General features: G+C 26.3%; 37 protein-coding genes and 2 riboswitches. Of the genes, 28 read left to right on the top strand and 9 right to left on the bottom strand.

The window, feature by feature from the left end; all coding sequences use genetic code 11:
* The first annotated feature begins 510 nt into the window (after positions 1–510).
* Positions 511–1,839, top strand: coding sequence for an APC family permease (locus AC07E4_RS02535; protein WP_051540048.1), 1,329 nt, complete (start codon positions 511–513; stop codon positions 1,837–1,839).
* A 978-nt stretch (positions 1,840–2,817) separates the two neighbouring features.
* Here the strand turns inward: AC07E4_RS02535 and AC07E4_RS02540 are convergent.
* From AC07E4_RS02540 to AC07E4_RS02555, 4 genes are all read right to left on the bottom strand, one after another.
* A complete protein-coding gene (locus AC07E4_RS02540; RefSeq protein WP_478215652.1) occupies positions 2,818–5,190 on the bottom strand; it encodes a transglycosylase domain-containing protein in 2,373 nt (790 codons plus the stop codon).
* Positions 5,191–5,373: 183 nt separating this feature from the next.
* Positions 5,374–7,398 (bottom strand): transglycosylase domain-containing protein, encoded by a 2,025-nt coding sequence (locus AC07E4_RS02545; RefSeq protein WP_478215653.1) that lies wholly within the window; start codon positions 7,396–7,398, stop codon positions 5,374–5,376.
* Positions 7,399–7,548: 150 nt separating this feature from the next.
* Positions 7,549–8,712, bottom strand: coding sequence for an amidohydrolase (locus AC07E4_RS02550; protein ID WP_034440188.1), 1,164 nt, complete (start codon positions 8,710–8,712; stop codon positions 7,549–7,551).
* A gap of 42 nt (positions 8,713–8,754) precedes the next feature.
* The gene (locus AC07E4_RS02555) at positions 8,755–9,366 is read right to left on the bottom strand and encodes a 3'-5' exonuclease (protein WP_034440190.1); all 612 of its coding nucleotides are present in this window, start codon (positions 9,364–9,366) and stop codon (positions 8,755–8,757) included.
* Positions 9,367–9,838: 472 nt separating this feature from the next.
* On the opposite strand from AC07E4_RS02555, the gene AC07E4_RS02560 reads away from it, so the two are divergent.
* The 3 genes from AC07E4_RS02560 (at position 9,839) to AC07E4_RS02570 (ending at position 12,085) form a co-directional block, all read left to right on the top strand.
* Positions 9,839–10,258 carry an NfeD family protein gene (locus AC07E4_RS02560; RefSeq protein WP_478215654.1) on the top strand — a complete coding sequence of 140 codons (420 nt, stop codon included), beginning with the start codon at positions 9,839–9,841 and terminating at the stop codon, positions 10,256–10,258.
* 1 nt (position 10,259) lies between these two features.
* The gene (locus tag AC07E4_RS02565; RefSeq protein WP_101541677.1) at positions 10,260–11,213 is read left to right on the top strand and encodes an SPFH domain-containing protein; all 954 of its coding nucleotides are present in this window, start codon (positions 10,260–10,262) and stop codon (positions 11,211–11,213) included.
* A gap of 233 nt (positions 11,214–11,446) precedes the next feature.
* Positions 11,447–12,085, top strand: a complete 639-nt coding sequence (locus tag AC07E4_RS02570) for a TVP38/TMEM64 family protein (protein WP_478215655.1) — start codon at positions 11,447–11,449, stop codon at positions 12,083–12,085.
* Positions 12,086–12,107: 22 nt separating this feature from the next.
* Here the strand turns inward: AC07E4_RS02570 and AC07E4_RS02575 are convergent, their stop codons facing one another.
* Both AC07E4_RS02575 and AC07E4_RS02580 read right to left on the bottom strand, forming a co-directional pair.
* Positions 12,108–13,088 (bottom strand): P1 family peptidase, encoded by a 981-nt coding sequence (locus AC07E4_RS02575; RefSeq protein WP_478215656.1) that lies wholly within the window; start codon positions 13,086–13,088, stop codon positions 12,108–12,110.
* Between the two features lie 268 nt (positions 13,089–13,356).
* Positions 13,357–13,965 carry an ECF transporter S component gene (locus tag AC07E4_RS02580; protein ID WP_034440201.1) on the bottom strand — a complete coding sequence of 203 codons (609 nt, stop codon included), beginning with the start codon at positions 13,963–13,965 and terminating at the stop codon, positions 13,357–13,359.
* A gap of 295 nt (positions 13,966–14,260) precedes the next feature.
* Here AC07E4_RS02580 and AC07E4_RS02585 point away from each other — a divergent pair, with 295 nt between their 5' ends.
* Entirely contained in the window at positions 14,261–15,325 is a 1,065-nt protein-coding gene (locus tag AC07E4_RS02585) for an NADH:flavin oxidoreductase (protein ID WP_478215657.1), read from the top strand.
* Between the two features lie 28 nt (positions 15,326–15,353).
* Here the strand turns inward: AC07E4_RS02585 and asnB are convergent, their stop codons facing one another.
* Positions 15,354–17,255, bottom strand: a complete 1,902-nt coding sequence (gene asnB / locus AC07E4_RS02590) for an asparagine synthase (glutamine-hydrolyzing) (RefSeq protein ID WP_034440204.1) — start codon at positions 17,253–17,255, stop codon at positions 15,354–15,356.
* A gap of 521 nt (positions 17,256–17,776) precedes the next feature.
* On the opposite strand from asnB, the gene AC07E4_RS02595 reads away from it, so the two are divergent.
* The 13 genes from AC07E4_RS02595 to AC07E4_RS02655 all read left to right on the top strand — a co-directional run bounded on the left by AC07E4_RS02595 (position 17,777) and on the right by AC07E4_RS02655 (position 32,839).
* Entirely contained in the window at positions 17,777–18,328 is a 552-nt protein-coding gene (locus AC07E4_RS02595) for a hypothetical protein (protein WP_034440205.1), read from the top strand.
* Between the two features lie 103 nt (positions 18,329–18,431).
* Complete coding sequence (locus AC07E4_RS02600; protein ID WP_034440207.1) at positions 18,432–18,791, top strand: iron-sulfur cluster assembly accessory protein; 360 nt, start codon at positions 18,432–18,434, stop codon at positions 18,789–18,791.
* Between the two features lie 142 nt (positions 18,792–18,933).
* Positions 18,934–19,266, top strand: a complete 333-nt coding sequence (locus AC07E4_RS02605; RefSeq protein WP_034440209.1) for a HesB-like protein — start codon at positions 18,934–18,936, stop codon at positions 19,264–19,266.
* Between the two features lie 254 nt (positions 19,267–19,520).
* Positions 19,521–19,631, top strand: coding sequence for an iron-sulfur cluster assembly accessory protein (locus tag AC07E4_RS02610; protein ID WP_478215658.1), 111 nt, complete (start codon positions 19,521–19,523; stop codon positions 19,629–19,631).
* A gap of 668 nt (positions 19,632–20,299) precedes the next feature.
* The gene (locus tag AC07E4_RS02615) at positions 20,300–20,998 is read left to right on the top strand and encodes an MgtC/SapB family protein (protein ID WP_478215659.1); all 699 of its coding nucleotides are present in this window, start codon (positions 20,300–20,302) and stop codon (positions 20,996–20,998) included.
* Between the two features lie 37 nt (positions 20,999–21,035).
* A complete protein-coding gene (locus tag AC07E4_RS02620) occupies positions 21,036–21,347 on the top strand; it encodes a hypothetical protein (protein WP_034440212.1) in 312 nt (103 codons plus the stop codon).
* Between the two features lie 232 nt (positions 21,348–21,579).
* Positions 21,580–22,881, top strand: a complete 1,302-nt coding sequence (locus AC07E4_RS02625) for a uracil-xanthine permease family protein (protein ID WP_034440214.1) — start codon at positions 21,580–21,582, stop codon at positions 22,879–22,881.
* Positions 22,882–23,378: 497 nt separating this feature from the next.
* Complete coding sequence (locus tag AC07E4_RS02630; protein ID WP_034440216.1) at positions 23,379–24,896, top strand: YfcC family protein; 1,518 nt, start codon at positions 23,379–23,381, stop codon at positions 24,894–24,896.
* A 363-nt stretch (positions 24,897–25,259) separates the two neighbouring features.
* Positions 25,260–26,780 (top strand): YfcC family protein, encoded by a 1,521-nt coding sequence (locus AC07E4_RS02635; protein ID WP_034440218.1) that lies wholly within the window; start codon positions 25,260–25,262, stop codon positions 26,778–26,780.
* A 574-nt stretch (positions 26,781–27,354) separates the two neighbouring features.
* A complete protein-coding gene (locus AC07E4_RS02640; RefSeq protein WP_034440219.1) occupies positions 27,355–29,085 on the top strand; it encodes an ABC transporter ATP-binding protein in 1,731 nt (576 codons plus the stop codon).
* A 1-nt stretch (position 29,086) separates the two neighbouring features.
* Positions 29,087–30,856, top strand: a complete 1,770-nt coding sequence (locus tag AC07E4_RS02645) for an ABC transporter ATP-binding protein (RefSeq protein WP_478215660.1) — start codon at positions 29,087–29,089, stop codon at positions 30,854–30,856.
* A gap of 232 nt (positions 30,857–31,088) precedes the next feature.
* Positions 31,089–32,276, top strand: coding sequence for a hypothetical protein (locus AC07E4_RS02650; RefSeq protein ID WP_478215661.1), 1,188 nt, complete (start codon positions 31,089–31,091; stop codon positions 32,274–32,276).
* Positions 32,277–32,284: 8 nt separating this feature from the next.
* Positions 32,285–32,839 (top strand): GNAT family N-acetyltransferase, encoded by a 555-nt coding sequence (locus tag AC07E4_RS02655; RefSeq protein ID WP_478215662.1) that lies wholly within the window; start codon positions 32,285–32,287, stop codon positions 32,837–32,839.
* Positions 32,840–32,929: 90 nt separating this feature from the next.
* On the opposite strand, the gene AC07E4_RS02660 is transcribed toward AC07E4_RS02655, so the two are convergent.
* The gene (locus AC07E4_RS02660) at positions 32,930–33,670 is read right to left on the bottom strand and encodes a hypothetical protein (protein WP_478215663.1); all 741 of its coding nucleotides are present in this window, start codon (positions 33,668–33,670) and stop codon (positions 32,930–32,932) included.
* Positions 33,671–33,701: 31 nt separating this feature from the next.
* The gene (locus AC07E4_RS02665; protein ID WP_478215664.1) at positions 33,702–34,577 is read right to left on the bottom strand and encodes an alpha/beta hydrolase; all 876 of its coding nucleotides are present in this window, start codon (positions 34,575–34,577) and stop codon (positions 33,702–33,704) included.
* A gap of 558 nt (positions 34,578–35,135) precedes the next feature.
* On the opposite strand from AC07E4_RS02665, the gene AC07E4_RS02670 reads away from it, so the two are divergent.
* The 10 genes from AC07E4_RS02670 to AC07E4_RS02715 all read left to right on the top strand — a co-directional run bounded on the left by AC07E4_RS02670 (position 35,136) and on the right by AC07E4_RS02715 (position 49,652).
* Complete coding sequence (locus AC07E4_RS02670; RefSeq protein WP_034440230.1) at positions 35,136–35,369, top strand: TIGR04540 family protein; 234 nt, start codon at positions 35,136–35,138, stop codon at positions 35,367–35,369.
* 199 nt (positions 35,370–35,568) lie between these two features.
* Positions 35,569–35,743: riboswitch (Lysine riboswitch) on the top strand.
* An 86-nt stretch (positions 35,744–35,829) separates the two neighbouring features.
* Entirely contained in the window at positions 35,830–37,161 is a 1,332-nt protein-coding gene (locus AC07E4_RS02675; protein WP_478215665.1) for an APC family permease, read from the top strand.
* A gap of 136 nt (positions 37,162–37,297) precedes the next feature.
* Complete coding sequence (gene truA / locus AC07E4_RS02680) at positions 37,298–38,047, top strand: tRNA pseudouridine(38-40) synthase TruA (protein WP_478215666.1); 750 nt, start codon at positions 37,298–37,300, stop codon at positions 38,045–38,047.
* 486 nt (positions 38,048–38,533) lie between these two features.
* Complete coding sequence (locus AC07E4_RS02685) at positions 38,534–40,183, top strand: hypothetical protein (RefSeq protein WP_478215667.1); 1,650 nt, start codon at positions 38,534–38,536, stop codon at positions 40,181–40,183.
* Positions 40,184–40,336: 153 nt separating this feature from the next.
* Complete coding sequence (locus AC07E4_RS02690) at positions 40,337–43,888, top strand: AAA family ATPase (RefSeq protein WP_478215668.1); 3,552 nt, start codon at positions 40,337–40,339, stop codon at positions 43,886–43,888.
* An 88-nt stretch (positions 43,889–43,976) separates the two neighbouring features.
* A riboswitch (purine riboswitch) is annotated at positions 43,977–44,078 on the top strand.
* A gap of 744 nt (positions 44,079–44,822) precedes the next feature.
* Entirely contained in the window at positions 44,823–46,163 is a 1,341-nt protein-coding gene (locus tag AC07E4_RS02695; protein ID WP_478215669.1) for a uracil-xanthine permease family protein, read from the top strand.
* Positions 46,147–46,722, top strand: coding sequence for a xanthine phosphoribosyltransferase (locus AC07E4_RS02700; RefSeq protein WP_040329210.1), 576 nt, complete (start codon positions 46,147–46,149; stop codon positions 46,720–46,722). Before AC07E4_RS02695 ends, AC07E4_RS02700 begins: the two co-directional genes overlap by 17 nt.
* A gap of 190 nt (positions 46,723–46,912) precedes the next feature.
* Positions 46,913–47,575: a M15 family metallopeptidase gene (locus AC07E4_RS02705; RefSeq protein ID WP_040329208.1), complete on the top strand. Its 663-nt coding sequence runs from the start codon at positions 46,913–46,915 to the stop codon at positions 47,573–47,575.
* 81 nt (positions 47,576–47,656) lie between these two features.
* Positions 47,657–48,346, top strand: coding sequence for a response regulator transcription factor (locus AC07E4_RS02710; protein ID WP_040329206.1), 690 nt, complete (start codon positions 47,657–47,659; stop codon positions 48,344–48,346).
* Positions 48,339–49,652 carry a sensor histidine kinase gene (locus AC07E4_RS02715; RefSeq protein WP_242838435.1) on the top strand — a complete coding sequence of 438 codons (1,314 nt, stop codon included), beginning with the start codon at positions 48,339–48,341 and terminating at the stop codon, positions 49,650–49,652. The genes AC07E4_RS02710 and AC07E4_RS02715 overlap by 8 nt, the downstream gene beginning before the upstream one ends.
* Positions 49,653–50,038 lie beyond the last annotated feature (386 nt).

The raw sequence follows: 50,038 nt of genomic DNA on the forward strand, positions 1-50,038 counted from the left end.
TAGGAACAAAGTGAGTAATAACTACCATAACTTTTCACTCTTCACTTTTACTTGGTTCCAATATAAAAATAGGAATAACATGTAACTTTAGTAGTAGCATTTTATAAATATACTATTTTAATTCTAAACTTGTAACCCTATAATTGATAAGTGAAAATACCTTAAAATAGAAATATATAAAATTAATAGTAAAAATAGATTGTCATAGCTTGTGATGATCTATTTTTATTTTTATGAAATTTTATAATAAATTATTTTAAAATGGATTTTGAATACGATTTCATTTTTACGATTATTAAAATATAATTTAAAAATAGCAAACAAAAGATAGAAGAAAATGAATAAAAATCATTAAAAAGAGAAGATTATAACTAATCAAACTACAAAAAAATTTAAAAAGTAACAAAAATAAAAAAATATTATTGCAAAAGCGACAAAATTCGAGTACAATAACATTGCAATTAAATTATAAAAAGATTATAAAATTTTATAAGAAACGGAGAGAATGGAATGTCACAAGATAACAAAAGAAGCATGGGTTTAAAAGAAGCTATCTCTGTAGTTGTAGGAGTAGTTATCGGATCAGGAGTATTTTTCAAAGCATCTGTAGTTTTTAAAGAAGCTGGATCACCAGTACTTGGAATATTAGCATGGCTTATTGCAGGTATAATAACTATTTGTGCAGGATTAACAGTAGCAGAAATAGCGTCAGCAATTCCAAGAGAAGGTGGATTGTATGCATACTTAACTGAATTATATGGGGATCTTGTAGGATTTTTATATGGTTGGGTTCAAGTTGTTATATATTTTCCAGCAGTTATAGCAGCAAGTGCAATCGTTTTAGCAGATACTGCATCACCATTAGTGGGTGGATTAAGCGACATACAAAGAAAGCTATTAGCAGTAGGTCTTATAATATTTATGGCATTAATACATATGGTTTCAACTAAATTAGTTGGAAAAGTTCAAATTATAGCAACAGTAGGTAAACTTTTACCATTAGCAGCAATTATAATATTTGGTATCATAAAAGGTAAAAGTGGAGAACTTTCAAGTGTATCATTTAGCGGATTTACAACAGGTGGATTTGGTGCAGCGCTAATAGGATGTTTATGGGCATATGATGGTTGGATAAGTGTAGGTACATTAGCTGGTGAAATAAAAGAGCCAGAGAAAAACTTACCAAAAGCAATTATCGGTGGATTAACAATTGTTATGGCTGTATACGTATTATTCAGTGTTGGAATAATAAAAACATTACCAATGGCTGAAGTTATAGCTTCAGATGCAGTTGCAGCAGACACTGCAAACGTATTATTTGGATCAATAGGTGCTACAATAATATCACTTGGTATGTTAGTTTCAGTTTTTGGAGCTTTAAATGGAAACTTAATGGCTGGATCAAGAATGCCAGTAGCTATGGCTAAAGAAAGATTATTACCAGCAAGCAAAGTTTTAGAACAAATAAACCCTAAATTTGGAACTCCTATAAATTCTATAATATTAATTTGTGCAATATCTTTAATATTCGTTGCGACAGGATCATTCCAAGCGTTAACTGACATGATAGTATTTGTACTATGGATATTCTTTGTAATGGGAGTATTCGGAGTATTTAAAGTAAGAAAAAGAAAAATGGAAGCAAAATATAAAGTGCCACTATTCCCCATAATACCATTAGTAGGTATATTCGGAGGTATATATATAGTTATAAGTTGCTTAACTTCAAGCTTTACAAATGCAATAGTAGGTTCAGTATTAACATTAATAGGACTACCAGTATTCTTCTACTTAAAGAAGAGAAATGATAACAATAAAAATAAAGAAAATATTGCTTAATATTTAAGTGTAATAAAAAGTAGAAACTTTAAGTTTCTACTTTTTTTATATAGAAATTTAAATTATATAGGAATTCAAGTTCAAAGATGAATTTATTCTTATTCTAATTGAGAAAGAAGAAATTAAAGTGTTACATAACAATTAACAATGAAGGATAAAACTTAAATCTCAGTTTTTTTGAATCAATTTTTATAATGATTTGCAAAGCAAATTAGTTAAAGATTACTAAAAGCTTATGTGCTTCTATTTTTAGATATTAAAAGCGAAGTGATTAATATCAACCATCATTGTTAATTGCTAACTGCTAATTGTTAATTGGTTCCAACAATGATATCAGAATAAACTGTAAGATTAGTAGTAGCATTTGAGAAATCTATTATTTAAAATATTAAATGAGAATAGTAGTATTCCAAGAAACAGTAATTATTTAAAACGGTATTCATAAAAATCTCAAAGAAACTCCAATGAAATTGCCATTTTATTTCCAAGACTAAACGGTTATAAGTGAACTGAATTCAGAGCTATGTAATTAAATTCTAGTCTATTTTTCATAACTCTTCGTCAGCAATTCACATTAATAAAATGCCATTATTAATGCGAATTACTTCCTTGATTTATAAAAAATATACATTGAATTTTGAATTACATATTTCTAAATTTAGTTCACACGACATCCTGTCTAGGCAGTGGCTGAACCCGTCCTTGGGTTCAGGTCTTGAAAATAAAACACAAATTAATAAGATTTTCTAAATCAATTTTTAAAGAAATACTAATTTAAATAATTCCTGTTTCTTGATGAAAAAAAAAGCTTTTCAATTGATAAATTTGTTATTTTGAATTTGAACTTGGAACCCTATATTATATAAGTATTTAAGATTTGAAAAAATTTTTATGGCATAACATAAATAGTGGCATTAATATATTAAAGAGCTAATTAAAAAAGATGGTACAACTGTGTGTATCATCTTTTTTAATTTATTAAGGTTTTGGAGTTGGTGTCGGATTAGGAGTTGGTGTTGGATCCGGTGTTGGTGTTGGGTCAGGATCCGGTGTTGGATTAGGATTTGGGTTAGGATCTGGATTTGGGTTAGGATCTGGTTTTGGATTAGGGTCTGGGTTTGGATTTGGTGTTGGGTTTGGATTTGGATTAGTTCCAGTATTTCCATTACCGTTACCGCTATTATTAGTATTTCCATTACCGTTATTTTTGTCTTTATCCTTATCTTTGTCCTTGTCCTTGTTTTTATCTTTATCCTTATCCTTATCTTTGTCTTTTTCTGTATCATTTTCTTGCTTATTTGTATTTTCTATTGGAGTTTGATTAAAGTCTTCAGATAATACATTGTGTGAAAAAGGTTTAACTGGTAAACCAGAATGTATTTGCTCCATAAAATCTTTCCAAATAGTTTTAGGTATGCTTGTATAACTATCTAATAATTCTACAGGTGTATCATATCCAATATATATAGCAGTTGTATAATAAGGAGTATATCCACAGAACCAAGCATCTTTATTACCATCTGTAGTTCCGGTTTTACCAGCAGAAGGCATGTTATTACTTAAAGATAACCCATAACCAGTTCCGTGGGGTTTAGATATAACACCTTCCAAAATATTAGTCATTTCATCTGCAGCAGTTGCAGTATAGACATCTACCTCAGAATGTAGATTTTTATATAATATTTCATTTTCGTAGTTTTCTATTTTTTCTATACAAGTAGTTTCAATGTATTTTCCACTTCTTGCTAAGGTAGAGTAAGCACCAGCCATTTCCTCAGTAGTAACACCTTTAGTGAATCCTCCTAATGCAACTATTGGAGTTGTATCTGTAGGTGTTATATATTTAAAGTTCATGTTATGAAGATATGCTAATGATTCAGGAACACCTATTTCATTTACAAGATTAAATGGAATTGTATTTATTGATATTTCAGTTGCATATCTTAAGTTGACCATGCCCTTATAGCCTGGATACCAGTTAGCAGGACCATTATTAATAGCTTTATCTTCCATCATGCTATTTCCATTATAGCCTTTTTCAAAAGCAGGAGTATATGCAACTAATGGTTTTATAGCAGAACCTGGTTGTCTAACAGCTAAATAACCTCTATTGAAGGTATTATCTACTCCATCTTGATTACGTCCACCAACAATTGCAACAACATTACCAGTTGAGTTATCTATAGTAACAGCTGCACCTTGCATAGAGTATAGTCCCGTTTCCATGTCAGTTTCATAAAATCCAGCAAGATTTGAATCAACAGATTGTTGAAGTAATTTTTGTTTTGCGGGATCTAAAGATGTATATATTTTATATCCACCTTTTCTTACACTAGCATTAAACTTTTGATATAAGTCATTATATTCATTAAAATAATTTTGTCTTTCAGTGTCATTTTTAAAATCTGTTCTCAATACAAAACCACTATTCTTTATTAATTCAGTTATAGTAGAATCTAGTGCATAAGATATACTGTAATCTTCATTTTCATACACAGACTCATCTTTATTAATGTTTAGTGTTACTTTTTGGTTTTTAGATGAATCGTATTCTGATTGAGAAATAAATTTAAGTCTTAACATATTATCAAGAATTAAATTTTTACGCTTAACTACATTATCACTTTTTGTTAAAGGATCATACATAGTTGGATTATTTGGTACAGCAGTTAAAAAACTAATTTCACCTAAAGTTAAATCTTTGCAAGGTTTGTTGAAGTAGTATCTAGATGCAGATTCTATTCCATAATTACCATTACCAAAATAGATATTATTTAGATAAAACTCCATGATTTGTTCCTTACTGTACTTCTTCTCAAGATTAACAGCAATTATTATTTCTTCAAATTTTCTTTTAAAAGTCTGATCAAGAGATAATACTGTAAGTTTTACAAGTTGTTGAGTTATTGTAGAACCACCCTGTGTAATCTCACCTCTATTTTTAACAAGTTCAAAGCTAGCTCTAGCTAAAGACTTAACATCAATTCCATTATGTTCCCAAAAACGATTATCCTCAATTGCTATAAAAGAATTTACTACATTTTTAGGTATATCTTTGTAATTTAAGTATTCATAGTCATGTTGAGCAAATTCTCTAAGTACTTTACCATCTTTATCATAAACAACAGTAGGCATTCTACTTAAAAAAGTTTCATAAGAAATATCATTTAGTTTACTTAATGAATTGTCATAGAAAGCTTGGATATTTTTGAAATTTAATAATAAAAATATACCAGATAAAAGTATAAGTGTAGCTAAACATATGCCTACAACTTTAAAAAACTTATTCCAAAAGCTTTTCTTTTTCTTCTTTTTCGTTTTAGTTTGTTTTTTTGTATTACTTTTTCCCATGTTAATCCTCCTTCCAGATGAATAAATTCATCTACTTATAGGAATATTAATTAAACATTTTTACTTAAAGTCTAATTTAATAAAATTAGTTTAATGTTTTAATTATAGATATGTGTAAGATAAAAAATATATTCTATTATATATTATTTTATTCAAATAGAAAAGTATAGGCAAAATTTAAATTTAATTAAAATTTTTATATGGTAAGCCAATATGTAGTTTATCCATATAATTTTTCCACATTTTACTAGGCAAATTTCCTTCTATATTTAGAGTATCAGGTATATCTGAACCTACATATATAACAGTTGTATAGTAAGGGGAATATCCACAAAACCATAAATCCTTATTATTATCTGTTGTGCCAGTTTTACCGGCTGATGGAACAGAACTTAAACTATATCCATAAGCAGTACCGTTAGGTTTATTTAATACTCCTTTTAGAACATTAGTCATATATTGTGTAGCAGTAGGAGTATATATAACTTCAGCAATATGGTTGTTTTCATATAATTTACGTCCAGAACTACTTTCAATTAAATTTACACAAGATGTTTTAATATATTCACCATTACGAGCTAATGTTGAGTAAGCACCAGCCATTTCTTCTGGAGTAACACCTTTTGTAAATCCTCCAACTGCAATTATAGGATTTATATCATTAGGATACAAGTACTTAAAATTCATTTTATGTAAATAATTAACAACATTTTCTGGACCTAAATCTCTAACTAGAGAAAAAGGAATAGTATTAAGTGAAATTTCAGTAGCATATTCTAATGTAACAGTACCTCTATAAGTTGAGTCTGCATTTTTAGGACCATTAGGAATATATTCATCATTCATAATGCTAGAAGGGGTATAACCTTTCTCAAATGCAGGAGTATACGCAACTAATGGTTTAATTGTTGAACCAGGCTGTCTATAAGATAAATAAGCTCTATTAAATGAGTTTAAATTTAAATCAGAACTTCTACCACCAACAATTGATATAACATTACCACTACTATTTTCTATTGTTATTGCAGCACCTTGAATTTTATGAATACCATCATTAGTTAATTCATTATAGGGAAGTAAATAATTATCGAGTGTACTTTGAAGCAATTGTTGTTTATTTACTTCAAAAGATGTGTGGATGTTGTAGCCACCTTTTCTGATTTTAGAGTTAAATTCTGAATATAATTTATCAAACTTATTAAAGTAGTTAGTTCGTTCATCTAACGTTTTAAAGTTTGTTTGAAATTTAAAACCATTAAGTAACATAAGTTCTTTGATAGTACAATCAAGGGCATATGAAATCATATAGTTATCTTCAGTGTAAATTTTATTTTTTCTTGTATTAAGTTCTACATTTTCTTTACAAGCATCTATGTATTGTTTTTCAGAAATAAAATTTAACTTTAACATCTTACTTAAAATTAACTTTTGCCTTTTAAGTGTATTATGGATTTTAGTTAATGGATCATACATAGTAGGATTATTAGGTATAGCTACTAAAAAAGCTATTTGTCCTAAAGTTAAGTCTTTACTGCTCTTATTAAAATAGTTTAATGAAGCAGTTTCTATTCCATAACTATTATTTCCAAAATAAATGTTATTCACATAGTATTCAAGAATTTGTTTTTTAGAGTATTTCTTCTCAAGTTCCAATGAAATAATTATTTCTTCAAATTTTCTTTTAAAAGTTTGCTCATGAGATAAAAGTGTATTTTTAACTAATTGTTGAGTTATAGTTGAACCACCTTGAGTTATGACACCTTTATTTTTTATGTATTCAATACCAGCTCTAATTATGGAAAGCTTATCTATTCCATTATGATTAAAATAATTTTTATCTTCAATTGCAATAAAGGAATCAAAAATTTTAGGATTAATTTCATCATAAGGAAGGTATTCATAATTATAATAAGCTAATTTTTCTATTATATTATTATTACAATCATAAATAATAGTAGGCATGTTTTGCATAAAAGTATCATTAGAAATATTTTTTATTTTTATGTTGGCATCAGCATATATATCTTTAAGTCTAAAATTTGTTGTAAAGAAAATAAAAGAACCAACAAAAATAGTAAATGATAAAAACAATAATAATATTGAACTTAAAATATTTTTAAAAAGCTTACTTTTCTTTTTAGCTTTTTTACGTTTTTTCTTTACTGGTTTTGAGTTTCTATTTTTAGCTTTTTTAGTTATTTTTGACAATAGCTCACCACCTGTACATATAATTAGGACAACTTATATTATACAATGAGAATATAAAAAAACAATAATTATGTAAAAATACCTATATACAAAATTCTTATAAAAAGATTCATGCACATAGGTATTTTATAACATTAAAAGTATTTAAATTTATAACTCATTTTTTACTATGTTACCATTTACCATAATAAAGCTTAGTTTATTTCTTAAATCAAAAGGATGACCATTGTATATTAAAATGTCAGCATCTTTTCCTTGTTCAATACTACCTACTTTGTTATCTAAATCCAAGATTTTAGCTGGATTTATAGTTATAGCTTTTAGAGCATCTTCTTCACTTAGTCCTTCTCTAGATGCAAGGGCAGCACAAATAGGAAGATATTGCAAAGGTATTACAGGGTGGTCTGTCATAAGTGCTACAGTTATACCAGCATTATTTAATATAGCTGGAGTTTTAAAGGTTAGATTTTTAAGTTCTACTTTTGATCTATCAGAAAGTGTAGGGCCTACAATAGCACCTTTAAAATGTTCTTCCTTTAAAGAATCCACAATTAAATGACCTTCAGTACAATGATCCAAAGATATATCTAAATTAAATTCCTTTGCAATTCTAAGAGCTGTTAGAATATCATCAGCTCTATGAGCATGGGCCTTAAGAGGAATTTCTTTATTTATAACCTTAGATAATGCTTCTAACTTCATATCAAATTCAGGCATTTTTGTAGGATCATTTTTAGCATTGTTTTTCTTTTCAATATAATTTTTAGCTTTAATTAAATTTTCTCTAAGGATTGCAGCAGTTCCCATACGTGTAGAAGGACATTTTTTAAAGGAAGAATATACACGTTTAGGATTTTCACCAAAAGCTACCTTCATAGCAGAACATTCATTTATAACCATTTCATTTAAAGTTTTACCAAATGTTTTCATTGTAACAAATTGTCCACCGATAACATTTGCACTTCCAGGACCAGTAGAAACAGTAGTTATACCACCTAAAAGTGCTTCATCAAAACATTTATCTTTAGGGTTTATTCCATCTAAAGCCCTTAAATGTGGTGTTGAAGGATCAGTAGCTTCATTTACATCATCACCTTCAAAACCAATACTATCTTCAAGCATACCTAAATGACAATGAGCATCTATTATGCCTGGCATTAAAAAACCACCTTTTGCATCTATAACTGTAGAATTAGATGGTATAATTAAATTTTCCCCAACATTAACAATTTTTCCATTGTCAATAAAAACTGTACCATTTTCATAATTAACATCCATCATAGTGTGGATATTAGCATTTTTTATAACTATCATAAAAATATCCCCCCCATTTTTTATATTAAATAAACTATAAATTTATTTAGAAACTATTTTACTAAAGTAGCCTTTAGGTATGTATCCTTTTTTTATGCCTTCTGTTACTACAAGATAAGTTGCTGCAGTATCAAATCTAGCATCATGGTAATTGCCGCTACCTGAAAATAACTCATTGGCTTTAGCTCTTATGGTAGTAGAGTCAAGACCTAAAAATCTGACAACCTCTTCAAGTTTAGGATTTTTAATTCCACCTCTGCCATTAGGGCATTTACAAATATTTTTATAATAATTCATAGTACAAAAAGAATTTTTTGGAATGTAATCTAATTCACAAAAACTAAATTCATGAGTTATAAATTTTATATCAAAATTAACATTATGACCGATTAAAATATCAGCACTTGTGAAGTCTTCAACTATTTCTTCATATTGATCTTCGAAATATTTGCCTTCACTTAGCTCATATAAATCCTCAGCTGAAAATCCATGAACATCTTCAGCACTAGGTTCCACATATTCAACAGCAAAAAAGAAATTTTTGCCATAGGTTTGTTGTGGCTTTACATCAGTATTAACTATTATGTAAGACAATTCACATATATTACCAGGACTTATTCCTGTTGTTTCAGTATCAAAAAAAATCATTTTCATAAAAAAATCCTCCTATGGATGCATAATGTTTATAGAAAAATGTTATACAAAAATTCTAAACAAATTTCAAAAACTAAAATTGAATAAACTAATTATAACATATATAACGTTTCAAATTAAGTTTAAAACTTATAGTATTATATAGGTTTAGTTCTAAGACTAATTTTACATTTTTGAAATTAATGGGAAGCCATAAAACTATATATAAAATCTAAACATAATGTTTTACTTATAAATTGAAATAGATAAAAATTAATTCAAAATGAAAATATAAATTTATGTTTGTAAATAAATTTATAAGAGTATTAATAATTGGCATTTATATATACAATGGGTGTTTATTTTGATACAATTGATATAGAATTAATTTCTAAATTTTTTCAATATATATTAAATTTTCTATATTACAGTTTTATTAATGTTAGATACATTAGTAATTATATTAAAATGTTTATAGAGAGGCGGAGTGTTTATGAATTGGATATGGTTAGCACTTATTGTAATTGTCGTATTAATTGATATTTTAAGTAGTGCTTTTACTTATTCATGGTTGGTTATAGGTTTTATACCAGCATTTTTACTTGGATTTGCAGTAAGCTTTGAGATGCAATTGCTTATAGCAGTTATTATAGGTAGTATTTCTATAGCAATAGGTGTAAAAATATCAAGAAAGTATATAAAAAAGACATTTTCAGAAGAAAAATTATTAGTTGGTAAATATATAGGAAAAAGTTTTATAGCAACTGAAGATGTTGAAAAGGAATGCCAAATGAAGGTTAATGGTGTATTTTGGAATGTAAAAAATATAGGAAACCCTATATTAGAAGGTGATAGCTTTATTGTTGATAATATAGAAGGTAATAAGCTAATAATTAGAAAGGGTGATGAATAAAATGGCATTAATAGGAACCATAGCAGTATTAATAGTGATATTAGTTATATTAATTTCAACTATTAAAGTAGTAAACACTGGATATGTTTATGTTTTAGAAAGATTTGGTCAATTTTACAAGCTTTTAGAACCAGGTTGGCACTTAACAATACCATTTGCAGATTTTGTAAGAAAGAAAATATCTATGAAACAACAAATATTAGATATACCACCACAAAATGTTATAACAAAAGATAATGTAAAAATTTCTGTTGATAATGTAATATTTTATCAAGTATTAAATGCAAAAGATGCAGTATATAATATTGAAAACTTTACATCAGGTATAATGTATTCAACTATTACTAATATGAGAAATATAATAGGAGATATGAGTTTAGATGAAGTTCTAGCAGGAAGAGATTCTATTAACTCAAAATTATTGAATATTGTTGATAATATAACAGATGCATATGGAATAAAAATACTTTCAGTAGAAATAAAAAATATAGTTCCACCAGAAGAAATACAAAATGCTATGGAAAAACAAATGAGAGCTGAAAGAGATAAAAGAGCTACAATTCTTACTGCTGAAGGTCAAAGAGAAAGTGCAATATCAAAAGCAGAAGGAGAAAAACGTGCTAAAATTCTTCAAGCAGAAGCTGAAAAAGAAGCTAATATTAGAAGAGCAGAAGGTCTTAGAGAATCTCAACTTTTAGAAGCAGAAGGTAAAGCAAAAGCCATAGAAATTATAGCTAAGGCAGATTCAGATGCAATTTCAAAAGTAAATAAAGCAATAATTGATTCAGGAACTAATGCTACAGTAATAGCATTAAAACAAGTAGAAGCATTAAAAGAATTATCTCAAAATCCTGCAAATAAATTAATATTGCCAGTTGAGTCATTAAAATCATTAGGAAGTATTGCAGCAATTGCAGAAACTTTAAATATGACTAAAAATGAAGATGATGATTAAAAAATTATAAGATATAACAAAAGAGAAATTGAATATTCAATTTCTCTTTTGTTTTTTTAATATAAATTTCAAATTTAAATTTAGGATTCTAATTAATTAAAAAAATCATTCTTTAAAATTGAAAATTTATAAGTTTAAGAATAAAAGGGAAAAGTAATAATATATTTAGTGTATAATTTTAAAATTGTTAGCCAGCTTACAGATTTGTGAAATGGAAACTTAAGGAGGATAAAATGAAAAGAAAAAAATTTATTATAGTAGCAATTGCATGGGCAATTGTAATATTAGTATTAAAATACATGGGCTTATTAACTTTAGATTTAGATACAATAAAGGGTTTTCTAGAAAATAATGAAAAATATGCAGCTATAATGTTTGTATCATTGTGGTCTTTAAGAATGTTACTTCTAATTCCAGGTGTGTTTTGTATGTTTTTAGGTGGAGTTTGTTTTGGAACGTTAAAAGGTTTTGTTTTATCTATAATAGGAATAACTATAAGTGAGATTATAATTTATGTATTAGCCAGTTTATTAGCGGATTCAGATATAAAACGCAAGATAGAGGATAAGTATGGAAATTTAAAACCAATTGTAGAAAAATATAATTATAAATTTTTAGTTTTAGGTATAGTTTGTCCAGCCACTCCAACTGATGTAGCATGTTTTTTATCGGCATCAGCAGGAATAAATTTTATAAAGTATACTTTGATTGTTATGATAGTAAATATGCCTATGACTTTTTTATATAGTTATTTAGGTGTAAGCTTTAATAAATCTATTTATGGTATTCTTTTAATAATAGCAACTATTGTTTTAATTGGGGCATTAAGTTATAAAATGTGGAATGAAATAAAGAAAGAAAGCTACAGTTAAATGGAGCTTTCTTTCATATCTACTATTTATTCAATTTATTTAATAAATCACTCCTAGAAATAGTATTATTAAAAGTTTCAGCAGTATTTACAGCACGAATGATAGCATTTTCCATAACTTTTGATGCAAGCATACCAACAGTACTAACATCAGCTTCAACTAAATTTGTACACATTGTAAAGATAGTATCTCCATCATGCATAGTATGAACAGGATATATTGATTTTGCAAAGCCATTATGTGCTATTGAGGCAACTTTATTAGCCTCAGCTTTATTTAGTTTTGCATTTGTAGCAATTAATCCAATTGTAGTATTACCATTAAATATATTGCTTTTATTTTGATATTCATTTATTAAGACTTTTTCTGTGTTTAAAAATTCAAGTGTATCATAATTTAATGCTCCGGCTAAAATCTCACCAGTTGAAGGGTTTATAACATCACCTAAGGCATTTACTGCAACAATAGCTCCAATTTTTAAATCACCTATTTGAATTGCATAGGAGCCAAGTCCACTCTTCATAGAACTTTTAGGTCCTAAGATTTTTCCAATAGTAGCACCACATCCAGCACCAATATTACCATTTAAGTCTTTAGTATTAGTTTCACTAAATTTACAAGCATCATAACCCATAGATTTATCAGGTCTAATCTTACTATTGCCTATAACTAAATCAAATAATACAGCACTGCAAACTATAGGAACTTTTGCAACACCAACATCAAAACCGATATTTTTATTTTCCAAGTACTCCATAACTCCAGAAGATGCATCTAATCCAAAAGCGCTTCCACCGGCTAAAACAACGGCGTGTATTTTTTCTATCATTTCAGTAGGATTTAAAAGATCAGTTTCTCGAGTTCCAGGAGCGCCTCCTCTTACAGCAACACCACCTGTAGCACCATCCTCACATAAAATAACAGTACATCCTGTTGCTGCATCTACATTTTGTGCATGACCAACTTTAATTTTATCTATATCTGTAAATTGTATTTCTTTCATAAAAATCACCTCATTAATTCTTAAATTGTATACTATAGGGTTCCAAGTTCAAATTTAAAGTAATGTCTTTCTCAAATAATAATACTAATCTTAAAGTTTATTGCTATATTTATATTTGGAACCAGTTGACAATTGAAATTTGACAATTGTTCATTTTTGTACAATAGTTTGACTATGTTTTTTCAACTGAAATCAGTGTAATTACATTTTCGGCTTGTTTCATTATATAACAAAGTGACATTAACAAAATGTCAATGTCACATATATACTATTTAGATTTTCTTATTTTTTTCATTGCTATTATTATAGGTGTTACTATAACTGCTGCTACTAAAGCTTCAGGAATACCATTAGTTGTAGCTATAGTTAAACAAGTTATTGCAGCTGCATTATTGTTTGGAAGATTCCAAACAGCAGAAAGTTTATCTGCATAAATTAAGTATCCAAGACCTAAAACACCTACAGTATTAATAATTGAGCCTAAGAAAGCTGTTACACTAACTCTAACAGTATCCTTTTTTAAAGCAATTATTTTATAAATATAATAACTACCAACACCTATTAATATTCTAGGTAATAAAGCAATTATAGGATTTAAGAACATAAAAGATGTTAATGTTGGAGTTGTAATAGCTTGAAACATGCTAAAAAGTCCAAAAATAAGACCAATTAAACCACCAACAAGAGGTCCTTCTAAAATTCCACCTATTATTACAGGTAAGTGTAATATTGTTGCACTCATAGCAGGTAACGGTATAAATCCTAATTTAGTTACCCCTAAGAATATAGAAATACCTGATAGCATTCCTACAATAGCCATTTGTCTAACTGTAAGTTTTGACTTCTTTGACTTTGTTTTTTTAAATGATGTTTCCATAAAAAATCCTCCCATTCTTATTCCAAAATCGGATATAATTTGGATAAAAATAAATTATTAAGTTTTTATATTGTTCAGTTTCATAAATGAAAATGAATACTGACAATTGTATTTTACCACCTTTATGTTAAAAATCAATAAAAAGAAAAGAATTAAGAATTTTCAGTTTGAAATTTATTACAAATATCATATAAATTACAAATTTATCTTTGTTTAAATTAAAATATGAATTTAGAAGTTTAAATGAAGATGATATAATTACATATATTAAAATAGAAGTAGGGGGTACAGTTTTATGAAAAAGATGTTTGAGGAGAGTAATTTATCAGGAATAACATTAAAAAATAGATTCTTTAGGTCTGCTACTTATGAAAAAATGGCAAATGAAGATGGTCATTTAAATAATGAAATTATAAGTATTTACAAAGACTTGGCAAAAGGGGGAGTTGGCACAATAATAGGGAGTTATGCTTATATTTTAAAAGAAGAGCAACCATCACCTAAAATGATGGGTATATATGATAATTCATTTATAGAAGACTATAAAAAATTAGGATATATAGCACATAGTTATGGAGCAAAATATATACAACAAATAGTATATGGTGGTTCACAAACTACATTTAATATAGGAAAAAGAATTATATTGGGTCCGTCAGCTGTAGAAAATAAAAATACAAAAGTAATACCAGTAGAAATGACTAAAAAAGATATAAATACTATTGTAAAGGCTTTTGGAAGTGCTGCAAAGATTTGTAAAGAAGCAGGATTAGATGGCGTAGAAATACATGGGGCACATGGTTATTTATTAAGTCAACTTTTAAGTCCTTATTATAATAGAAGAACCGATGAGTATGGTGGAAGTTTAGAAAACAGAGCTAGAATAATCGTAGAAGTTTATGAAGAAGTTAGAAGGCAAGTTGGATATGATAAAAACTTTGTAGTAGGAATAAAAATTAATAGTAGTGATTTTGATATAGAAGGTGCTACATTTGAAGAATGTAAATATACATGTAATGAATTAGATAAAAGGGGGATAGACTTTGTAGAAGTAAGTGGTGCATCCTCTTATAAATATTCAGATGTAAATTACAAAGAATCAGTATTTAGAAAATATGCTGTGGAGCTTTCAAAGAATTTAAAAAGCAAAGTGATTTTAGTATGTAAAAATAGAAATATTAATACTATGGAAGAAATTCTTAATAATTCTAAAGTGGAATATTTTTCAATTGCAAGACCTTTAGTGTGTGAACCAGATTTAATAAATAATTGGAGTAGTGATAATAATTATAGTGCAAAGTGTGTATATTGTGGTCAATGTTTAAGTGGTGAAAATCTAAAATGCAAAATTAGAAAATAAAAATGAGTGGATTTACCACTCATTTTTATTATTTATTAATTTTATCTAATGCAATTTCTTTTTCAAGTTCAAAATATGAAGCTGAATTATCTATATATATTCTATGCCAAATTAGATAAACAAGAATTGTCCATATTTTTCTACTTCTATCGAAAGGTCCTTTTCTATGTTCTTCAATCAAGTTAAGAACTTCTTTCTTATTAATATATGGGTCATTACTTTGTTTTACAATATTTACAGCCCAATCGTAAAGTTCATTTTTAAGCCATAGACGAATTGGAACTGGATATCCAAGTTTCTTTCTATCTAATGCTTCTAAGAATGGAAGTTCAGATTTGAAAGCTTCTCTAAGCATGTATTTAGTAACATTACCATTAATTTTCTCTTCTAGAGTTAACTTAGAAGCAACTTTCATAACTTCTTTATCTAAGAATGGAACTCTAAGTTCTAAAGAGTGAGCCATGCTCATTCTATCAGCTTTTACTAGTATATCACCAGTAAGCCAAGTATTGAAGTCAACATATTGCATTTGTGTAACTTCATCATAGTTTTTAGCCTTATCATAAATTGGTTTCATTGTTTTAGGATAAGTAAATTCACTATTATATTTATTTAATATTGATGATTTTTCTTCATCTATAAATATCTTTGCATTACCAACATAACGTTCAGAAATAGGTGTACAACCTCTTTCAAGGAAACTCTTACCTCTCATACCTTCAGGCATTTTATGAGAAATAGATTTTAACATACTTTTTACTGGCTTAGGAACGTTATGGAATCCTTTTAAAGATAATGGTTCATGATATATAGTGTATCCACCAAATACCTCATCAGCACCTTCTCCAGATAAAACAACAGTTACATATTTACGAGCTTCTTGAGATATAAAATATAGTGGAATAGCAGCTGGGTCAGCTACAGGTCCATCCATATGCCAAATTATTTTTGGTATCTCATTTGCAAATTCCTCAGCAGAAATAATTCTACTGATATTTTCAACACCTAATTTGTCAGCACTTTCTTTAGCAAGATCAATTTCACTGTAACCTTCTCTATCAAATCCAATTGTAAATGACTTGATGTTAGGGTCTATTTTACTAGCAAGTGCAGTAACTACAGTTGAATCGATACCACCAGATAAGAATGTTGCTAGAGGAACATCAGCTCTCATATGAAGGTCTACAGAATTAGAAACAACTTTTCTAATTTCAGCCATTCTCTCATCTTGAGGCATTGGAATAGGGTTAAACTGCAATGTGTAATATTGATTTATTTCACAAGGTTTTCCTAATTCTTTTTTTATAGTATGACCTGGTTTTAAAATTTTAACATCATTAAGAATAGTGTTTGGCTCAGGTACAAATTGGAAAGTCAAATAATTATGTAGAGATTCCATATTTATATCTTTACGAACACTATCTTTGTTAGCAAAGAAGCTCTTAAGCTCAGAAGCTATATATAATCCATTTTCTGTTTCAAGATAGTAAAAAGGTTTTATTCCGAAAGTGTCTCTAACACCAAAGAAAGTATTTTTTGTTTTATCCCATATTAATATAGAATACATACCTCTTAATTTATTAACAAAGCTTTCTCCATCACGACTATATAATGTAGCAGCAACTTCAATTTCACATCCTGTTTTGAATGTGTAACCTTCTTTAATTAGTTCTTCTCTTAATTCTATATAGTTATATATTTCTCCATTAAAAACTAATTCGTATTCACCATTTCCATGACTATAAGGCTGTTTACCATTTTCTAAATCTAGTATGCTAAGTCTTCTAAATCCAAGATAAGCGTATTCATCAAAATATTCTCCATCTTGAGTTGGTCCTCTATGTATTATAACTTCAGACATAGGACTAAATTCAGCCTTTTTATCTATGTTCATAGGGTTATTACTAAAAAATGCTACAAATCCACACATATTAAATCCTCCTTAGTAGCTAAAATCAATATTTCTATTAAACTATTTTAAAATTTAATTTAAAATAAAATGATTTAATCTTAATCAAATATTAAAGAATTGTTCAAATATTTAATATATAATTTACTTGTACAGTAAATATTTGCATTAAAAATATAATTATAATATACCATACTATCAATAAAGTACAGACATTATAATAAAAAAACTTCTATTTTTAAGTAAATTTTTGCTTTATATAAAAATTTACTTAAAAAATAATTATTAAAAAAAACATAAATTTTAATGATTCTTTTTATTCAATTAAAGTATATCATATATAAATATAAAATGGTTACATAAATATTTCTCAAAATGAGTAATATCTTATTTTATGTAAAAATAATTAGAGATAAATTGGAAAAATGTCAAATTCATATCAAAAAAAAACGAAAGAAAAGAATGAACAAAAGAAGGTAAAAAAAAGGAGGATATAGAATAATAGTAATTGTAAAAAACTTACAAACAGGGGGAAATTAAATATGTCAGAAAGTAGAGGTAAAAGTATTACTTTTTATTATTATGGTAATGACCATATGACAATTAATCTTTACAAATATATAAAAACTAATATAGAGAATAATGTATTTATGTATTTAAATTTGGAAGATAAAACCTATGATTTATTGAATGAATTTTTGCAAAATACAGAAAAATTGATGGTTAAAAATGATAGTATTCAAAATGTAATATTTGAAGATGAAAAGTATGTATTGGAAGATTTTTTAAAAAGATACAGGGATGATAAAATTTCTCTTGGATTTTATAATGTGATATTCGTTATAGATGCTAGATATATAATAGAAAATAGTAGTAAAGAAGTGTTTAAAAGACTTATAGAAAATATTTATGAAATAACTTTAAATAACGATATAACAGTATTAGTATTATATGATTTTGAAGATTATACTAGGGATGCTAAATATATAGATAAGGAAATAATAAGATTATCTTATGATAAACATAGTCATAGAATGTTTGTTAATGAAATTATTCCTATGTATGAGTTTGTGAATACTAAAAGTTTAGCTTAATTAATAATTGTTAAGACTATAGAATAATTGTTGTTGATTAAAAAAATAATATATATTATTCTATAGTTAAAATAATTATTTTTATTAAAGAGAGGCTAAATAAATGCATATTGTTGATATTAGCAAAATGGGTATAACTGAATTAAAAAAGTATTTAAAAGAAAATGATATAAGTGCAGATGTAATAAGAATTCAATTAGTTGGAAAAATGTGCAAGGATAGCTCATTTATCTTAACATTTGATGGAAAAGATGAAAATGATAATTTAGAAGAAGTAGAAGACATAATTTTCTTAGTTAATAAACATATTAGTGAAAAATATGGAAAACTTAAAATATTAGCTCCAAGTGAAAATGGTTTAGATGGATTTTCTGTGGTAGCAGAAAAGAAACCTAAAAGTTGTTGCTCTACAGGAAAATGTAAATCCTGTTCTAATTGTTCATCATGTTGTAAGAAAAATTAGGGATTACATAGAATATATGTTCAGAATCATAGGAAAAGTGTAAATTTATTGAAAAAATTCTAAAAATATATTATTATATATGTAGTTTAATCAATAATAGTTCTTATTAATTTAAAGTAGGGAATTAGAAAAGGGGTATGAAATGAGTATTGTAAAAGTAAGCGAAAATGCTTTTAAGGAATTTAAAAAATTTTTAGAAGAAAATGATGTGAAAACAGATGTAATAAGAATACATTTAGCTGGAATGGGTTGTGGTGGACCAGCATTTAATCTTGTATTGGATGAAAAAAAGGAAGAAGACAATGTAGAAGTTATGGACGGGTTAACATTTTTAGTTGATAAAAATGTTACAGAACAGTTTGGAGAATTGAGTTTATTATGTGCTGATGAAAATGGCATGGGCGGTTTTTCCATAGAAACAGAGAAAAAAGTTGAAGGTGGCTGTTGTTCTGGTTGTTCAGGATGTGGCGAATAAAAAATATTAAAAGGTAAAGCTTTTTTAAGCTTTACCTTTTATTTTTGAGCTTTTTAGCATATACTATTTGAAATACTAATAGAAGAGCTTTAAAAAATTATTGATTTAAATAGCAAGATATATTATTATGTAATTATTCTAATTAATAATTGTTATCAACAACTTTGTCTTAAAAAGTTGATAAGTTATATTTGAATTGAAATTTTAAAACTTAAAAATGCTATTTTATAGCATAAAAAAGGAGAGAAGGATAAATGAACATTATAAAAGTTAGTGAAAATGCTTTTAAAGAATTCAAAGAATTCTTAAAAGAAAATGAAGTAACTGCAGATGTTATAAGAATACACTTTGCAGGCATGGGTTGAGGAGGCCCAGCTTTTAGTCTTGTTCTGGATGAACAAAAAGAAACTGATAATACACAAACAGTAGATGGATTAACATTTTTAGTAGATAAAGAAGTAACTGAGCAATTTGGTACATTATCACTATTATCTGGTGAAGAAAATGGAATGGGTGGTTTCTCAATAGAACCAGAGAAAAAACCAGAGAGCAATGGATGCTCATCTTGTTCAAGTTGCGGTTAATAAAACTTATACATAAAAAAAGCATGAACTTTTAGGTTCATGCTTTTTTGCATTTACAAACATTAACTTTTCACTGTTCACTCTTAGTTTTTAATTGGTTCCAAATATAAAAATAGAAATAATATGTAACTTTAGTAGTATCATTTGAGAAAGCTATTATTTAAAATTTTAGCTTGGAACCCTATATATTGAATCAAAAATAAATTCTAACATAATATAAATATATGGAAATAAGTTTTAAATTTAATTTGTGATTTTATGGTGAAATTTTATGTTAAAATTAAGATGAATTTATAATATTATGATTGTGATAAATATTATAATAGAGATTTCATCTTAGTTTTATTTATATATTTCTATTTTAAAATATTAGATATGAAATAATAAAAATCGCAATATTTTGAATTTGATATTATTTTAGTATTATAGTTATTCTTGGAGGAGAGATTATGGACAGATATGAGATAATACTGAGGCTTATGTTAGCATTTGTTATAGGTGGTGTAATTGGATACAACAGAGAAAACAATCATAGTCCAGCAGGATTAAGAACTCATATATTAGTATGTGTAGGTGCAGCTTGTACATCGTTAGTACAACTTTCTATTTTAGAATATACTGCTGAATTAGTTAAAATAAATGTAGATTTAACTAATATTATGAAAATAGATTTATCAAGGCTTGGTGCACAAGTTATAACAGGAGTAGGTTTTTTAGGTGCTGGTACTATAATACATGAAAAAGGATTAGTTAAAGGTCTTACTACGGCAGCATCAGTTTGGATTGTTGCTTGCATAGGTATTGGAATAGGATTTGGATTCTATTTTTTAGCAATATCTTCATCTATAATAGTATATTTATCATTAGTTTCATTAAAAAAAGCAGAAAAGAAATTTATAGAAAAAACTAAAGATATAAAACTTTATATAGAATATGTAGATAAATATGAAGCAACTAGAGTATTAGAAGAAATTTTAAGGGAAAAAAATGCCAATATTTTGTCGTTAGAATGCAATTTTAAAGAAGAATGTAATAAAAATGTAGAATGCTGTATATACTATATGATGATTCCAGTAAGTATTAATAATCTAGAGTTTATAAATGATCTTAGTATCACTGGCAGATTTAAGTGTGTGAAGATAATATAAAATTTAAACTCTAGAATAATAAGGAGAGAAAGCAAAAATGAGTATAACAATCGTTTCTTTTATTATTCTTATAGGAGCATTATATACTATGGTTATAACCCTAAAAAGATATGAGGATAAAGAAAGAAAAGTATTAACACTTGAAGAATGTGAACATATTATTGTTTGGCAAAATGATCCTAGCAGGAAAGTTTCACCACCAGAAAAATTAGATAAGATAATTGAAAGAGTTACTAGAGGTGAAATTGTTAAGGTAAAAAATAAAAAAGTATATAATGAAGTAATGAGAATAAGTAGCAAAGCTATAAAATTTAATAATTTAATACTTGTAAAACAAAACAAAAAGTGATAGAATGAATAAAAATAGAAATCTTTAAACAGTCCAGAGAGACCGCAAGATTTAAAAATGAGAAGAGATATAATAACTATTACTTGGAATTTATAACTTCTTGCGGTCTACGCAAGAAGTTTTTTATTTTACATTAAAATTTAAAAGACAAGTATTGCCTTTTAATCAGTCCAGAGAGGCTGAAAGGGAGAAATTAAGTTTCTCCTTGAAAAAAATTTCAGGAGGTTTTTTTATGTCAGAAAAAGTTGTTTATTCAAATGAGGTTAAAGGAAATATTTTATTCGAAAAATTAAAAAGAATAGTTTTAGCAAGTCAACACTTAATTGCAATGTTTGGTGCTACGGTATTAGTTCCAATACTTACAGGATTTGATCCATCTATTGCACTTGTAGCAGCAGGATGTGGAACATTAATTTTTCACTTATGTACTAAAGGTAAGGTACCTGTGTTTTTAGGCTCATCTTTTGCATTCATATCAGTTATAGTTACTGTTAAAGAAGTTCATAATGGAGATTTAAGATATGCACAAGGTGGAATTATGGTTGCAGGACTTATATATGTAATACTATCATTTTGCGTAAAAAAGATAGGTGTGCATAATATAAAAAGATATTTTCCAGCACAAGTTATAGGACCGATGATAATAGTAATAGGATTAAATCTAATACCTACAGCACTCCAGATGGCATCTCAAAATATTATAGTAGCAATAGTTACATTGTCAGTAGCAATTTTAATAAGAGTATTCTGTAAAGGATTCTTAAAGCAATTATCTATATTATTAGCAGTTATTGTAGGATATTTATTAGCATTATCATTAGGAATAGTAGATACAACAATAATAACTAGTGCACCTATAGTAGCTATACCTAAATTTACATTACCTAAGTTTGATTTTGGGTCAATAATGGTAATCGCACCAGTGGTTTTAGCAGTACTAATGGAACATGTTGGCGACATAACTACAAATGGTCAAGTTGTAGGAAAAAACTTTATTGAAGATCCAGGTTTAAATAGAACTTTACTAGGAGATGGACTTGCAACAATGTTCTCAGCATTAATAGGAGGACCTGCAAATACAACATATGGAGAAAACACTGGAGTACTTGCATTAACAAAAAATTATGATCCATCAATATTAAGACTTACAGCAGTTATAGCAATATTATTAGGGGTAGTTTCAAAGGTAGGAGGATTTTTACAATCAATTCCTTCATCTGTAATGGGTGGAATAAGCATAATATTATTCTCAATGATAGCTATGGTTGGTGTAAAAAGCATAAAAAATGATAATGTAAAATTTGATTTAAGAAATAGTATTGTTATGTTAACTATAGTAGTTTTAGGATTAGGAACAACATTATTAGAAAAGAAATTTGGAGTATCATTAGGAATACCAGTTACAGAAACAGTAAAAATATCAGGATTAAGTTTAGCTGCAATAGTTGGAGTAACTTTAAATGCAGTATTAAATAGAAAACAAATAAAAAAAGAAAAAGCTATGTCTGAAAGCAAATCAGAATTAGCTTGTTAATATAGAAAAAGAAGACATACTTATTTTTGAGATAGCTAAACTTTAATTTAAAATTATAAATTCTAAAATTAAATATATAAAAAGCTTTAAATTGCTATAAAATCTAAAATGACTTTATAGCAATTTTTATTTTTATAAATAAAAATTTACAAATTATATATAAAAGTTAACTTTGAGTGAATTTTTTTAAAATTTTTTAAAAAATATTTTTTGAATAAAAAATAGTTATATATGAATTATTATGAAAAATGTATAAAATAGGATGAATAACAAAGTATACATAATTATATTAAATTTGGAGAATAATAATAATATACTTAATGAATTTTAAAAATACTAATAAAATTAAATATATGTATTAAAATCCAATAAACAGAAAAGAAAGAATAAAAAGAAAATTAAGAAATAAGTCGAAAACTATTGAAAAATATAGAAAAAACTATATAATGAAAATGTAACAAATTTAACAAAAATTTAAAAAATAAAGGGGGACAAAAATGAGTAAAGAAAAAAAGAAGAAAAAATCATTTCCGACGGCCTTTACAGTGCTGTTTATAGTATTAATCCTTGTAGCATTACTTACTTATTTAGTACCAGCAGGAAGTTATGCAAAACTTAAATATGATGTAGAATCAGATAAGTTTATGGTAACTATGCCTAAAGGAGATGTTACTGAGTTAGATCCAACACAAGAAACTTTAGAAAAACTTGGAGTTAAAGTAGATGTTGAAAAGTTCACAAGTGGAAAAATTAGCAAACCAATAGCTATTCCAGATACATATGAAGAACTAGAACAACAACCACAAGGTTTCTTTGAAGTTTTAGCAGCACCAATACAAGGTGTTTATGATTCAATTGATATTATAATGTTTGTATTTATATTAGGTGGAATTATAGGAGTTATAAATCATTCTGGAGCTTTTGATGCTGGAATTGCTAGTTTGTCAAGAGCTACTAAAGGAAAAGAAATGTTACTTATAGTTATAGTTACTGTATTAGTAGCAGCAGGTGGAACTAGTTTTGGACTTGCAGAAGAAACAATAGCGTTTTATCCAATACTAATGCCTATATATCTTGTATCAGGATATGATGCACTTGTTTGTATAGCAGCTATATACTTAGGTTCAACAATAGGAACAATGTTTGCGACAACTAACCCATTCTCTGTAGTTACAGGTTCTAATGCAGCAGGTGTAAACTTTACTGATGGAATGTTATTTAGAGGAATAGGTCTTGTTTTAGCAGTAACATTAGCATTAATATACATAATCCGTTATGCTAAGAAAGTTCAACATGATGCTAAAAATTCATATATATATGAAGACAAAGATCATATAGAAAATAAATTCTTAAGTGGATATGATGCTGATAATTTACCAGAATTCAATATAAGAAGAAAGCTTATGCTTATAATATTTGCACTTGCATTCGTAGTTATGGTTTGGGGAGTTTCAACAAAAGGTTGGGGCTTCAAAGATATGACAGCTCTATTCTTAATAGTAGGAATAGTTATCGGAATAGTTTCAGGTATGGGCGAAAAAGTATTTGTTGATAAGTTCGTAACTGGAGCAGGAGATTTAATAGGAGTTGCTCTTATTATAGGAGTTGCAAGGGGAGTAAACATAATAATGGAAAGTGGACTTATAAGTGACACTATTCTATATTTCTCTTCAAACTTAGTAACTGGAATGAACTCAATACTATTTATATTAGTTATGGTAGTTATATTCTGTGTATTAGGATTCTTTATACCATCATCATCAGGTCTTGCAACACTTGCAATGCCAATTATGGCACCACTTGCTGATTCAGTAGGATTATCAAGAGATACTATAGTTAGTGCTTATATCTATGGTCAAGGATTAATGTCTTTCATTACACCAACAGGATTAATACTTGCATCATTAGAAATGGTAGATGTAACATATAACAAATGGTTAAAATTTGTATTGCCACTAATGGGAATGATAGGTGGAATAGGAATTGCAATGTTAATAATTCAAGTTTTAGTATAATTAAATTATTAATAACATATTAAAAATAGTAGAGAATGTTTATAGCAATCTCTACTATTTTTTTTATTTGTAAAGAAAACAAGTTGATTTACTATATATAAGCAAATTTAACTTTTAAAGTTGTTAATAGAATATTAGTATAAAATAATTAAAAATGTAGAATAAAATATTTATATTGAAAATAAATACTTTTTATTTGTATATAATTCTTATAAAATTTAAGAAAAACTAAAAATTTAAAAAATTCGAAAAACTTAGATAAAAAAGTAAAATGTAAAGGCAAAATCTATTGAAAAAAAATAAGGAGTGATAATATAATATAAGTAAAAATATATAAAATTACAAAAAAATGGGGGAATACAAATGGCAAAAGAAAAAAAGAAACGATCATTTCCTACGGCTTTTACAGTATCATTTATAGTATTAATTCTTGCTGCATTACTTACTTATGTAATTCCAGCAGGAAAATATACTAAGCTTGCATATGATGCTGAAAGTAAAAATCTTTCAATTACTAATCCTAAAGGGGAAATAGAACATTTAGAAGCTAGTCAAGAAACATTAGATAAGCTAAATATTAAAGTTGATATTTCAAAGTTTACAGAAGGTGCTATAAGTAAACCAATAGCAATTCCTGATACTTATGAAAAAGTAGAAAGTAATACACAAGGAATATATGATATTCTTGCATCACCAATAAAAGGTGTATATGAATCTATTGATATTATAATGTTTGTATTTATATTAGGTGGAATTATAGGAGTTATTAATCACTCAGGTGCTTTTGATGCAGGTATGGGGAGTTTATCAAGAGCAACAAAGGGAAAAGAAATAGTTTTAATAATTGTTGTTTCAGCGGCTATAGCACTTGGAGGAACTACTTTTGGACTAGCAGAAGAAACTATAGCATTTTATCCAATATTAATGCCTATATTCTTACTTGCAGGATATGATGCAATTGTATGTATAGCAGCTATATACTTAGGTTCAGCACTTGGAACTATGTTCTCAACTGTAAATCCATTTTGTACAGTTATAGGTTCTAATGCAGCAGGTATAAATTTTACTGAAGGTCTTACTTGGAGAATAATAGGACTTATAGTATCTATGGCAGTATGTATAATTTATATTATTAAATATGCTAAAAAAGTTCAAAAAGATGCATCTGCATCTATTATATATGAAGATAAAAAGCATATAGATAATAAATTCTTAAGTAACTATGATAAAGATAACATACCTAAATTTACATTTAGAAAAAAAGCTATGTTAACAATATTATTAATAGGATTTATTATAATGATTTGGGGTGTTTCAAGTCAAGAGTGGTCATTTGAACAAATGACAGCATTATTCCTGTTTATAGCATTAGTTATAGCTTTTATTTCAGGAATGGGAGAGAAGGTTTTTGTAAATAAATTTGTAGAAGGTGCTGCAGATTTAACTGGAGTTGCACTTATTATAGGTGTTGCTAGAGGTGTAAATATAATAATGGATAATGGGCTTATAAGTGATAGTATTTTATATTATTCATCTAATTTAGTAAATGGTATGAATTCTATAGTATTTATAATTGTTATGATGCTTATATTCTTAGTATTAGGATTCTTCATTCCATCTGCTTCAGGGCTTGCAACACTTGCAATGCCAATTATGGCACCACTTGCTGATACTGTAGGATTGTCAAGAGATGTTATAGTAAGTTCATATGCTTATGGACAAGGATTAATGTCCTTTATAACACCAACAGGACTTATATTGGCAACGCTAGAAATGGTAGATGTAACTTATGATAAATGGCTTAAATTTGTAATGCCATTGATGGGATTAATAGGTGGATTATCAATTATAATGTTAATATTACAAGCATTTATACCACTATAATAGGGAAAACACATGTGAAGTTTATTTCATATGTGTTTTTAATTTGATAGGAATTTAATAAATTATATTAAGAAATTAAGGAATGAAAAGTAATATAAAAATAAGTATAATATGTTAAAATTATGTATAAATTGAAAAAATATAAATAAACTAGTTGACGATACAAAAAATAAAAGTATAATTAAATAATGTAGTACAAATTATTTGAATTTTAAGAAAAAATAAGAGGAGGTAAAATCATGACAACAATATTAATGAATAGAAACTTTGATGTGATTATAGTGAGAAGATTTAACGGTATAGCATGCAAAAAAGTTAAGATGTCATCAGTCTTACCTCTAAATAAGAATAAGATTTTGTAAGGTTACATAAGTTTACTTAATAACTTTTAAAATTTGTTTCATTATTGATTATTAGAGCGCGACTGAGAAGTTGCGCTTTTATAAATATAGCCTAAAAAGAGGCTCTATTAATTTTAGTGTAGCTAAGATTAATAGGGTCTCTTTTTATGTTTTTAATGAAATAAAGTTCTTATTTAGATGCATAAGGTAAAAATTATAGAGAGGTGAAAAACATGAAATTATTTAAAAACTATATAGCAAAACACTTAAAAGCACTTAGTATTCCCATTATAGGGATGATAATTGCACTAGGAATTGATAGTACATTTCCATATCTACAGAAAATATTTGTAGATGATATCATGATAAATAAAAAAGATAATATGTTATTAAAATTTTTTATGATATTTATGATTTTAACGTTATTACGTTCAGTTATTGGATATATAAAAGAATATTTATTTGATAAATTTGCATTAAATGTTGCTAAAGATATGAGAAAAGATTTATTTAGTAAAATACAAACTTTTGAATTTTCCTTTTTTGATAACATAAATACAGGAGAACTAATGTCAAGAGTTGGAGAAGACGTTGATACTATTTGGGATACATTAGGATTCGGAATAAGACTTTTAATAGAAGCTATAATTCTTTTTATAATAACACTTGTAATTATGCTTAAGTTAAATACATTTTTAACTGTAGTATCTTTGGTAGTTTTAGCGCCTGTAAGTATTTTAGGTTTGAGATTTGACAAGAAATTTTGTGATATGTATGAAAAGATAAGTGATCAAACAGCAGAAATAAACTCAATGGCACAGCAAGATATAGCAGGTATAAGACTTGTAAAGGCATTTGCGAGAGAAAAACATGAAATAAGTAAATTTTTAGAAGTAAATAATGAGTATTACAATTTGAATGTTAAACAAGCAAAGCTACTCAGTAAGTTTTTGCCAACAGTAGATTTTTTGACTAACTTAGCACCAGTGGCGATGATTATATTTGGAGGTCTTTTAACTATACAAGGAAAAATATCATTTGGAACAATCCTTGCTTTTAGTAGTTATATAATGAATATTTCATTTTGTGTAAGAAATTTAGGATGGCTTATAAATCTTTTATCTCAAAATAAGGCATCTATAAATAAGATATATAAAATTCTTGAAAGAGAACCAAATATAAAATCTAAAGATGATGGATATAACCCAAATGAAGTTTTAGGTAATATAGAATTTAAAAATGTAAAATTCAAATATAATAATGAAGAAATTCTTGAAGATATAAATTTAAATATTCCTAAAGGTAGTACAGTAGCTATTATGGGTGAAACAGGATGTGGAAAGACATCATTATTATCTTTAATAGGAAGATATTATGATGTATATGATGGTGAAGTTTTAGTTGATGGAGTAAATGTTAAAGAATGGAATTTGGAAAAATTAAGAAGTAATATGTCAGTAGTATTTCAAGATACATTTCTTTTTTCAGATACAATAAAAAATAATATTGATTTTGGAAATGAAAATTCATTTGAAGAAATTATTAAAGTGTCAGAAGAAAGTTGTGCATATGACTTTATAAATGAAATGGAACTTAAATATGATACTGAGATTGGTGAAAGAGGTGTTGGACTTTCAGGAGGACAAAAGCAAAGAATTTCTATAGCAAGAGGACTTTTAAGTAAAAGCTCCATATTAATATTAGATGATGCAACGTCTGCATTAGATATGGAAACAGAATTTAAAGTTTTAAAGAATCTTTCAAATAGAAGAGATAAACCAACAACATTTATAATAGCTCATAGAATTTCAGGAGTTAAAGATGCAGATATTATATTATTTATGAAAGACGGTAAAATCGTAGAAATGGGAAATCATGAAGAATTATTGAAAAAACAAGGTTATTACTATAGTATTTACTGTCATCAATTTAAAGATTTTGAGCTAATAAAGGAGGTAAGTTAATATGGTTGAAGATAAAAGCAAAGTTCATAAGTGGAATACGGTAAAAAGATTAGGGCAATATGTAAAACCATATAAGTGGAAAACCATAGGAGTAATACTTGTGTTACTTGTTGTAATGACTTGTAATACACTAAACCCATATCTTATGAAAGTTTCAATTGATACTTTTGTTGCAAATAAAAATGTAAGTGGATTATTTGGTATGGGACTTGCATTAGTAGGTATAAATATAGTTGCAATGATATTGTCTAAGATAAGAATATTATCTATGAGTAAAATAACAAATAGAATTTTAATTGATATAAGAGATGAGCTTTATACTCATATACAAACTTTAAGTTTTTCCTTTTTTGATAATAGACCAGTTGGGAAAATACTTTCAAGAGTAGTAGGAGATGTAAATGCATTACAAAATTTATTAAATAACAGTATTGTTAATTTAATACCTAATATTTTTACTGTAACTATAGTTACAGTAATGATGTTTATATTAAATCCAATACTTGCAACTATTTGCATAATAGTACTTCCTGTACTTTTAGGTGCAATGTTTCTTATTGAAATAAAATCAAACAAACGTTGGAGAATTTTTAGGGAAAAGCGTTCAACTTTACTTGGATATACTCATGAAGCATTTTCAGGTATAAGAGTGGTTCAAGGATTTAATAGAGAGAAATATTCAAAAGATAAATTTGTAAATAACTTAAATGAACATGGAGATGGATTTTTAAATGCTGTAAAAATTCAAGATTATTTTTGGCCTATAGTTGATTTATGTAGGGGAACAGGAATAGCAATTGTATTATTTGCAGGATATAAATTATTTGTAAATGATAGTGTATCTATGGGAACTTTAATGGGATTTGTTATGTATATAGAAATGCTTTGGAGACCTATAATGAATTTAGCGTCTTTTTATAGTGCATTTATAACAAATCTTTCAGCAGCAGAGAGAATATTTGATGTTCTAGACACTACAAATGATATGGTTACAGAAGGAAAAAATGAAAAAATGCCTTTTATAAAAGGAAATATTAAATTTGAAAATGTAACTTTCTCATACGATAACAATGATGTTCATGCACTTAAAAATACATCATTTAGTTTAAAAGCTGGAGAAAAGGTTGCATTAGTAGGTGAAACTGGTGCAGGAAAAACTACTATAACTAATCTTATAAGTAGATTTTATGATCCAACATTCGGAAGAGTGCTAATAGATGGAGTAGATATAAAAAATGTAGAACTGGAAAGTTTAAGAAGCCAAATGGGTATAATGCTTCAAGATTCATTTTTATTTTCTACTACTATTAAAGAAAATATTAAATATGGAAAATTAGGTGCTACTGATGATGAAGTTATTGCAGCATCAAAGGCTGTAAATGCACACAACTTCATTAAAAAATTAGAGAATGGATATGATACAGAGGTAAATGAAAGAGGTTCTAGACTTTCATTAGGACAAAGACAATTAATTGCTTTTGCAAGAGCATTAATTGCTAATCCTAAAATATTAATACTAGATGAGGCAACAGCAAATATTGATACAGAGACAGAAAGACTTGTTCAAAAAGGAATAAAAAAGCTTATGGAAGGTAGAACATCAATAGTAATAGCACATAGACTTTCAACTATAAGAGATTGTGATAAAATATTTGTTTTATCAAAAGGTGAAATTGTGGAAGAGGGAACACATGAGCAGCTTTTGAAAATGAAAGGCTATTATTACAATATGTATTGTGCACAATATAGTTTTTTAAATGAAGGAGCATAAGAAATTAATAAATTATATTAGAAATAATTAAAGTTTTTACATTGTAATGGATAAATTTAAAGGGCTATTCTGGAAGATGCTAATAACATGTAAAAGTAAAATTCTTTAATTTTTAAATAAGGGTTTCTTTAAATTTTTCATTACAAAATTAAACTTAGTAAGGTAAGAAATAAGAAGTATACCTAAAAAGATAAAATATAACAAAATTCAGTTTACAAAATGGGGGAAAGCAATGAATAGGGAAATGGAATTTTACTTTTTTGGAGATGCAGGAAGTTATGACGAATACAATCCAGCATTAATTTTAAATAGATTAAAGGCACAAGAAATAATATATTTTATAGCATCAAATGAGCCATTTTCAATAGAAAAAAGAGATATATCAAATGAATTAGATATTGATGAAAAAATAGTAGAAGATATACTTTATGACATGGTTAAAATTAATGCTATAGAGGAAAGAAATAATTCATATAGAATAGACTTTCCGATATTTCTAGAACAAGATGTTTTAAAGATAGAAAAGTTTTTATATGGAGTAGGAGAGTCTATTGGAAATAAAATTGTAAATATAAAAGAAATTATTTTAAATGAATTGAAAAAAATAAGTACTTACAAGAAATATTCAAATGAAAGATTATTGTATCATATAATATGTGACCATGTATTTGATGGAACTGCTTTTGAATTTTTTGAAGAAAAGGGGCTATTTTGTACATCAAAAGAACAAATAGGAAATAGAGATTATTTAATCGTAGCATATGAAAAAAGTGAAGTAGTATCTAATCATAGCAATAGATTACTTTGTAGTAGCAATAATTATAGAACAGAAAAATATACATTTAATAGCTTTGGTGATTGTAATGGAAATAGAAAAGATATGTTTAGATTTTTAAATTTAACTAATTTAGGAATAAATAATTCTACAAAGTTTGAAGAACTTAACTTTTCATATATAAAAATTATTGAAAGAATGAATAAAGAGTTAGCAAATAAATGTGGGGAATTAATTATTAAACTTAATTTGGAAAATTTAAAATATGAAGATTTAACTACAGAAGAAAAGGAAATAGCAGATTTTTTAATTAATATGGAGTATTTAAAAAAAGAACAAGGAAGAAATATTGAACTTAATATTCCAATATTTAATGAGAATGATAAAAAAATTATATATAAAATAGGTGAAATTATACTTAATGAAATTTATGAACAAGTTAATAAAATACTTATTAGTTTAGAAGATAATAAACTTAATATTACAGCAATAAAGCATAAAGTTAAAATAAAAGAAATATTAAATGAAATGTGGCATCAAATTTTTGGACTAACAAATGAATACTTATGTAATATAGGTTTTGTAGAAAAACCAGAAAATAAAGATTGTGAAGGTAGATATTTAAAGAGTTTTTGTTGGAGGTAAGATTAGGTATGATTTATGGTGAAAAGGTGGCAATAAGACAAATGGAAATTGGTGATGAAGAGTACCTTTATAAATGGTGGAATAATGAAAAACTAATGGCTCATGCTACATGGATATGTGGTCTTTTAAAAAGCAAAGAAAGTATAAGAAAATCTATAATTAATGATATTGAATGTACAGAATTATTTCCTGAAACTAAGAGATATATTATATGTAAAAAATCTGATTTAGAACCTATAGGGGAAATGAATTATTGTGATTATGACTCAAGAAACCAAAAATCAGAACTTGGAATTAAAATTTGTGAAGTAGATGAACAAGGAAAAGGTTACGGAGAAGATGCACTTAAAATATTTATAGATTTTATGTTTAAACATTTAAATTTAAATAAAATAGAGTTAACTACAATGAAAGATAATACTAGAGCACAAAATTTATATAAAAAGCTTGGTTTTAACGAGATAGGAATAATAAGAAAAGCTATATTTGACAGTAGAAATGGAGCTTTTTCAGATGTTGTATATATGGATTTATTAAAAGAAGAGTGGTTTAGTGGAAAATAAAATATTAGTGTTAATTAAGTATATAAAAAAAGAAATACAGTAAATTATAAAAAATAGGTAGGCTAAATCTTTATTAGCGTACCTATTTTTTTATATATTAATAGTATCAACAGTTAGTTTAACTTCTTTATTTATAAATTCTGCAAAGTTAGTATTTATTAAATCTTGTTTAAATTCATTTTCAAGTTCTTCTATAGATTTATTGTAAATACTTTCAAAATGAATTAATGAATTTGTTTCAGTAAATTTTTTATATAAGTTAGTATATGATTTATTTCCATAATTAAATATTAAAAAACTTGTAAATGCACCAGCTAAGGTGTAAGTAAATATTTGATTATGTTTATAAAAGCTCTCATCCTCTAACAACATATTTAAAGAAATATACTTAGATGAAGTTATAAAATTTTTAACCCAAATTTCATTAGGAATTCCCCACCATGTTTTGTCAAAGCACATAGCTAAACCTTCTCTTAAAAATGTACTTTTAGCTAACCCAAACTTTAAATAGGTTATATAGTGAGCATCTTCATGATATCCTAAACATTTTGTTTTGTCATTGTATACTGCATATAATCCAGATTCTCCTTCATCTTCAGGATATCTACAAAAACCATTACATGGATCATCATCACCGTATAATTTACCAACTTCCTTTGAATCATTGCATAGAAAGTATTTAATTTTTTCATTTACACTAATGTTTAGAACTCTAGTTATATGGTTAAAACAATTTTCTTGAAATAATGCTATTTCCTTTATATGTTTTTCAGCTAAACTATTTTCATGGAAATTGAATATATAATGCTCACTCTGAAAAATTTTCCACATAAGATATACCCCCTAATATAATATTTTTAGTTTAAACTAATGAATAAATTGCATTTATAATGGCATCAGGATTGTCTTCGTTGATTAAATGTCCACAATTTTCAATTAATTCCATAGAACTTTTAGTTGATAAAGATAATAATTTTTTAGATGCAGTTTGCCATATGTTTTCTATATAATTAGCTTCAGACTCATTTAAACCTTCTTCTATAATCATTTTATTTATTGAATAAGTAGCATCTCTAACTAGTATTTTTAGTGTAATGTCGGGAAATGCTGATAAATCATTGAATTTAGTAACATTATCTAAATCTAGTATTTCTAAATATTCTTCTTTGTAAAGCTCAGGTCTTATATAAAAATCTAAAAGTTCAGTTTGAATATATTTAGGTAAAAGTAATTGTTTATTAGATAAATTAGGATTTAACTCTTTTCTTAATTCATCTTTAGTAGAGTTAGAATACTTTTTGCATAGATTTAGCCATTCTTTATTATCCTTTAAAAAAACATTATTTTTATCAAGTTCTCTTACATATATGGAAGTTGATTCTACTAAAATAGCACTTTCTATTTTTTCAGGATGCAATTTAGCAAAGTATTGTACACAAAGTCCACCATAAGAATGACCTAATAAAATAATTTTATTTTTTATGTTTAGTTTTTCAAGCAATGAATATGCTTGTCTACATGCAGTTAAAACTCCTTCAGATTCATTTATAAATTCACTTTTGCCTACCCCTTGGCGATGAATTAATATTACAGTAAAATTTTTAGAAATTTCCTCGGCAATATCTAACCAATCATAAATAGTGCCTTCCATGCCAGGAAATATTAAAATGGTTTTATCACTATTTCCATTTATATAATATTCAGTTTTTTTACCATTAAGTTCTATTAAATCTATCATTTATTATATACCCCCATATACAATATTTTAGCATATAATAGTAAAAATAGGGAAATAAGTACAATTAGAACTTCTTTGAAACTTTAAGTTATTCATGCTTCAGTTGAGAAAGTGCTATACAAAATTAACAATTAACAATGAAGGATAAAACTGACGTTTCAGTTTTTTAAAATTAAATTTTGCAATAATTTGAAGAGCAAATTAGTGGGAAACAATGTAAGAATGTAGTTTTTAGGTATTTCTATTTTAAATATTAGGAATGAAATGAGTAATATTAACCATAACTGTCAATTGTCAATTTTCAATTGTCAACTGGTTCCAAATATAAATATAGCAATAAACTATAAGATTAGTACTATCATTTTAGAAAGACATTACTTTAAATTTGAACTTGGAACACTATATAGTGAGTTTTAAATGAACAATATATTAAAATCTTATAAATAAAATAAAATACTTGAAATTTAAATAAATTATTATATAATATGACTAAGATACATAAAAAAATATGTATAAAAAAATATTGATTTAATTTAAGGTTAGAACAAGGAGCAAATTATGAGAAAAGTTTATAAAAATCCAAAAGAATTAGCAACATGTGTAAAGGATTTAGTAGATGTATACTTAGATGAACTTATTTCCTACGAAGATTTAGAGAAAAAGGTAATAATACTTTTAGAAAGTAATGATACTAGATTTTATAAAGATGGAAAAATGTCATCAAAAATATTTAATGTAATAGGAAGCGAATATGCTGAAATAGTAGATAAAATAGTTAAAAATCAAGCTTAAAATTGAAAAAATTTCCGTACTCAAATATTGGGTACGGTTTTATTTATATGGAGATTTAATCTTATAAAGAGTCTAAAAATAATGATAAAATACTTATATAATATAAGATTAATGAAATTATAATTTAAATATAATTTGACATTTGAGAAAAAAGTGCTAAAATATCAATTAAATAATAAAAACGTAAATAAAAATATAGAGTAAAGATAGAGGTTGCAATAATAAAGAGTAATATTAATGAGTTAAGCACTATGAGTTAATATGAAAGGGATTATTGCCGAAATGTATAGTTAATGCTTTAACACTATGCATTGGTCTTGTATATAACATATGCAAGACTGTCACAAAGTTATTTGTGGAGTGCTGTCTTTGTGTTTGTTAATCTTTAGATATGGACAAGCTCAAAGAGAAGCCTTTGAGCTTGTTTTTTTTACTCATAACTAAGGAGGAAACATTTTAAATGGAAGAAAAAAATTTAAAAAAAGAAATGAGCCTTTTCATGGCAACTATGCTTGTGTGTGGAAATATGATTGGTTCAGGTGTATTTATGTTGCCAGCAACACTTGCAGAGGTATCAGGACCACTATCAACAATTATTGCTTGGATAGTTACAACATTAGGTTCAATATTAATAGCTATGTCTTTTGCAAATTTAGGAACTAAATATCCCAGCACTGGTGGTGCTTATACATATACTAAGGAAGCATTTGGAGAATTTACAGGCTTTTTAAGTGCATGGTTATATTGGAATGGTTCATGGATAGGCAATGCAGCTATAATAGTAGCTTTAGGAAGTTATAGTTCACAGGTTTTTCCTATATTAAGAAATCCAGTTGCATCTATAATTTATACAAGTTCTATACTATGGATATTTACAATAATTAATATAGTTGGAGTAAAAAAAGCAGGGATACTTCAAAGTTTTGCAACAGTATTTAAAATAGTATTTTTTGGAGTTTTTATAGTAATTGCATTTTTAAATTTTGATAAGCAAAATATGTTACCATTATTGCCAGAAGGCAAGGGGTTAGGAACTATACCATTGGCTGCTACATCAACATTGTGGGCTTTTGTAGGAATAGAAAGTGCAACAGTAACAGCAGGTGAAATTAAAAATCCAGAAAAGAACGTAAAAAAAAGTACAATATATGGTCTTATAATAGCGTCAATTATATATTTATTAATTAGTATAGGTAGTCTAGGGAATATGTCTAATGAAAATTTATCACAAAGTGTTGCTCCATTAACAGATATATTAACTAATATATTAGGAAGTTCAATTGGAAAACTTTTAACAATATCAGTAATTGTATGCATTTTAGGATCTGTAATAGGTTGGCTTTTATCTACAGCAAGAGTTGCATATGCAGCAGGTCAAGATGGTGTATTTCCTAAGTTTTTTGGAAAGTTACATCCCAAATATGAAACACCAGCAAATTCTTTAATAGTAGGATCAATACTTGTAAATATATTACTTATAATGAATTATCAAAAAAGTATGGTTTCAGCCTTTACTTTTATAACTATACTTGCAACATTAGCATTTTTACCTGTATATTTATTAACTATATCAGCTGAAATTATGCTTATGTTTAAAGAAAGTAATGAATTTAATATTAAAGTATTTTTAAAAAAATCAATAATACCATTATTAGGATTTATATATGCTATGTGGACTATATATGGTTCAGGAGCAGAAATAGTAATGTGGGGATTTTTACTAATGTTAGGTGGAATTCCGTTTTATATATATAATTACCATAACAATATATTCAGCAAAAAAGATAAATAGAAAAATAAAATTAATAGGTTATAAATAAATAATTTTATAAGAGCATATTTAATTTATCTCAAAATTGTTTAAATCTAAATTTTTCTGTTATACTTAATAATAGTTTTAAAACAAGTAGAAAAGAGATGAATAATATATGAGAAATATAAAAATGACTATACAATATGATGGTTCGGCTTATAAAGGTTGGCAAAAACAAAATATAAAAGGTACTTCTGTTTCAACAATACAAGATAAGTTAGAAAATGTTTTATCAAAGATGACCGGAGAAGAAATTCAAGTTATAGGTTGTGGAAGAACAGATGCAGGAGTTCATGCTAGAAATTATGTTGCAAATTTTAAGACTGATACTAATATGAATATAGATGAAATGATGAAATATGTACATATGTATTTGCCAGAAGATATAATTATAACATCTATGAAAGATGTTAGTGACAGGTTTCATTCAAGATTAAATGTAAAATCAAAAACATATGTTTATACAATAGACAATAATAAATATGCTGATCCATTTATAAGAAAATATTCTTATCACATAGGAGAAAATTTAAATTTAGATAGTATGAGAGAAGCTACAAAGTGTCTTTTAGGAACTCATGATTTTCAAAGTTTTACAAGTTTGAAAGCTAAAAGTGGCAAGTCTACTATTAGAACAATAAATTACATAAATATTCATGAGCAAGATAATATAATAAAAATTGAAATCAATGGTAATGGATTTTTATTAAACATGGTTAGAATATTAACTGGAACATTAATTGATGTAGGAAAAGGAATATTTGAAGTTAATGAAGTTGAGAGAATATTAGAAACTAAAAAAAGATGTGAAGCAGGAGAAAAAGCACCATCTAAAGGATTATGTATGTTAGGGGTAACGTACTAGAAGTTATAAACATATTAAGAAAGAGTATGCATATATTAATTTTATATATGCATACTCTTTTTATATGAAAATTAAAAATTAATAATGAAGGATAAAACTGAAATCTTAGTTTTAAAAAATATCAAAAGTAATAGTTATATTTACTATGAAAACTATGGTTAGCAAGGATACTATAATGGGGAATTTATTCTCCAAAATCAACCCTTTATGGATAAATATTATACTAATTTTATTTGAAGTACAAATAAAACATTGTAGCGTGGATTTCAATCCCCTGCGATTCATCATTATTATTATTAATTCATAATTTTTACTTGGTTCCAATAGAAAAATAGAAATAACATGTAACTTTAATAGTATCAATTTACAAACATATTACTTTAAATTTAAGTTTGGAACCCTATAATAAATAAGATTAAAGTTTAAATAAAAATACTTTGGCTAGACTCTATATTAAGAATATGAATTTAGAGGTGTAATTTTAATATGGAACTAAAAAGCGAAAAAATAACAGAAGAAATAAGAAAAAACAAGCATATAGAGAGATTGTTAAATCATTTTAAAGAAGAATATGAAGATGCATACATAAATTTGAATAGCACTGAAAAAGAAGTAGTTATGGATGAGAATAATGAAATATTTAAAAAGTGGCTTTGTTCACCTATATTAGTTGCATCTAACTTAACTCCAAATTTTATAATAAATGAATTTGCACAAAGTAAAATTAAGGGGAATTACTTTATATCTCCATACATAACAATAAAAAAAGATGAAAAATTAAACTTTAATACAGAATATGTGTATTATTCAATGGAAGACCATCCTGTATTTAAAGATATAGAAAGTATAGTTAAATATACTAATCCAACTATAACTGTTGGTGTAGATAAAGAATTATTAGTTGAAGAATATGATAAACTTATGGAAGAAGTTCAATTTAAAAGTGATTATTACATATTATATTTAATAGATTTATGTATAGCACTAAATATATTAAAGGGAGTCATATCCATAGGATGTGGATGTTATAAAGTAAATAAAGAAGGATATGATGAATTTAAAAGTTTAAGTAATAATGAAAAATTAAAAAAGATATTTGATGCAACAGTAGATAATTGTGTAAAAAATTTAAGACAAGTAGATTTTATAGGTGATCTTATAGATAAAAATATTGTTATGAAATTTTTGAATAATAATATGAAAGAAGAAGAATATTTAGATATAATGAACAATTTAAATCCTGAAATTTATAATGCGATTAATACTATTTACAAAAAGAAAAACAGTAAAGATATATTGGATAAAAATATGGGTGAGTTAGTTATAAAAGCACAAATAAGAATACATATGGATATATTATTTACAACAGTTTTTGGACAGTATTTAGGAATAATTTCACCAACATATTTATTTACATTACTAATTTCTCAAACATTTTTTGAGTTAACAAATGCTAAAGAATTTATGCAAAAAATGAGCATTTTATGGAAATGTGATGATATGCATGACTTAACACCTTTAGGTGAAGAGATAATGGATAAAAACAATGTGCATATAGATAAAAGAGAATTTAAGTATTTAGATACAGAACACATTGAGGAAATAATAAACTATGGAATAGAAGAAAAGAATAGCTTAATAAAAGTTAGAAAAGAAAATGAGCAAATATTTATAGATCCTGATTTGAATTTTGATAAAATATTGGATTTTGTAGAAAATTTCAATTGTGATGATAACAATGAAGATGAATATTGTATAAGTGAGTTTGTACATGATAATATGGATGATTTTTTCTTTTATTTGGGTAGAAATAATTTAGATAATTGTTTAGGATATGTAAATAGTGCAGAAAGGTTTGCGGGAAATTATCTTAAGTGCAAGGATGAAAAGGAACTGAAAAAAATAAATGAGGAAATTGTAGATAAGTATTTTAATGACCTATTTATAAAAAAAATCGCAGAAAACAAAAATAGTATAATTTATGAAGTTGGTGCAATTTCTGAATATCTAAGATTCTTAAATAAAAAAAGAATAATTAGGGCAACAGTTATGAAATCTATAATAAAAAATATTGATAATGGTGAAAAATATTTTACTATGTTTGATAAATATAAAAAGGAAAGTAAAAATATATAAATATTAAATAAAAAATCTGATTAGTTGGTAATATATATTTAATGAACTAATCAGATTTTTTTATTTTAAAAATATGTTAAAGTTTTTGAAAAAGTAGCGAAAAATGTAGAAATGTGTTATATAATATAAAAAATACAAAAGAGGTGAAGTAATATGGATAGTAGAGTTAAAGATATAAAAGAAAATTTTTCATATATAGAAAAAAAATTAAATAAGGATTTGATAGGACAAGAAAAATTCTTAAAAAAGTTATGCAATTACTTTGAAAATAAAATTTTAGAAAATGATAAAGGAATTTTATTTATAATTGGTGAAAAAGATACAGCAAAGAAAACTAGTGTTAGACTTTTATTTGATAAATTAGAAAAAGTTAAATTAATAGAAAATAGTAATTTAGATGAAATAGATTTATCATCATATAATTTTAATTTAGGATATAATGCTTTTCTAACAGATTTGTATGAAGGTTTAAATAGTAATAGTCAGGGTTTATTATTTAAAAATTTTGATAAGGCTACAAAAGAAATGTTAGAAATATTATCAAGTATTTCACCAAATGAATGTGTGAATTTAAAAGATAACTATACTATAAAAAATAAATTTTTAATAGAATGTGATGACAAAGATAAAGAAGGAATCAATAAATTAGTTTGTCCTAATAAGTTTTTTATATTTACTTCTAATAAGGAAGATATTGATATAAGTGAATTATTTGATGGGAAGTTTTTAAAGAAAATAGAAACTGTATTACATACTAAAAAATTAAATGAAAGTGAAAGAAAATTAATAATAAGAAAAGAAGTAAATAAATTTATAATTAGAATAGAAGAAGAATTTGGTGTTAAAGTTACAGTTCAAATGGAAGAAAACAATAAAATGGGAGAAGATTTAGGAATATGTAATTTCTTTCAAGAAAATTATAGAGAAGACAGTAGTTTTGGGATTTCTGAGTATGTAGCATATAGGTTATATAATCCTATTCGTAGTTTAATAATTCAGGAAGAGGTTGAAAAGGAAAATGTATTAATTTTGTATATAGAAAATAATAGGATTTACTGTAAGGTAGATAAAGATATTTTCAAATTAAGTGAGTATTCAACACCTACATTGGATGAAGTGAAATATAAACTTAATTCAATAATTGGAATGAAGGGATTAAAAGACTTTATCGATAATATTCAAAATAGTTATAAAGTACAAAAAATAAGGGAGAGATTAGGACTTAAAACTTCACATATTTCAATGAATATGATTTTTGCAGGTAATGCAGGAACAGGAAAAACAAATGCGGCAAGAATTACTTATGAATATTTAAATGCATTAGGAATTTTAAAAGAAGGAAAGTTTAGAGAAGTTAGTAAAGCTGATTTTGTATCAGAAAATCTAAATGATATTGCTAAAAGAACTAATGATATAGTAAATTCAGCATTAGGCGGACTTTTATTTATAGATGAAGCTTATTCATTATGTGAAAGTGAAGATGATAAAGCTGGAAAAGAAATAGTAGATGCACTTTTAAAAGGAATAGAAGATAATAGAAACAATTTAATTGTTATATTGGCTGGATATGAAAAAGATATGGAAAAATTCATATCAATTAATCCGGGGCTTAAATCAAGGTTTCCAAATGTAATTCATTTTGAAGATTATAGTCCATCTGAAATGTACCAAATAGCAGTTAAAATTGCAAAATCAAAAGGATATAGAATAGCTAAAAATGTTAAATATGATCTAATAGAGCTATTTGCCAAAAATCAAATTATAGGCAAAAATGATTTAGGAAATGCAAGGTTTGTAAGAAATATAGTTGAAAATGCTATAATGGATGCTTCTAAAAAATATTTAAATAGTAGTGAAAAACAGATAGACTTGTTAGAAAGAGATAATTTTAACTTTAAAGCAAAAACTAAGTTTGATTTAGAAGAAAGATTAAAAGATATAGTTGGATTAGATGAGGTAAAAAAATTATTAAGAAGTCAATATAAATTAATAGCTGCTCAAGAAAAAAGAAAATCAGCTGGAGTAAATACTAAAATAGAACAAAATTTAAATATGGTGTTTGCAGGTAATCCAGGAACAGGTAAAACTAGTATTGCAAGAGTCGTAGCTGATATGTTAAATAGTATGGGATTATTAAAAGTTGGTCAATTGATTGAAACTGATAGATCAAGTTTTGTTTCAGAAATTCCAGGAGAAACGTCTAAAAAAACAGAAGCTAAATTCAAAGAAGCTATTGGTGGAATTTTATTTATCGATGAAGCTTATACACTAGCTAACGATTCATTAGGAAGAGAAGCTATAGAAACACTACTAAAATTGATTGAAGATTACTCAAAAGAAGTAATAGTTATACTTGCTGGATATGAAGAAGAAATGGAAGAATTTTTCGATGTAAATATAGGATTAAGATCAAGATTCCCACTTTGGACTAATTTTGAAGATTATAATCCAAATGAACTTTTAGAAATGTCTATTAAGCTTATAGAATCTAAAGGATTTAGATTATCTAAAAATGCTTATGGAGCACTTAAAAAAAGCTTTGTTGATATATATGAAAAATCTGATTCACAATCAGGTAATGGAAGAATGGTTAGAAATTATGTTGAAAATATAATAAGAAATCAAAGTATAAGAATTGTTGAAGAAGATATTAGTGCATATGAAATGAATCTTATAACTATTAAAGATATAGAAGCTATAAATGTATCTGAATATAGTAGTGACTTTGATTTAGAAAAGAAACTTAAATCATTAATAGCTAGCGAAAAATCTAAGGAATTTTTAAGAAATCAATACAAGTTTATGAAAACTAAAGAAAAAAGAGAAAAGCTAGGAAAACGAAGTGATATAAATAAATATATGAATATGGTGTTTACAGGAGAGATAGGTACAGGTAAAAAAACTGTATTAAATATATTATCAGAAATGTACTATAGCATGGGAATTGTTAAAGCTAAAAGTATAATTGAAATAGATGAGAATGAGATTATATCTATGCTAAACAAGGGTATGCAACTAGAAGATATATTAAATAAGTTTTTAGGAAAAGTAGTTTTAATTGATAAAGCTCACTTGCTTAAAGAAGAAAATAGTAATAAGGAAATAGTTGCATCACTTATAAAATTTTTAGATAAAAATAAAAATAAAATAGTTATAGTATTATCAGGTGAAAAAAATCCAATGAAAGATTTAATATTAAAAAATCAATCACTTAACTATAGATTTCCAATTTGGTTTGATTTTGAAGACTATACTAGTGAAGAGTTATTAGATATAACATTACATTTAATAAAAACTAAAGGTTTCTCATTAGATGAACAGGGAGAAAGTGAATTAAAAAATGTAGTAAGTAAACTTTATAATACAAAAAACTTAGGATTGAAAAATGGATTGATGATAAAAAAATATTTAGATAATCTTGTGAGAATACAAAGTATACGAGTATCTAATGAAAATATATCTTCTAAAGAAATAGATATAATAAATAAAGAAGATATAAGAAAAAGTGAAGAGGTATTTATAAATAGAAATGAAATTGATTTTGAAATAGACTTAGAATGCAATAAGGATGCAATTTTAAAAAATGAAGAAAAATTATATGATTATTCAATTACAGAAGAACTTACAAAATTAAACAATTTATTGAGCTTAAAAATAATAGATAATGAAGAATTTAAAATATTAAAAAGTAGATTAATTAGATAGGATAAAATTTTGTTTAATAAGATTTAATAAACGAATTAAAAAATATAAAATTAATTCTGTACTAAAATTAATGTTTATGATATAATCTCCTTATATCATATGACAGACTCGTATATCATCGGAGATAAGGTCCGAAAGTTTCTACCTGCTAGCCAATAATTAGCAGACTACGGGGTTAAGTTATTTTAGTAAAGATTATTATATTTTTTATTAAAATTTCCAACACCTCAAATTTAATTTGAGGTGTTTTTTATGTACCGTATATCCCTAAAAGCTTATAAGCATAGAATTTTAAACTTATTTATTAAAGTATCGTACAAGCTATAATAAAATAGAAATTATATATTAAAGTAAAAATATTTTTAGTTTTTAGAATGAATTAAATTTTATATCTAAACAGCAATTATTTTAAATGTTATGAATTAAATTTAAAATTAAGAATATCAATCAATAAATGTACAAACTAAAATATTAGCTTGAAAATATATATTGGAATACAAGTCTAAACTTTAAGTTATTCATGTTTCAGTTGAAAAAGAGCAATTTGAAGTGTTATACAAAATTAATAATTAACGATGAACAATTAACAATGAATGATAAAACTGAAGTCTCAGTTTATTTGAATCAATTTTTATGATAATTTGCTAAGCAAATTAGTTTGAAAACAATATAAAAACATAGTTTTTATGCAATTCTATTCATAAATATTAAGAATGAAGTGAGTAATATTAACCATCATTGTTAATCGTTAACTGTTAATTGTTAATTGGTTCCAAGCATGATAATAGAATAAACTGTAAGCTTAATAATATCACTTGATAAAGGTGTTATTTAAAATTTGAACTTGGAACCCTATATTAGCTTTAAAAGATATAAGTTTGAAATCCTATATAGAGTTGTATATGATAAATATATTTTTAGGGGAATTCAAAAGATGAACAATGAAAAAAGTTATAGTAGTGAATTACTTTATGGAGTTAATGATACTCCAAGTATAGGAACACAAATATTATTAGGGCTTCAAAATATATTTGCGGCTTTTGGAGGAATTATAGCAGTTCCACTTGTTATTTCAAGTGCTTTAGGTTTTGATGGTGCAGCATCAACAGCAGTTTTAAGTGCATCTATTTTAGCTGCTGGTATAGCAACAGTGATACAATCTAAGGGAGTAGGACCAGTTGGAGCGAAGATTCCATGTATAATGGGAACTGATTTTACGTTTGTAGCACCTGCCATTGCAGTAGGGGCAGTAGGTGGCCTTCCAGCCATAGTAGGAGCAACTATTTTAGGTTCATTGGTAGAGGTTATATTAAGTTATTTTATTAAACCACTTATGAAGTTATTTCCACCACTAGTTACAGGAACAGTAGTATGTTTAATAGGATTAACACTTTTACCAGTTTCAGTAGATTGGGCTGCAGGTGGAGTTGGAGCAGCTGATTATGGTAGTTTAATAAATGTATCTATTGCAATGCTTGTAATGATTATAACTTTACTTTTAAACAGATATGGAAATGCTATGATAAGTAGTGCATCTATATTGATAGGAATGGTTATAGGATATATAATATGTATTCCATTAGGAATGGTAGATTTTACACTAGTTAAAGAAGCAAGTTGGTTTTCAATTCCAAGATTATTTGAATATGGAGTAAGTTTTGATTTAAAATATGTATTTCCATTTATTCCTGCATATTTTGTTACTACTATAGAAACAGTAGGGTGTTTAGCTTCAATATGTGAAGTATCTAAAATTAAAGTAGAAGATAAAACTGTTGGAAAAGGTGTACTTGCAGATGCAGTAGGAAGTTCTATTGCAGGAGCAGTAGGAGCTTTCCCAAATACAACATTTAGTCAAAATGTTGGCTTAATTCCACTTACAAGAAATGCAAGTAGAGCAGTTGCAATGATGGCTGGAATACTTTTAATAGGATTAGGATTTTTTCCAAAATTTGCAGCATTAATAAATATTATGCCACAACCAGTGCTTGGTGGTGTTGGTATAGTTATGTTTGGAACTATAGCAGCAGCAGGAATTAAAACTTTAAGTACTGTTGAAATTAATAATAGAAATTTACTAATAATAGCTACATCAATAGGATTAGGACTTGGAGTTACTTTCCGCCCAGAATTTATATCTAAATTACCAGAAGCATTAAAAATGATATTTTCTTCAGGAATATCAACAGGTACAATTGTAGCTCTTATTTTGAATAAAGTATTAAAAGAAGAAAAAATTAACGAAAGAGGTATAGAAAATGAACACGTTATGTAAAAAGATATTAGAAGAAGGTAGAGCATTAAGTGAAACAGTTTTAAAAGTAGATTCTTTTTTAAATCATGGAGTAGATCCTAAACTTATGTACGAAATAGGAACTTATTTTAAAGAGTACTTTAAAGACAAAGGAATAACTAAGGTGTTCACAATAGAAAGTTCAGGAATTGCACCAGCTGTTATGACAGCTATGCAAATGGATTTACAGATGGTAACTCTAAAAAAGCAAACATCTAAAATTTTAAATGGAGAAGTTTATCAAACTACAGTTCATTCATTTACTAAAGGAACAGATTATGAATTAACACTTTCTAAGAAGTACATAAATGAAAATGATAAAATACTTATAATAGATGATTTTTTAGCTAATGGAGAAGCAGCGCAAGGTGCCGCTAGATTAGTTGAAGAAGCAGGTGCAACTGTTATGGGAATAGGTATAGTTATAGAAAAATCATTCCAACCGGGAAGAGATATATTACTTAATAAGGGATATGATGTATATTCATTAGCTAGAGTAAAAAAACTTGGAAAAGATTTAATTGAATTTGTAGAAGAATAATAAAAATGCATGTATTAATTTTTTAATACATGCATTTTTATTTTTATAGGAATTTAAATTTTTCTAGCTTACTAGCTTATTTGTGTGTAAAAAGAAAAAGTTTATAATTCTTAAGATTTATGTATAAATTTCTTAAATTATTAAACCTAGAATATAAACTAGAGAATCTTATATGGAGGGTTAATAATTTATGAAAAAATTAATAAAGACAGGTATTTTAATTGGGTTAGTATTGTTTAGTTTAAAAAATTTAAATCAAGATAGTTTTAAAAGTATTAAAAATTGCAGTTATATGATTGGTTCAGAAAAAATATTAGTTATAAATAAACATAATAAAATTGATAAAAATTTTGTTCCCAATAATCTAATTGAGCCAAGTATTCCTTTTAATGATGGTGTAGAAAATGAAGAAAAGTTAGTAGAAAAAGAGGTTGCGGTAAGTTTAGAAAAATTGTTTAAAGACGCTGAAAATACAGGCATATTTTTACTTGGAAATTCTGGGTATAGATCATTTGAGTTGCAAGATAAAACATATAAAAACAGGATTTTAAGTGAGGGAAAGGATATGGCAGATAAATATGTTGCAAAACCTGGACAAAGTGAACATCAAACAGGTCTTGCTATGGATGTTACAAATAAAGCAAATTATTTTACAGAAGATACAAAAGAAGCTATATGGATTAGTGAAAATGCACATAAATATGGATTTATAATAAGATACCAAAAGGGAAAAGAATATATAACAGGATGTAATTATGAGCCTTGGCATTTAAGATATGTAGGTAAAAAAATAGCAACTAATATGCATGAAAATAATTTGGTTTTAGAAGAATATATTGAAAATGAAAATTAAAATTGAATGTACCAAAAGATTGTTGTGTTTTAGTGTCAATAATAGAGTATAATTGGTTAAGTATGGAGGTGAATTTTGTAAATGGAAGTTAATATACTTGTTGTTGATGATGATAAAGAAATACTAAAATTAATAGAAATATATCTTATGAATGAAGGATATAAAGTATATAATGCTATTAATGGGGAAGAAGCCTTAAATATTGTAAATGGAGAAGAGATACATTTAATTGTATTAGATATAATGATGCCCAAATTAAGTGGTATAGAAGTATGTAAAATTGTTAGAGAAAAATTTAATATACCGATATTGATGCTAAGTGCAAAAAGTGAAGACATGGATAAAATAGAAGGCTTAATGACAGGTGCAGATGATTATTTAACAAAGCCATTTAATCCATTAGAGTTGATTGTTAGAATAAGGGCTTTATTAAGAAGATCATATTATTTTGATAAAAGTGTAAAAAAAGATAAAAACATAATAGAAATAGGAGAGATTTTAATTAACAAAACAACTCATATAGTGAGTGTAAATAATAATGAAATAAATCTCACATCTACAGAGTTTGATATATTATACTTACTTGCTAGTAATGTGGGGAGAGTTTTTAGTGCAGAAGAGATATTTGAAAGAGTTTGGAAAGAAAAATATTATCAGTCAAATAATACAGTGATGGTTCATGTTAGTAGAATAAGAGAAAAATTAGAACAGAATATGAATGGAGGAAAAATAATTCACACAGTATGGGGAGTGGGTTATAAAATTGAGTAATAGTAATAAATTTAAAATAAAGTTTGCCATAATTCTACTTTTATCAATTTTAATATTATTAGTTACAAAACTTATAATTAACCAATCATATGTAGAGGGCAATGAAAATGTATATGGATTAGTAAATTTTATATGGACATTAAAAAGAAGTATAGGATCTAAAACTGTAGACATATTAATAATTTTAGGTATAATTCTCATATGTTTATTTATTATAAATATAAGAAATTTTAAAAGTGTAAAGCCAGAAGTTAGAATCACATTAGGGATATTATTTAAAATAGCAATATATATAATTATAAGTACAATTTTAACATGGTTAACTATTGCTATGTTAGGTTTGATTTGTTATAAATACACAGTAATAAATTTAGATATTTTGGGTGATATTGGTATAACAAAAGTATGGACTAGTATATTATTATTATATTTATTTATTATAAGCTTTAAAAAAATAAATAATATATCTAAAATAATTGTAAGTCTTAGAAAAATATCAAGTGGAGATTTAGAGAGTTCAATAACTGTAAATACCAAAGGAGAGACTAGGGAAGTTGCAGAAAACATAAATAAAATTATGGAGAAATTTAGATTGGCTATAGAGGAAGAAAAGGTTTCACAACAAAGTAAAAATGAACTAATTACAAATGTATCGCATGATTTAAGAACTCCATTGACATCTATTTTAGGATATTTAGAACTTATAGATAAAGATAGATATAGAGATGAAGTAGAATTAAGATATTATATTGATATAGCTTATAAAAAGGCTCAATCTTTAAATTATTTAATAAACGATTTATTTGAACTTACAAGAATGAATAGTGTTTCTTTAAAGTTTAATAAGAAAAATATAAATCTAGCTGAATTGATAGGACAAATAGATGTTGAGTTTTATGCTCAATTAAAGAAAAATAATATGGAAAGTAGATTAGATATAGAAGAAGATAATTTCATTATAGATGCAGATGGAAATAAATTAGTTAGAGCATTTGAAAATTTAATATCAAATGCAATTAAATATGGGAAAGACGGTAAATTTATTGATATAAAATTATACAAAGAAGAAAATAATGCTATCATAGAAATTATAAATTATGGAGATATGATACCAAGTTATGAATTACCATATATTTTTGATAGGTTTTATAGAGTGGAAAAATCCAGATCTTCGGAAACTGGTGGATCAGGATTAGGACTTGCAATAGCGAAGAATATAATTGAAAAACATGATGGAAATATAGTAGCAGAAAGTAATTCTAGTAATACAAAATTTAGAATAATAATACCTATGCTAAATGTTTAGAAGTGGTTTCTTTATGAAACCACTTTTTAAGTTTATAAATTTATTTTATTAAATAATTAAAAGTAACTATAGGGTTCCAAGATCAAATTTTAAATACCACATTTATCAAATGATAATTCTAAAATTGCAGTTTATTCGTATTATTTATAGGGTTCCAAGTTCAAATTTAAAGTAATGTATTTCTCAAATGATAGTACTAATCTTACAGTTTATTGCTATATTTATATTTGGAACCAGTTGACAATTGAAAATTGACAATTGACAGCTCATAGGCCCCTATAGAAATGTAGACTCATAATTCAAATGGAATTATACTAGGATTAATGAATGGAGGGGTGCATTATGAGTGAAAATTTTATTAGAAAATATACTGAAGAAGAACGAGT

The sequence above is a fragment of the Clostridium amazonense genome, assembly GCF_056431285.1.

Coding starts and splice junctions, on each gene's coding strand:
- AC07E4_RS02535 (WP_051540048.1), top strand. CDS start 511: ATGTCACAAGATAACAAAAGAAGCATGGGTTTAAAAGAAGCTATCTCT.
- AC07E4_RS02540 (WP_478215652.1), bottom strand. CDS start 5,190: ATGGGAAAAAGTAATACAAAAAAACAAACTAAAACGAAAAAGAAGAAA.
- AC07E4_RS02550 (WP_034440188.1), bottom strand. CDS start 8,712: ATGATAGTTATAAAAAATGCTAATATCCACACTATGATGGATGTTAAT.
- AC07E4_RS02555 (WP_034440190.1), bottom strand. CDS start 9,366: ATGAAAATGATTTTTTTTGATACTGAAACAACAGGAATAAGTCCTGGT.
- AC07E4_RS02560 (WP_478215654.1), top strand. CDS start 9,839: ATGAATTGGATATGGTTAGCACTTATTGTAATTGTCGTATTAATTGAT.
- AC07E4_RS02565 (WP_101541677.1), top strand. CDS start 10,260: ATGGCATTAATAGGAACCATAGCAGTATTAATAGTGATATTAGTTATA.
- AC07E4_RS02570 (WP_478215655.1), top strand. CDS start 11,447: ATGAAAAGAAAAAAATTTATTATAGTAGCAATTGCATGGGCAATTGTA.
- AC07E4_RS02575 (WP_478215656.1), bottom strand. CDS start 13,088: ATGAAAGAAATACAATTTACAGATATAGATAAAATTAAAGTTGGTCAT.
- AC07E4_RS02580 (WP_034440201.1), bottom strand. CDS start 13,965: ATGGAAACATCATTTAAAAAAACAAAGTCAAAGAAGTCAAAACTTACA.
- AC07E4_RS02585 (WP_478215657.1), top strand. CDS start 14,261: ATGAAAAAGATGTTTGAGGAGAGTAATTTATCAGGAATAACATTAAAA.
- asnB (WP_034440204.1), bottom strand. CDS start 17,255: ATGTGTGGATTTGTAGCATTTTTTAGTAATAACCCTATGAACATAGAT.
- AC07E4_RS02595 (WP_034440205.1), top strand. CDS start 17,777: ATGTCAGAAAGTAGAGGTAAAAGTATTACTTTTTATTATTATGGTAAT.
- AC07E4_RS02600 (WP_034440207.1), top strand. CDS start 18,432: ATGCATATTGTTGATATTAGCAAAATGGGTATAACTGAATTAAAAAAG.
- AC07E4_RS02605 (WP_034440209.1), top strand. CDS start 18,934: ATGAGTATTGTAAAAGTAAGCGAAAATGCTTTTAAGGAATTTAAAAAA.
- AC07E4_RS02610 (WP_478215658.1), top strand. CDS start 19,521: ATGAACATTATAAAAGTTAGTGAAAATGCTTTTAAAGAATTCAAAGAA.
- AC07E4_RS02615 (WP_478215659.1), top strand. CDS start 20,300: ATGGACAGATATGAGATAATACTGAGGCTTATGTTAGCATTTGTTATA.
- AC07E4_RS02620 (WP_034440212.1), top strand. CDS start 21,036: ATGAGTATAACAATCGTTTCTTTTATTATTCTTATAGGAGCATTATAT.
- AC07E4_RS02625 (WP_034440214.1), top strand. CDS start 21,580: ATGTCAGAAAAAGTTGTTTATTCAAATGAGGTTAAAGGAAATATTTTA.
- AC07E4_RS02630 (WP_034440216.1), top strand. CDS start 23,379: ATGAGTAAAGAAAAAAAGAAGAAAAAATCATTTCCGACGGCCTTTACA.
- AC07E4_RS02635 (WP_034440218.1), top strand. CDS start 25,260: ATGGCAAAAGAAAAAAAGAAACGATCATTTCCTACGGCTTTTACAGTA.
- AC07E4_RS02640 (WP_034440219.1), top strand. CDS start 27,355: ATGAAATTATTTAAAAACTATATAGCAAAACACTTAAAAGCACTTAGT.
- AC07E4_RS02645 (WP_478215660.1), top strand. CDS start 29,087: ATGGTTGAAGATAAAAGCAAAGTTCATAAGTGGAATACGGTAAAAAGA.
- AC07E4_RS02650 (WP_478215661.1), top strand. CDS start 31,089: ATGAATAGGGAAATGGAATTTTACTTTTTTGGAGATGCAGGAAGTTAT.
- AC07E4_RS02655 (WP_478215662.1), top strand. CDS start 32,285: ATGATTTATGGTGAAAAGGTGGCAATAAGACAAATGGAAATTGGTGAT.
- AC07E4_RS02660 (WP_478215663.1), bottom strand. CDS start 33,670: ATGTGGAAAATTTTTCAGAGTGAGCATTATATATTCAATTTCCATGAA.
- AC07E4_RS02665 (WP_478215664.1), bottom strand. CDS start 34,577: ATGATAGATTTAATAGAACTTAATGGTAAAAAAACTGAATATTATATA.
- AC07E4_RS02670 (WP_034440230.1), top strand. CDS start 35,136: ATGAGAAAAGTTTATAAAAATCCAAAAGAATTAGCAACATGTGTAAAG.
- AC07E4_RS02675 (WP_478215665.1), top strand. CDS start 35,830: ATGGAAGAAAAAAATTTAAAAAAAGAAATGAGCCTTTTCATGGCAACT.
- truA (WP_478215666.1), top strand. CDS start 37,298: ATGAGAAATATAAAAATGACTATACAATATGATGGTTCGGCTTATAAA.
- AC07E4_RS02685 (WP_478215667.1), top strand. CDS start 38,534: ATGGAACTAAAAAGCGAAAAAATAACAGAAGAAATAAGAAAAAACAAG.
- AC07E4_RS02690 (WP_478215668.1), top strand. CDS start 40,337: ATGGATAGTAGAGTTAAAGATATAAAAGAAAATTTTTCATATATAGAA.
- AC07E4_RS02695 (WP_478215669.1), top strand. CDS start 44,823: ATGAACAATGAAAAAAGTTATAGTAGTGAATTACTTTATGGAGTTAAT.
- AC07E4_RS02700 (WP_040329210.1), top strand. CDS start 46,147: ATGAACACGTTATGTAAAAAGATATTAGAAGAAGGTAGAGCATTAAGT.
- AC07E4_RS02705 (WP_040329208.1), top strand. CDS start 46,913: ATGAAAAAATTAATAAAGACAGGTATTTTAATTGGGTTAGTATTGTTT.
- AC07E4_RS02710 (WP_040329206.1), top strand. CDS start 47,657: ATGGAAGTTAATATACTTGTTGTTGATGATGATAAAGAAATACTAAAA.